This is a genomic window from Pseudomonas sp. GD03875 (assembly GCF_029840585.1).
In the GTDB taxonomy this organism is placed as follows: Bacteria; Pseudomonadota; Gammaproteobacteria; order Pseudomonadales; family Pseudomonadaceae; genus Aquipseudomonas; species Aquipseudomonas paralcaligenes.
The window spans coordinates 1-42,315 of record NZ_JAOCCV010000041.1 but is presented as its reverse complement, the minus strand read 5'-3'; the positions used below and the strand labels follow the sequence as shown (position 1 = coordinate 42,315).

The 42,315-nt window shown below is 61.3% G+C and carries 48 protein-coding genes and 4 tRNA genes; 51 read left to right on the top strand and 1 reads right to left on the bottom strand.

Annotated elements, in window-relative coordinates; genetic code table 11:
- Positions 1 to 113: 113 nt before the first annotated feature.
- The 49 genes from birA to katG all read left to right on the top strand — a co-directional run bounded on the left by birA (position 114) and on the right by katG (position 37,059).
- Entirely contained in the window at positions 114 to 1,079 is a 966-nt protein-coding gene (birA, locus tag N5D30_RS23780) for a bifunctional biotin--[acetyl-CoA-carboxylase] ligase/biotin operon repressor BirA (RefSeq protein WP_279910946.1), read from the top strand.
- The gene (locus tag N5D30_RS23775; RefSeq protein ID WP_279910945.1) at positions 1,069 to 1,824 is read left to right on the top strand and encodes a pantothenate kinase; all 756 of its coding nucleotides are present in this window, start codon (positions 1,069 to 1,071) and stop codon (positions 1,822 to 1,824) included. The genes birA and N5D30_RS23775 overlap by 11 nt, the downstream gene beginning before the upstream one ends.
- Before the next feature lie 2 nt (positions 1,825 to 1,826).
- On the top strand, positions 1,827 to 2,504 hold the full coding sequence (locus tag N5D30_RS23770; protein ID WP_279910944.1) for an SPOR domain-containing protein: 678 nt from the start codon (positions 1,827 to 1,829) through the stop codon (positions 2,502 to 2,504).
- 129 nt (positions 2,505 to 2,633) lie between these two features.
- Positions 2,634 to 2,718, top strand: a tRNA-Tyr gene (locus N5D30_RS23765).
- Between the two features lie 24 nt (positions 2,719 to 2,742).
- Positions 2,743 to 2,816, top strand: a tRNA-Gly gene (locus tag N5D30_RS23760).
- Between the two features lie 26 nt (positions 2,817 to 2,842).
- Positions 2,843 to 2,918: transfer RNA gene (locus N5D30_RS23755), tRNA-Thr, on the top strand.
- Positions 2,919 to 3,002: 84 nt separating this feature from the next.
- Positions 3,003 to 4,196: an elongation factor Tu gene (gene tuf, locus N5D30_RS23750; RefSeq protein ID WP_262880179.1), complete on the top strand. Its 1,194-nt coding sequence runs from the start codon at positions 3,003 to 3,005 to the stop codon at positions 4,194 to 4,196.
- A gap of 53 nt (positions 4,197 to 4,249) precedes the next feature.
- Positions 4,250 to 4,325, top strand: a tRNA-Trp gene (locus tag N5D30_RS23745).
- Between the two features lie 49 nt (positions 4,326 to 4,374).
- Positions 4,375 to 4,743, top strand: a complete 369-nt coding sequence (secE, locus tag N5D30_RS23740; protein WP_279910942.1) for a preprotein translocase subunit SecE — start codon at positions 4,375 to 4,377, stop codon at positions 4,741 to 4,743.
- A 9-nt stretch (positions 4,744 to 4,752) separates the two neighbouring features.
- On the top strand, positions 4,753 to 5,286 hold the full coding sequence (gene nusG, locus N5D30_RS23735) for a transcription termination/antitermination protein NusG (protein ID WP_220815297.1): 534 nt from the start codon (positions 4,753 to 4,755) through the stop codon (positions 5,284 to 5,286).
- 118 nt (positions 5,287 to 5,404) lie between these two features.
- A complete protein-coding gene (gene rplK, locus N5D30_RS23730) occupies positions 5,405 to 5,836 on the top strand; it encodes a 50S ribosomal protein L11 (RefSeq protein ID WP_004373444.1) in 432 nt (143 codons plus the stop codon).
- On the top strand, positions 5,836 to 6,531 hold the full coding sequence (gene rplA / locus N5D30_RS23725; RefSeq protein ID WP_279904263.1) for a 50S ribosomal protein L1: 696 nt from the start codon (positions 5,836 to 5,838) through the stop codon (positions 6,529 to 6,531). Before rplK ends, rplA begins: the two co-directional genes overlap by 1 nt.
- Before the next feature lie 211 nt (positions 6,532 to 6,742).
- A complete protein-coding gene (rplJ, locus tag N5D30_RS23720) occupies positions 6,743 to 7,243 on the top strand; it encodes a 50S ribosomal protein L10 (RefSeq protein WP_220815295.1) in 501 nt (166 codons plus the stop codon).
- Between the two features lie 80 nt (positions 7,244 to 7,323).
- Complete coding sequence (gene rplL / locus N5D30_RS23715; protein WP_220815294.1) at positions 7,324 to 7,692, top strand: 50S ribosomal protein L7/L12; 369 nt, start codon at positions 7,324 to 7,326, stop codon at positions 7,690 to 7,692.
- Positions 7,693 to 7,913: 221 nt separating this feature from the next.
- The gene (rpoB, locus tag N5D30_RS23710; protein ID WP_279904262.1) at positions 7,914 to 11,987 is read left to right on the top strand and encodes a DNA-directed RNA polymerase subunit beta; all 4,074 of its coding nucleotides are present in this window, start codon (positions 7,914 to 7,916) and stop codon (positions 11,985 to 11,987) included.
- 56 nt (positions 11,988 to 12,043) lie between these two features.
- Positions 12,044 to 16,243, top strand: coding sequence for a DNA-directed RNA polymerase subunit beta' (rpoC, locus tag N5D30_RS23705; protein ID WP_220815292.1), 4,200 nt, complete (start codon positions 12,044 to 12,046; stop codon positions 16,241 to 16,243).
- Between the two features lie 157 nt (positions 16,244 to 16,400).
- The gene (rpsL, locus tag N5D30_RS23700; RefSeq protein WP_110683332.1) at positions 16,401 to 16,772 is read left to right on the top strand and encodes a 30S ribosomal protein S12; all 372 of its coding nucleotides are present in this window, start codon (positions 16,401 to 16,403) and stop codon (positions 16,770 to 16,772) included.
- Positions 16,773 to 16,877: 105 nt separating this feature from the next.
- Complete coding sequence (gene rpsG / locus N5D30_RS23695) at positions 16,878 to 17,348, top strand: 30S ribosomal protein S7 (RefSeq protein WP_220815291.1); 471 nt, start codon at positions 16,878 to 16,880, stop codon at positions 17,346 to 17,348.
- 30 nt (positions 17,349 to 17,378) lie between these two features.
- A complete protein-coding gene (gene fusA / locus N5D30_RS23690; protein ID WP_279910941.1) occupies positions 17,379 to 19,514 on the top strand; it encodes an elongation factor G in 2,136 nt (711 codons plus the stop codon).
- 30 nt (positions 19,515 to 19,544) lie between these two features.
- A complete protein-coding gene (gene tuf / locus N5D30_RS23685; protein ID WP_262880179.1) occupies positions 19,545 to 20,738 on the top strand; it encodes an elongation factor Tu in 1,194 nt (397 codons plus the stop codon).
- 152 nt (positions 20,739 to 20,890) lie between these two features.
- Positions 20,891 to 21,202: a 30S ribosomal protein S10 gene (rpsJ, locus tag N5D30_RS23680; protein ID WP_003243886.1), complete on the top strand. Its 312-nt coding sequence runs from the start codon at positions 20,891 to 20,893 to the stop codon at positions 21,200 to 21,202.
- Positions 21,203 to 21,285: 83 nt separating this feature from the next.
- On the top strand, positions 21,286 to 21,921 hold the full coding sequence (gene rplC / locus N5D30_RS23675; RefSeq protein WP_279904259.1) for a 50S ribosomal protein L3: 636 nt from the start codon (positions 21,286 to 21,288) through the stop codon (positions 21,919 to 21,921).
- A gap of 14 nt (positions 21,922 to 21,935) precedes the next feature.
- A complete protein-coding gene (gene rplD / locus N5D30_RS23670) occupies positions 21,936 to 22,538 on the top strand; it encodes a 50S ribosomal protein L4 (RefSeq protein WP_220811367.1) in 603 nt (200 codons plus the stop codon).
- Entirely contained in the window at positions 22,535 to 22,834 is a 300-nt protein-coding gene (gene rplW / locus N5D30_RS23665) for a 50S ribosomal protein L23 (RefSeq protein WP_220811368.1), read from the top strand. Before rplD ends, rplW begins: the two co-directional genes overlap by 4 nt.
- 14 nt (positions 22,835 to 22,848) lie before the next feature.
- On the top strand, positions 22,849 to 23,670 hold the full coding sequence (gene rplB, locus N5D30_RS23660; protein WP_220811369.1) for a 50S ribosomal protein L2: 822 nt from the start codon (positions 22,849 to 22,851) through the stop codon (positions 23,668 to 23,670).
- A gap of 16 nt (positions 23,671 to 23,686) precedes the next feature.
- Positions 23,687 to 23,962: a 30S ribosomal protein S19 gene (gene rpsS, locus N5D30_RS23655; RefSeq protein WP_003448728.1), complete on the top strand. Its 276-nt coding sequence runs from the start codon at positions 23,687 to 23,689 to the stop codon at positions 23,960 to 23,962.
- A 13-nt stretch (positions 23,963 to 23,975) separates the two neighbouring features.
- A complete protein-coding gene (rplV, locus tag N5D30_RS23650) occupies positions 23,976 to 24,308 on the top strand; it encodes a 50S ribosomal protein L22 (protein ID WP_003210077.1) in 333 nt (110 codons plus the stop codon).
- 13 nt (positions 24,309 to 24,321) lie between these two features.
- On the top strand, positions 24,322 to 25,008 hold the full coding sequence (gene rpsC / locus N5D30_RS23645) for a 30S ribosomal protein S3 (protein ID WP_220811370.1): 687 nt from the start codon (positions 24,322 to 24,324) through the stop codon (positions 25,006 to 25,008).
- A gap of 12 nt (positions 25,009 to 25,020) precedes the next feature.
- Entirely contained in the window at positions 25,021 to 25,434 is a 414-nt protein-coding gene (rplP, locus tag N5D30_RS23640) for a 50S ribosomal protein L16 (protein ID WP_043310310.1), read from the top strand.
- Positions 25,434 to 25,625, top strand: coding sequence for a 50S ribosomal protein L29 (rpmC, locus tag N5D30_RS23635; RefSeq protein ID WP_021702703.1), 192 nt, complete (start codon positions 25,434 to 25,436; stop codon positions 25,623 to 25,625). The genes rplP and rpmC overlap by 1 nt, the downstream gene beginning before the upstream one ends.
- A 2-nt stretch (positions 25,626 to 25,627) precedes the next feature.
- Positions 25,628 to 25,894 (top strand): 30S ribosomal protein S17, encoded by a 267-nt coding sequence (gene rpsQ, locus N5D30_RS23630; protein ID WP_187807876.1) that lies wholly within the window; start codon positions 25,628 to 25,630, stop codon positions 25,892 to 25,894.
- A gap of 22 nt (positions 25,895 to 25,916) precedes the next feature.
- Complete coding sequence (rplN, locus tag N5D30_RS23625) at positions 25,917 to 26,285, top strand: 50S ribosomal protein L14 (RefSeq protein ID WP_003243907.1); 369 nt, start codon at positions 25,917 to 25,919, stop codon at positions 26,283 to 26,285.
- Between the two features lie 12 nt (positions 26,286 to 26,297).
- Complete coding sequence (gene rplX / locus N5D30_RS23620) at positions 26,298 to 26,612, top strand: 50S ribosomal protein L24 (RefSeq protein WP_021702701.1); 315 nt, start codon at positions 26,298 to 26,300, stop codon at positions 26,610 to 26,612.
- Between the two features lie 19 nt (positions 26,613 to 26,631).
- Positions 26,632 to 27,171 (top strand): 50S ribosomal protein L5, encoded by a 540-nt coding sequence (gene rplE / locus N5D30_RS23615; protein WP_110683341.1) that lies wholly within the window; start codon positions 26,632 to 26,634, stop codon positions 27,169 to 27,171.
- A gap of 14 nt (positions 27,172 to 27,185) precedes the next feature.
- Complete coding sequence (gene rpsN / locus N5D30_RS23610; RefSeq protein ID WP_220811371.1) at positions 27,186 to 27,491, top strand: 30S ribosomal protein S14; 306 nt, start codon at positions 27,186 to 27,188, stop codon at positions 27,489 to 27,491.
- Between the two features lie 176 nt (positions 27,492 to 27,667).
- Positions 27,668 to 28,060: a 30S ribosomal protein S8 gene (rpsH, locus tag N5D30_RS23605; protein WP_220811372.1), complete on the top strand. Its 393-nt coding sequence runs from the start codon at positions 27,668 to 27,670 to the stop codon at positions 28,058 to 28,060.
- 12 nt (positions 28,061 to 28,072) lie between these two features.
- A complete protein-coding gene (rplF, locus tag N5D30_RS23600; RefSeq protein ID WP_137975148.1) occupies positions 28,073 to 28,606 on the top strand; it encodes a 50S ribosomal protein L6 in 534 nt (177 codons plus the stop codon).
- Between the two features lie 10 nt (positions 28,607 to 28,616).
- On the top strand, positions 28,617 to 28,967 hold the full coding sequence (gene rplR, locus N5D30_RS23595; protein ID WP_021702696.1) for a 50S ribosomal protein L18: 351 nt from the start codon (positions 28,617 to 28,619) through the stop codon (positions 28,965 to 28,967).
- Between the two features lie 3 nt (positions 28,968 to 28,970).
- On the top strand, positions 28,971 to 29,501 hold the full coding sequence (gene rpsE / locus N5D30_RS23590; RefSeq protein WP_076426758.1) for a 30S ribosomal protein S5: 531 nt from the start codon (positions 28,971 to 28,973) through the stop codon (positions 29,499 to 29,501).
- 2 nt (positions 29,502 to 29,503) lie between these two features.
- Positions 29,504 to 29,680: a 50S ribosomal protein L30 gene (gene rpmD / locus N5D30_RS23585; RefSeq protein WP_021702694.1), complete on the top strand. Its 177-nt coding sequence runs from the start codon at positions 29,504 to 29,506 to the stop codon at positions 29,678 to 29,680.
- A 3-nt stretch (positions 29,681 to 29,683) separates the two neighbouring features.
- Positions 29,684 to 30,118, top strand: a complete 435-nt coding sequence (gene rplO, locus N5D30_RS23580; RefSeq protein WP_220811373.1) for a 50S ribosomal protein L15 — start codon at positions 29,684 to 29,686, stop codon at positions 30,116 to 30,118.
- Positions 30,119 to 31,447, top strand: a complete 1,329-nt coding sequence (gene secY / locus N5D30_RS23575) for a preprotein translocase subunit SecY (protein WP_220811374.1) — start codon at positions 30,119 to 30,121, stop codon at positions 31,445 to 31,447.
- A gap of 31 nt (positions 31,448 to 31,478) precedes the next feature.
- Positions 31,479 to 31,595, top strand: coding sequence for a 50S ribosomal protein L36 (gene rpmJ / locus N5D30_RS23570; protein ID WP_043217073.1), 117 nt, complete (start codon positions 31,479 to 31,481; stop codon positions 31,593 to 31,595).
- Positions 31,596 to 31,728: 133 nt separating this feature from the next.
- Positions 31,729 to 32,085, top strand: coding sequence for a 30S ribosomal protein S13 (gene rpsM, locus N5D30_RS23565; protein WP_220811375.1), 357 nt, complete (start codon positions 31,729 to 31,731; stop codon positions 32,083 to 32,085).
- Positions 32,086 to 32,115: 30 nt separating this feature from the next.
- Complete coding sequence (rpsK, locus tag N5D30_RS23560; RefSeq protein ID WP_021702690.1) at positions 32,116 to 32,505, top strand: 30S ribosomal protein S11; 390 nt, start codon at positions 32,116 to 32,118, stop codon at positions 32,503 to 32,505.
- A gap of 16 nt (positions 32,506 to 32,521) precedes the next feature.
- Positions 32,522 to 33,142 (top strand): 30S ribosomal protein S4, encoded by a 621-nt coding sequence (gene rpsD, locus N5D30_RS23555; protein WP_220811376.1) that lies wholly within the window; start codon positions 32,522 to 32,524, stop codon positions 33,140 to 33,142.
- 22 nt (positions 33,143 to 33,164) lie between these two features.
- The gene (gene rpoA / locus N5D30_RS23550; RefSeq protein WP_043310325.1) at positions 33,165 to 34,166 is read left to right on the top strand and encodes a DNA-directed RNA polymerase subunit alpha; all 1,002 of its coding nucleotides are present in this window, start codon (positions 33,165 to 33,167) and stop codon (positions 34,164 to 34,166) included.
- A gap of 45 nt (positions 34,167 to 34,211) precedes the next feature.
- Positions 34,212 to 34,601 (top strand): 50S ribosomal protein L17, encoded by a 390-nt coding sequence (gene rplQ / locus N5D30_RS23545; RefSeq protein ID WP_021702687.1) that lies wholly within the window; start codon positions 34,212 to 34,214, stop codon positions 34,599 to 34,601.
- Between the two features lie 178 nt (positions 34,602 to 34,779).
- The gene (gene katG, locus N5D30_RS23540) at positions 34,780 to 37,059 is read left to right on the top strand and encodes a catalase/peroxidase HPI (protein ID WP_279910940.1); all 2,280 of its coding nucleotides are present in this window, start codon (positions 34,780 to 34,782) and stop codon (positions 37,057 to 37,059) included.
- Between the two features lie 45 nt (positions 37,060 to 37,104).
- Here the strand turns inward: katG and uvrA are convergent, their stop codons facing one another.
- On the bottom strand, positions 37,105 to 39,939 hold the full coding sequence (gene uvrA / locus N5D30_RS23535; RefSeq protein WP_279904255.1) for an excinuclease ABC subunit UvrA: 2,835 nt from the start codon (positions 39,937 to 39,939) through the stop codon (positions 37,105 to 37,107).
- Positions 39,940 to 40,332: 393 nt separating this feature from the next.
- On the opposite strand from uvrA, the gene N5D30_RS23530 reads away from it, so the two are divergent.
- On the top strand, positions 40,333 to 41,727 hold the full coding sequence (locus N5D30_RS23530; RefSeq protein WP_279904254.1) for an MFS transporter: 1,395 nt from the start codon (positions 40,333 to 40,335) through the stop codon (positions 41,725 to 41,727).
- Between the two features lie 9 nt (positions 41,728 to 41,736).
- Positions 41,737 to 42,231, top strand: a complete 495-nt coding sequence (locus tag N5D30_RS23525) for a single-stranded DNA-binding protein (protein ID WP_220811380.1) — start codon at positions 41,737 to 41,739, stop codon at positions 42,229 to 42,231.
- Positions 42,232 to 42,315 lie beyond the last annotated feature (84 nt).

Below are 42,315 nucleotides of genomic sequence, written 5' to 3'. Positions count from 1 at the left end.
CTGAAAAACTGTATTCGCGCGCGTGCTGGCGTTAAGTCAGCTGTGCCAGCTTTCTAGGCAGCGGCGACTTGCGTCGTTATGATGCCTGCCTCCTTTGTTTGGGCCTTACTTCGATGAGTGATGTACTGCGGCTGCTGCAGGATGGCGAGTACCACTCCGGCGAGGCGATCGGAGCCGTGTTGGGGGTGAGCCGCGCTGCGGTGTGGAAGCGTCTGCAGTCACTCGAGTCCGAGTTCGGGCTGGTTATCCATAGGGTTCGTGGTCGTGGCTACCGTCTGCAGGCGCCAATCTCCCTGCTCGAGCGATCTTTCCTGGAGGTTGACTGTCGCGATGCTGGCTGGGCATTCGTCTGCTTCGAGTCGGTCGACTCCACCAATGCCGAAGTGCTGCGCCGCCTGGCTGCCGATGCGTCGGCGCCATTGTTGGTGGTTGCGGAAAAGCAGGAGGGCGGGCGTGGTCGACGTGGTCGTGCCTGGGTCAGCCCCTACGCCTCCAATCTCTATTACAGCCTTGGATTGCGCCTGGAGGGCGGCAGTTTTCCTCTGGAGGGACTAAGCCTCTCGGTTGGCCTGGCCGTGCTTCGCACTCTGGAAGAGGCCGGTTGCACGGGGGCTGGCTTGAAGTGGCCGAACGACTTGCTGGTTGGGGGGCGCAAGATCGCCGGCATTCTCCTAGAGCTGGCTGGAGACCCCTCGGATGCCTGTCAGGTGGTGATCGGCGTCGGGGTGAACGTGAACATGCTGTCGGGTGACTCGATCGAGATCGACCAGCCCTGGACCTCGCTGCGCGAGCAGGCGGGGCGGCTGCAGGATCGTACGGCGGTCGCCTTGAGTCTTGGGCGCTGGTTGCGCCATTACCTGGCGCTGCACGCTGCGGGGGGATTCGCCTCGCTACAGGCCGAATGGCAGGCCGCACACCTTTGGCAGGAAAGACCGGTCAGCCTGCAGGCAGGCGCACAGCGCATCGATGGCAAGGTGCTGGGTGTCGACCGCGCCGGTGCTCTGCGCCTGGAGGTGGAGGGAGAGGAGCGGCAGTTCAGTGGCGGTGAGATTAGCCTGAGGTTGCGTGATGATTCTTGAGCTGGACTGTGGCAATAGCCTGATCAAGTGGCGGGTGCTCGGGGATATGCCCTGGCGTAGCCTGTTCGGCGGCGTGGTGGAGTCCGACGAGGCGCTATTGCAGGCGCTTCGCGGTTTGAGCGAGCTGTCGTTGCGTGGTGGTCGCCTGGTCAGCGTGCGCAGCGATGCGGAAACCACGGCACTCATCGCCGCGCTCGAGTCCGAGTTCGGTCTGGCTATGCAATATGCGTCTCCGCAGCAAGCCCTCTCGGGTGTCAGCAATGGCTACCAGGACTACGAGCGCCTGGGGCTGGATCGCTGGCTGGCGGTTGTCGGCGCCTATCAGCTGGCTCGTGGCGCCTGTCTGGTGCTGGATCTCGGTACCGCGGTGACGTCCGACCTGGTCGACCAGGCTGGGCGCCATCTGGGCGGATACATTTGCCCCGGGCTGCCGCTGATGCGCAGCCAGTTGCGTACTCATACCCGTCGCATCCGTTACGACGACACCACTGCCGAGCAGGCTCAGCTCAGCCTCGATCCCGGTCGCTCTACGGCTGAAGCGGTGGAACGCGGTTGCACTTTGATGTTGCGGGGCTTCGTGCTCACCCAGCTGGAGCTGGCGCGCGAGCGACTGGGTGAGACATTCACCATCTTTCTTACGGGCGGTGATGCCGGCCTGGTTCACGAAGTGCTTCCGCAGGCTCAGCTGGTCTCCGATCTCGTATTCGTCGGTCTGGCCGAGGCCTGTCCGCTGCCTGGGGAGTGAACATGCGCTGGTTCTTTCTTCTTCTGTTGGTTCTGAATCTTTTCTATTACGTGTGGCATCAGCAGCAGGCGCCGTTGCGTGCCAAGGCGGTTGAGCCAATGGAGATGTACCGGGGGGCTCAGCAGGGCATTCGCTTGCTGGACGCATCGGATCGGGCCAGGGTCAGGCCGGAGCTTGCGAGGCCGTCGGCGGTTGTGGGCGATGAAACCTGTCTGTTTCTCGGTAGTTTCCAGCAGGAGGGCGCAGCTCGCCAGGTCGAGCAGCGCCTTATCGCCCTGGATATAGAGGCAGAGGTGCGTTCGGTGGATGCGGCGGCCGGGCTCGACTACTGGGTCTACCTCGCGCCACTCGCTTCGCGACAGGCTTCGTTGCGGCAGCTGAAGGAGCTGCAGGCTCGCAAGATCGACAGCTACATCATTACCCAAGGGGACCTGGCCAATGGCATTTCCCTTGGGATCTTTCCCCGTAGCGACTCTGCTGAAAGCGTGATGCAGCGCCTGCGTGACGCCGGCTACGAGCCGATGTTGCGCGAGCTGCCTCGCGCCCAGCGCAGCTTCTGGGTGCGCATCGCGCCCGAGAGTCGCCGTCTGGCCGACGATGCCCTGCAGCAACTGGCTTCCGACTTCAAGGATCTACAGCATCAAATAATGCCGTGCGAAAGCGTTGCATCTACCCAGTAGTTTGCATAGAATGGCGCCCGCTTTGCGGGGGAGCCTTCGCGGAGTGGCTGTCGGAAATAGCTAACCTCAAGTTTTTATTGAGAAATTGCTTGACAGCTAGGTGGCAGTAGTTAAAATGCCGCCCACTTTGGAGGGGTTCCCGAGCGGCCAAAGGGATCAGACTGTAAATCTGACGTCATAGACTTCGAAGGTTCGAATCCTTCCCCCTCCACCAGATTAAGCGTGAGCCGCAAGCTCCGCGGGCATAGTTTAGTGGTAGAACCTCAGCCTTCCAAGCTGATGATGCGGGTTCGATTCCCGCTGCCCGCTCCAAGTTTGCTGTTTGTGCAAAGTGTTTCGCTCATGTAGCTCAGCTGGTAGAGCACACCCTTGGTAAGGGTGAGGTCAGCGGTTCGAATCCGCTCATGAGCTCCACTTCGACAAAGGCAGATATGCAGATATCTGCCTTTGTTTTAATGGCAGTGTCAGTTCTCAATTCCTTGTTCGGAGACGGGTCAGATGGCTAAGGAAAAATTTGAACGTAACAAACCGCACGTCAACGTTGGCACCATCGGTCACGTTGACCACGGTAAGACCACTCTGACCGCTGCTCTGACTCGCGTCTGCTCCGAAGTATTCGGTTCCGCTCGTGTCGACTTCGACAAGATCGACTCCGCTCCGGAAGAGAAGGCTCGTGGTATCACCATCAACACCGCGCACGTGGAGTACGACTCCAACATTCGCCACTACGCGCACGTTGACTGCCCGGGTCACGCCGACTACGTGAAGAACATGATCACCGGTGCTGCCCAGATGGACGGCGCGATCCTGGTCTGCTCCGCTGCCGACGGTCCGATGCCGCAAACCCGTGAGCACATCCTGCTGTCCCGTCAGGTAGGCGTTCCCTACATCGTCGTGTTCCTGAACAAGGCCGACATGGTCGACGACGCCGAGCTGCTGGAACTGGTCGAGATGGAAGTTCGCGACCTGCTGAGCACCTACGATTTCCCGGGTGACGACACTCCGATCATCATCGGCTCCGCGCTGATGGCTCTGAACGGCGAAGACACCAACGAAATGGGTACCACCGCCGTCAAGAAACTGGTCGAGACCCTGGACTCCTACATTCCGGAGCCGGTGCGTGCCATCGACATGCCGTTCCTGATGCCGATCGAGGACGTGTTCTCGATCTCCGGTCGCGGTACCGTGGTAACCGGTCGTGTCGAGCGCGGTATCGTCCGTATCCAGGAAGAAATCGAGATCGTTGGTCTGCGTGCTACCACCAAGACCACCTGCACCGGCGTGGAAATGTTCCGCAAGCTGCTCGACGAAGGTCGTGCTGGCGAGAACTGCGGCGTGCTGCTGCGCGGCACCAAGCGTGATGAAGTCGAGCGTGGCCAGGTTCTGGCCAAGCCGGGCACCATCAAGCCGCACACCAAGTTCGAAGCCGAAGTGTACGTTCTGTCCAAAGAAGAGGGTGGTCGTCACACCCCGTTCTTCAAGGGCTACCGTCCGCAGTTCTACTTCCGTACCACTGACGTGACCGGTTCGTGCGAACTGCCGGAAGGCGTCGAGATGGTAATGCCGGGCGACAACATCAAGATGGTTGTCACCCTGATCAAGCCGATCGCTATGGACGACGGCCTGCGTTTCGCGATTCGCGAAGGCGGCCGTACCGTTGGTGCCGGCGTGGTTGCCAAGGTCATCGAGTAATCGATTGATCTATCTCGGTAAGGCCGGCATAATGGTCGGCCTTACTTCGATTTAGGCCAGTAGCTCAATTGGCAGAGCGGCGGTCTCCAAAACCGCAGGTTGGGGGTTCGATTCCCTCCTGGCCTGCCAGATTCCTGATTAGAAGTGGATCTGGCGTTTCTTTCGACAGGGTTTTCTCATGAATGCCAAAGCTGAAGCTCAGAACTCCCGCTTTGATGCGCTGAAGTGGCTCGTTGCTGCCGCTCTGGTCGTCGCGGGTGTTGTCGGCAATCAGTATTTCTCGGCTGAACCGCTCCTGTATCGCGTGCTGGCTCTGCTGGCTCTGGCTGTCGTGGTCGGTTTCGTCGCGTTGCAGACCGCGAAAGGTCAGGCGTTCTTTGCTCTGGCAAAAGAAGCGCGCATCGAGATTCGCAAGGTCGTATGGCCGACTCGTCAGGAGACCACCCAGACCACGTTGATCGTGGTGGCTGTGGTGCTGGTCATGTCGCTGGTCCTTTGGGGCTTGGATAGCCTGCTGGGTTGGCTTGTTTCGTTGATTGTCGGTTAAGGGTGTCCCGTGGCTAAGCGTTGGTACGTCGTGCATGCTTACTCGGGCTACGAGAAGCATGTCATGCGCTCTCTGGTCGAGCGCGTCAAGCTGGCTGGCATGGAAGACGAGTTCGGCGAGATTCTGGTTCCCACCGAGGAAGTGGTGGAAATGCGTAACGGCCAGAAGCGCAAGAGCGAGCGCAAGTTTTTTCCCGGCTATGTGCTGGTCCAGATGGAAATGAACGAAGCGACCTGGCACTTGATCAAGGATACGCCGCGCGTCATGGGCTTCATCGGTGGTACTGCCGACAAGCCGGCGCCGATCACCGAGAAAGAGGCCGATGCCATCCTGCGTCGTGTCGCCGACAGCGGCGACAAGCCGAAGCCGAAGACCCTGTTCGAGCCGGGCGAGACCGTTCGTGTCATCGACGGGCCGTTCGCCGACTTCAATGGCGTCGTCGAAGAGGTTAACTACGAAAAGAGCCGGATCCAGGTCGCGGTGCTCATTTTCGGTCGCTCCACGCCGGTGGAGCTGGAGTTCAGTCAGGTCGAGAAGGCATAACTGGACAATGCATCCCGTACCCCGCAGCCAATGGCTGCGGGGTTTTGTCGTCATTGGGATAAATGCGTACTAACCGGGGAGCCTCGTTGAGGCGTCTGACCCGATATTGGAGTAGCTCATGGCTAAGAAGATTCAGGCTTACATCAAGCTGCAAGTGAAGGCCGGCCAGGCCAACCCGTCGCCGCCCGTCGGTCCCGCTCTGGGCCAGCACGGCGTGAACATCATGGAATTCTGCAAGGCGTTCAACGCCAAGACCCAGGGTATGGAACCCGGTCTGCCGACTCCCGTGATCATTACCGTCTACAGCGACCGCAGCTTCACCTTTGAAACCAAAAGCACCCCGGCTTCGGTGCTGCTGAAGAAGGCCGCCGGCCTGACCAGCGGTTCCGCTCGTCCGAACACCGTCAAAGTGGGCACCGTTACCCGTGCTCAGCTGGAAGAGATCGCCAAGACCAAACAGGCCGATCTGACCGCAGCTGACCTGGATGCGGCCGTGCGTACCATCGCCGGCTCCGCGCGTAGCATGGGCCTCAACGTGGAGGGTGTGTAATGGCTAAGCTGACCAAGCGCCAGAAGGCTATCGCCGAGAAAGTAGAAGCCGGCAAAGCCTACAACTTCGAAGAGGCCGCCAAGCTGCTGGCCGAGCTGTCCACCGTCAAGTTCACCGAGTCCTTCGACGTCTCCGTGAACCTGGGTGTCGACCCGCGTAAATCCGACCAGGTCGTGCGTGGCGCCACCGTGCTGCCGAACGGCACTGGCAAGACCGTCCGCGTTGCCGTGTTCACCCAGGGCCCGGGCGCCGAAGCCGCTCTGGCTGCCGGTGCCGATAAGGTCGGTATGGACGATCTGGCTGCCGAAATGAAAGCCGGCGACCTGAACTACGACGTAGTCATCGCCTCCCCGGACGCCATGCGTGTCGTTGGCCAGCTGGGCCAGGTACTGGGCCCGCGCGGCCTGATGCCGAACCCGAAAGTCGGTACCGTGACTCCGGACGTGGCTACCGCCGTGAAGAACGCCAAGGCCGGTCAGGTACGTTTCCGTACCGACAAGAACGGCATCATCCACACCTCCGTTGGCAAGATCGGCTTCGAAGCCGCCGCGCTGAAGCAGAACGTGGAAGCCCTGCTGGCTGACCTGAAGCGCCTGAAGCCGTCGACCTCCAAAGGTATCTACGTCAAGCGCGTGACCCTGAGCACCACCATGGGTCCGGGTCTGGTGATCGATCAGGCTTCTCTGGAAGCGTAAGTGACATGGCCGGCGGACTCGTCCGCCGGCCTCGAAAGATTGGGGTCCCTGCCTGGCGGGGGCTATCCAAGACCGTAGGTGGCGCAAGCCTTAAACCCTGGAGAGCGATCTCCTGAACCTACGCAGATGGTGCTCCCGATTCGTACCGAATCAGACACCAAAACGACGTCGGGCTCCGGCCTGACGAAACGGTAAATCCAGGAGTAAACCCGTGGCAATTAAACTCGAAGACAAGAAGGCCATCGTCGCTGAAGTCAACGAGGCTGCCAAAGCCGGTCTGTCCGCTGTCGTGGCTGATGCCCGTGGCGTGACCGTCGGCGCAATGACCGGACTCCGTAAAGAGGCCCGCGAAGCTGGTGTGTACGTGAAAGTCGTGCGTAACACCCTGCTCAAGCGCGCCGTTGAAGGCACTCAGTTCGACGTGCTCAGCGACGTGTTCAAAGGCCCGACCCTCATCGCTTTCTCCAACGAGCATCCGGGCGCTGCCGCCCGTATCTTCAAGGATTTTGCCAAGGGTCAGGACAAGTTCGAGATCAAGGCAGCTGCGTTCGAGGGCAAGTTCCTCGCAGCAAACCAGATCGACGTACTGGCAACTCTGCCGACCCGTGACGAGGGCATCGCGCAGCTGATGAGCGTTATTCAAGGCGCCACCAGCAAGCTCGCTCGCACCCTGGCAGCTATTCGCGACCAGAAAGAAGCTGCTGCTGCCTAAGGCGGCGTAGGTACTTTCGAAATCACATGTTTAATTTGATGGCTGCGTAGGCTGTCACCCCAATACAGGAATTCATAGTCATGTCTCTGACTAACGAGCAAATCATCGAAGCGATCGGCCAGAAATCCGTTGTGGAAATCGTCGAGCTGATCAAGGCGATGGAAGAAACCTTCGGCGTTACCGCTGCTGCCGCTACCGTTGCTGCTGCTGGCCCGGCCGCTGCCGCTGCCGAAGAGCAGACCGAGTTCACCATCATGCTGACCGAAGCCGGCGACAAGAAAGTGAACGTGATCAAGGTCGTTCGCGAACTGACCGGTCTGGGTCTGAAAGAAGCCAAGGCAGTGGTTGACGGCGCTCCGGCTCCGGTCAAGGAAGGCGCTTCGAAAGAAGAAGCCGAAGCTGCCAAGAAGGCCCTGGAAGAAGCTGGCGCCAAAGTCGAGCTCAAGTAAGCGACGACCTTGCGTCTACAGCCCGAGCGTTGAGCGAAAGGCTGATGGCTGGTGGCTGATGCCACCGGCCTTTTTCCGTTATGGGCAGCGGGCCGGAAGGTCGCTGTCCATGACGTGAAAACCCCGCCCGAGGGCGGCGCAAACCACAGGGTTTGCACGATTTTCTGGCCCTTGCCGTCGGCAGAGGCCAAACAAGCAGGTGACCAAGCTGGGGAACGCTGATGGCTTACTCATACACTGAGAAAAAACGTATCCGCAAGGACTTTAGCAAGTTGCCGGACGTGATGGATGTGCCGTATCTCCTGGCCATCCAGTTGGATTCGTACCGCGAATTCCTGCAGGCGGGAGCAAGCAAGGAGCAGTTCCGCGACGTTGGCCTGCATGCGGCCTTCAAGTCCGTATTCCCGATCATCAGCTACTCCGGCAACGCCGCTCTGGAGTACGTCGGCTATCGCCTGGGCGAGCCCGCGTTCGACGTCAAGGAGTGCGTGCTGCGTGGCGTGACCTTCGCCGTGCCGCTGCGGGTCAAAGTCCGTCTGATCATCTTCGACAAAGAATCGTCGAACAAAGCGATCAAGGACATCAAAGAGCAAGAAGTGTACATGGGCGAAATTCCGCTCATGACCGAGAACGGTACCTTCATCATCAACGGTACCGAGCGTGTGATCGTTTCCCAGCTGCACCGCTCTCCGGGCGTGTTCTTCGACCACGACCGTGGCAAGACCCACAGCTCCGGTAAGCTGCTGTACTCCGCGCGCATCATTCCCTACCGCGGCTCCTGGCTGGACTTCGAGTTCGATCCGAAGGACGCCGTGTTCGTCCGTATCGACCGTCGCCGCAAGCTGCCGGCTTCCGTCCTGCTGCGCGCCCTGGGCTACAGCACCGAGGAAGTGCTGGACGCCTTCTATGACACCAACGTCTACCACGTGAAGGGCGAGACCCTGAACCTGGAACTGGTGCCGCAGCGCCTGCGTGGCGAGATCGCCGCGTTCGACATCAAGGACGAGAAGGGCAAGGTCATCGTCGAGCAGGGCCGCCGTATCACCGCGCGCCACATCAACCAGATCGACAAGGCCGGCATCAAAGAGCTGGAAGTGCCGCTCGACTACCTGCTGGGTCGCACCACCGCCAAGGCCATCGTCCATCCGGCCACCGGCGAGATCGTTGCCGAGTGCAACTCCGAGCTGACCACCGACCTGCTGGCGAAGATCGTCAAGGCCCAGGTCGTCCGCATCGAGACCCTGTACACCAACGACATCGACTGCGGTCCGTTCATCTCCGACACGCTGAAGATCGACTCCACCGGCAACCAGCTGGAAGCCCTGGTCGAGATCTACCGCATGATGCGTCCCGGCGAGCCGCCAACCAAGGATGCCGCCGAGACCCTGTTCAACAACCTGTTCTTCAGCGCCGAGCGTTACGACCTGTCCGCCGTCGGCCGCATGAAGTTCAATCGTCGTATCGGTCGCACCGAGATCGAAGGCTCCGGCGTTCTGTCGAAAGAAGACATCGTCGACGTGCTGAAGACCCTGGTCGACATCCGTAACGGCAAAGGCATCGTCGACGACATCGACCACCTGGGTAACCGTCGCGTGCGTTGCGTCGGCGAGATGGCCGAGAACCAGTTCCGCGTTGGCCTGGTGCGTGTAGAGCGCGCGGTCAAAGAGCGCCTGTCGATGGCTGAAAGCGAAGGCCTGATGCCGCAAGACCTGATCAACGCCAAGCCGGTCGCGGCGGCGGTGAAGGAGTTCTTCGGTTCCAGCCAGCTTTCCCAGTTCATGGACCAGAACAACCCGCTCTCCGAGATCACCCACAAGCGCCGCGTCTCCGCACTCGGCCCGGGCGGTCTGACCCGTGAGCGCGCCGGCTTCGAAGTCCGCGACGTACACCCGACCCACTACGGCCGCGTGTGCCCGATCGAGACTCCTGAAGGTCCGAACATCGGTCTGATCAACTCCCTGGCCGCCTATGCCCGCACCAACCAGTACGGCTTCCTGGAAAGCCCGTACCGCGTGGTGAAGGACACCAAGGTCACCGACGAGATCGTGTTCCTGTCCGCCATCGAAGAGGCCGATCACGTGATCGCCCAGGCTTCGGCGACCATGAACGCCAAGGGCCAACTGGTCGACGAGCTGGTGGCCGTGCGTCACCTGAACGAGTTCACCGTCAAGGCGCCGGAAGACGTGACCCTGATGGACGTGTCGCCGAAGCAGGTCGTTTCCGTCGCTGCCTCGCTGATTCCGTTCCTCGAGCACGACGACGCCAACCGTGCACTCATGGGTTCGAACATGCAGCGTCAGGCCGTGCCGACCCTGCGTGCCGACAAGCCGCTGGTCGGTACCGGCATGGAGCGCAACGTCGCCCGTGACTCCGGTGTGTGCGTCGTGGCCCGTCGTGGTGGCGTGATCGACTCCGTCGACGCCAGCCGTATCGTGGTTCGCGTGGCCGACGATGAAGTCGAAACCGGTGAAGCCGGTGTCGACATCTACAACCTGACCAAGTACACCCGCTCCAACCAGAACACCTGCATCAACCAGCGTCCGCTGGTGAGCAAGGGTGACAAGGTTTCGCGCGGCGACATCATGGCCGACGGTCCGTCCACCGACATGGGTGAACTGGCGCTGGGTCAGAACATGCGCGTAGCGTTCATGCCGTGGAACGGCTTCAACTTCGAAGACTCCATCTGCCTGTCCGAGCGCGTGGTCCAGGAAGATCGCTTCACCACGATCCACATCCAGGAACTGACCTGTGTGGCCCGTGACACCAAGCTCGGCCCAGAAGAAATCACCGCGGACATCCCTAACGTGGGTGAGGCCGCGCTGAACAAGCTGGACGAAGCCGGTATCGTCTACGTCGGTGCCGAAGTGCTGGCGGGCGACATCCTAGTTGGCAAGGTCACCCCGAAAGGCGAGACCCAGCTGACTCCGGAAGAGAAACTGCTGCGTGCGATCTTCGGTGAGAAGGCATCCGACGTTAAGGACACCTCCCTGCGCGTGCCGACCGGCACCAAGGGCACCGTCATCGACGTCCAGGTCTTCACCCGTGATGGAGTGGAGCGCGACAGCCGTGCCCTGGCCATCGAGAAGCAACAGCTCGACGAGATCCGCAAGGACCTGAACGAAGAGTTCCGTATCGTAGAAGGCGCCACCTTCGAGCGTCTGCGTTCCGCCCTGGTCGGTGCCAAGGCCGAAGGCGGTGCTGGCCTGAAGAAAGGCGCTGTCATCGACGACGCCTACCTCGACGGTCTGGAGCGTGGTCAGTGGTTCAAGCTGCGCATGGCCGACGATGCTCTGAACGAGCAGCTGGAGAAGGCCCAGGCCTACATCAGCGACCGTCGCCAGCTGTTGGACGACAAGTTCGAAGACAAGAAGCGCAAGCTGCAGCAGGGCGATGACCTGGCTCCGGGCGTACTGAAGATCGTCAAGGTCTACCTGGCCATCAAGCGTCGCATCCAGCCGGGCGACAAGATGGCCGGTCGCCACGGTAACAAGGGTGTGGTCTCGGTGATCATGCCGGTCGAAGACATGCCGCACGATGCCAATGGCACCCCGGTCGACATCGTCCTCAACCCGCTGGGCGTACCGTCGCGGATGAACGTCGGTCAGATCCTCGAAACCCACCTGGGCCTGGCGGCCAAGGGCCTGGGCGAGAAGATCAACCGCATGCTCGAAGAGCAGCGCAAGATCGCCGAACTGCGCAAGTTCCTCAACGAGATCTACAACGAGATCGGTGGTCGCCAGGAAAGCCTGAACGAGTTCTCGGACACCGAGATCCTCGAGCTGGCGAAGAACCTGAAGGGCGGCGTTCCGATGGCTACCGCCGTGTTCGACGGTGCCAAGGAAACCGAGATCAAGGCCATGCTGAAGCTGGCCGATCTGCCGGAAAGCGGCCAGATGCGCCTGACCGACGGCCGTACCGGTAACCAGTTCGAGCGTCCGACCACCGTCGGCTACATGTACATGCTCAAGCTGAACCACCTGGTCGACGACAAGATGCACGCACGTTCCACCGGTTCCTACAGCCTGGTTACCCAGCAGCCGCTGGGTGGTAAGGCGCAGTTCGGTGGTCAGCGTTTCGGGGAGATGGAGGTCTGGGCGCTGGAAGCCTACGGCGCCGCCTACACCCTGCAGGAAATGCTGACCGTCAAGTCGGACGACGTGAACGGCCGGACCAAGATGTACAAGAACATCGTGGACGGCGATCACCGCATGGAGGCCGGCATGCCCGAGTCCTTCAACGTGTTGATCAAAGAGATCCGCTCGCTCGGTATCGACATCGAACTGGAAACCGAATAACACGCCTTGCTGCGGCCGTACTGTCGGCCGCAGCAGGTCCGTGAGGAGGAAAGGCCTTGAAAGACTTGCTGAATCTGTTGAAAAACCAGGGTCAGGTTGAAGAGTTCGATGCGATCCGTATCGGTCTGGCTTCGCCTGAGATGATCCGCTCCTGGTCTTTCGGTGAAGTGAAAAAACCGGAAACCATCAACTACCGTACCTTCAAGCCCGAGCGTGACGGCCTGTTCTGCGCCAAGATCTTTGGCCCGGTCAAGGACTACGAGTGCCTGTGCGGCAAGTACAAGCGCCTCAAGCACCGCGGCGTGATCTGCGAGAAGTGCGGCGTGGAAGTTGCCCTGGCCAAGGTCCGTCGTGAGCGCATGGCGCACATCGAACTGGCTTCGCCGGTCGCCCACATCTGGTTCCTGAAGTCCCTGCCGTCCCGTATCGGCCTGCTGCTGGACATGACCCTGCGTGACATCGAGCGCGTGCTCTATTTCGAGAGCTACGTGGTGATCGATCCGGGCATGACCACCCTGGAGAAGGGCCAGCTGCTGAACGACGAGCAGTACTTCGAAGCCCTCGAAGAGTTCGGCGACGATTTCGACGCGCGCATGGGCGCCGAGGCCGTTCGCGAGCTGCTCAACGCCATCGACCTGGATCACGAGATCGGCCGCCTGCGCGAAGAGATTCCGCAGACCAACTCCGAGACCAAGATCAAGAAGCTGTCCAAGCGCCTGAAGCTGATGGAAGCCTTCAAGGACTCCGGCAACCACCCGGAGTGGATGGTCCTGACCGTTCTGCCGGTACTGCCGCCGGACCTGCGTCCGCTGGTTCCGCTGGATGGCGGCCGCTTCGCGACCTCGGATCTGAACGATCTGTATCGCCGCGTGATCAACCGTAACAACCGTCTGAAGCGCCTGCTCGACCTGGCCGCTCCGGACATCATCGTGCGCAACGAGAAGCGCATGCTGCAGGAAGCGGTCGACGCCCTGCTCGACAACGGCCGTCGCGGTCGCGCCATCACCGGCTCGAACAAGCGTCCGCTGAAGTCGCTGGCCGACATGATCAAAGGTAAGCAAGGTCGCTTCCGTCAGAACCTGCTCGGTAAGCGCGTGGACTACTCCGGTCGTTCCGTGATCACCGTGGGCCCGACCCTGCGCCTGCACCAGTGCGGTCTGCCGAAGAAGATGGCCCTCGAGCTGTTCAAGCCGTTCATCTTCGGCAAGCTCGAAGCCCGCGGCATGGCCACCACCATCAAGGCGGCCAAGAAGATGGTCGAGCGCGAACTGCCCGAGGTCTGGGACGTTCTCGCCGAGGTCATCCGCGAACATCCCGTGCTGCTCAACCGCGCACCGACCCTGCACCGTCTGGGCATCCAGGCGTTCGAACCGGTTCTGATCGAAGGTAAAGCCATCCAGCTGCACCCGCTGGTCTGTGCCGCGTACAACGCCGACTTCGACGGTGACCAGATGGCCGTGCACGTTCCGCTGACCCTCGAGGCTCAGCTGGAAGCGCGCGCGCTGATGATGTCCACCAACAACGTGCTGTCGCCCGCCAACGGCGAGCCGATCATCGTGCCGTCGCAGGACGTGGTACTGGGTCTGTACTACATGACCCGCGAAGCCATCAACGCCAAGGGCGAAGGTCGCGTATTCGCCGACCTGCAGGAAGTCGACCGCGTATTCCGCGCCGGCGAAGCTTCCCTGCACGCCAAGGTCAAGGTGCGCATCAATGAGACCGTCAAACAGAAGGACGGCAGCCTGGTCAAGAACACCCGCATCGTCGACACCACCGTCGGCCGCGCGCTGCTGTTCCAGATCGTGCCGGCCGGCCTGTCCTATGACGTGGTCAACCAGTCGATGAAGAAGAAGGCGATCTCCAAGCTGATCAACCAGTGCTACCGCACCGTGGGTCTGAAGGACACCGTGATCTTCGCCGACCAGCTGATGTACACCGGTTTCGCCTACTCGACCATCTCCGGTGTGTCGATCGGTGTGAACGACTTCGTCATCCCGGACGAGAAGGCACGCATCATCGATGCTGCCACCGAGGAAGTGAAGGAAATCGAATCGCAGTACGCCTCCGGCCTGGTCACCCAGGGCGAGAAGTACAACAAGGTGATCGACCTCTGGTCCAAGGCCAACGACGAAGTGTCCAAGGCGATGATGGCCAACCTCTCGAAAGAGAAGGTGGTCGATCGCGAAGGCAAGACCGTCGATCAGGAGTCCTTCAACTCCATGTACATGATGGCGGACTCCGGTGCGCGTGGTAGCGCCGCCCAGATCCGTCAGCTGGCCGGTATGCGTGGCCTGATGGCCAAGCCGGACGGCTCCATCATCGAGACGCCGATCACCGCGAACTTCCGTGAAGGCCTGAACGTACTGCAGTACTTCATCTCCACTCACGGTGCTCGTAAGGGTCTGGCGGATACCGCACTGAAGACCGCGAACTCCGGTTACCTGACCCGTCGCCTGGTTGACGTGGCCCAGGATCTGGTGGTGACCGAAGTCGACTGCGGTACCGAGCACGGTCTGCTGATGACTCCGCACATCGAAGGCGGCGACGTGGTCGAGCCGCTCGGTGAGCGCGTGCTCGGTCGTGTGATCGCCAAGGACGTGCCGAAGCCGGGCAGCGACGAGATCATCGTGCCGGCCGGTACCCTGGTCGACGAGAAGTGGGTCGAGTTCATCGAGCGCAACAGCATCGACGAAGTGATCGTGCGTTCGCCGATCACCTGCGAAACCCGCTACGGCATCTGCGCCAAGTGCTACGGCCGCGATCTGGCCCGTGGTCACCAGGTGAACATCGGTGAAGCGGTCGGCGTCATCGCTGCCCAGTCCATCGGTGAGCCGGGCACCCAGCTGACCATGCGTACGTTCCACATCGGTGGTGCGGCGAGCCGGACCTCGGCCGCCGACAACGTCCAGGTGAAGAACGGTGGTGCGATCCGTCTGCACAATCTGAAGCACGTCGAGCGTGTCGACGGCAACCTGGTGGCGGTTTCCCGTTCCGGCGAGCTGGCCGTGGCCGACGAGTTCGGTCGCGAGCGCGAGCGTTACAAGCTGCCGTACGGCGCCGTGATTTCCGTGAAGGAAGGCGACAAAGTCGACGCTGGTGCCATCGTCGCCAAGTGGGACCCGCACACCCACCCGATCGTGACCGAGATGAAGGGTACCGTGACCTTCGTCGGCATGGAGGAGGGCATCACCGTCAAGCGCCAGACCGACGAACTGACCGGTCTGACCAACATCGAGGTGATGGATCCGAAGGATCGTCCGGCTGCCGGCAAGGACATCCGTCCGGCCGTGAAGCTGGTCGACGCCAACGGCAAGGAACTGCTGCTGCCGGGTACCGACGTACCGGCCCAGTACTTCCTGCCCGCCAACGCCCTGGTCAACGTCAACGACGGTGCCCAGGTCGGTGTGGGTGACGTGATCGCGCGTATCCCGCAGGAAACCTCGAAGACCCGCGACATCACCGGTGGTCTGCCGCGCGTTGCCGACCTGTTCGAGGCCCGTCGTCCGAAAGAGGCTTCGATCCTGGCGGAAATCAGCGGCACGATCGCCTTCGGCAAGGAGACCAAGGGCAAGCGCCGTCTGGTCATCACCCCGACCGATGGCAGCGATCCGTACGAGGAGCTGATTCCGAAGTGGCGTCACCTGAACGTCTTCGAAGGCGAACAAGTGAACCGCGGCGAAGTCATCTCCGACGGCCCGAGCGATCCGCACGACATCCTGCGTCTGCTGGGCGTCAGCGCGCTGGCCAAGTACATCGTCAACGAGATCCAGGACGTTTACCGTCTGCAGGGCGTGAAGATCAACGACAAGCACATCGAGACCATCCTGCGGCAGATGCTGCGCAAGGTCGAGATCAGCGAGTCCGGCGATTCCAGCTTCATCAAGGGCGACCAGATGGAACTGACCCACGTTCTGAGCGAGAACGAAGTGCTGGCGGGCGACGACAAGTTCATCGCCAAGTTCGAGCGCGTTCTGCTGGGTATCACCAAGGCCTCGCTGTCCACCGAATCGTTCATCTCCGCGGCTTCCTTCCAGGAAACCACCCGCGTGCTGACCGAAGCGGCCGTGACCGGCAAGCGCGACTACCTGCGCGGCCTGAAGGAGAACGTCGTTGTGGGTCGTCTGATCCCGGCCGGTACCGGCCTGGCCTACCACAGCGAGCGCAAGCGTCGTCGTGAAGCCGACAAGCCTCAGCGCGTGAGCGCGAGCGAGGTCGAAGCGGCTCTGACCGAAGCGCTGAACTCCAGCGGTAACTGATCGGATGGGGTCCCCGGGCGAGCAATCGCCCGGGGACTCGTCTTGACTGGGGGAGTGAGTCTCTTTAGACTCATGCACCCCTAAATTTGGCAGGGCGACTAGCTCTGCCATTTTGCTTTAGGGCAATAGCGTCGAAAGACAACAGTGGAGCTTATAGATGGCAACTATCAACCAGCTGGTACGCCAGCCGCGCAAGCGCCTCGTCGAGAAGAGCGACGTGCCTGCGCTGCAGAACTGCCCGCAGCGCCGTGGCGTGTGCACCCGTGTGTACACCACCACGCCGAAGAAACCGAACTCCGCACTGCGTAAAGTGTGCCGTGTTCGTCTGACCAACGGTTTCGAAGTCACCTCCTATATCGGTGGTGAAGGTCACAACCTGCAAGAGCACAGCGTCGTGCTGATCCGTGGCGGTCGTGTAAAAGACCTTCCGGGTGTGCGCTACCACACCGTTCGCGGTTCGCTGGACACCACCGGTGTCAAAGACCGTAAGCAGGGTCGTTCCAAGTACGGTACCAAGCGTCCGAAGTAATTCGGTTCGCCATTTTTCTATTTATTGAGTCGATAAGAGTAAGGTCGGGCGTAACCGATTGGTTATGGTCCCGGGCTAACCTGAAGACCGTTTGAGGGCTTATCAATGCCAAGACGTCGTGTAGCAGCCAAGCGTGAGATTCTGGACGATCCGAAATACGGAAGCCTGATTCTCGCCAAATTCATGAACCACGTGATGGAAAGCGGCAAGAAGGCAGTCGCCGAGCGCATCGTTTACGGTGCCCTGGAAACCGTCAAAACCCGCAAGAACAGCGATCCCCTGGAGATCTTCGAGAAAGCTCTCGACGCCATCGCTCCGCTGGTCGAAGTCAAGTCCCGCCGTGTAGGCGGTGCTACCTACCAGGTTCCGGTCGAAGTTCGTCCGTCCCGTCGTAATGCCCTGGCCATGCGCTGGCTGGTGGAAAGCGCGCGCAAGCGTGGTGAGAAGTCCATGGCTCTGCGCCTGGCTGGTGAGCTGCTGGATGCCTTCGATGGCAAAGGCGCTGCCGTCAAGAAGCGTGAAGACGTGCACCGTATGGCCGAGGCCAACAAAGCGTTCTCGCACTACCGCTTCTAATTACGGCATCCATTCTTTTGCGAGGGCTTTATGGCTCGTACTACTCCCATTAACCGCTACCGGAACATTGGTATCTGCGCCCACGTTGACGCGGGCAAGACCACCACTACCGAGCGGATCCTGTTTTACACGGGTCTCAGCCACAAGATGGGTGAGGTGCACGACGGCGCTGCTACCACCGACTGGATGGTGCAGGAGCAGGAGCGCGGTATCACCATCACTTCCGCTGCGATCACCACCTTCTGGGAAGGCTCGCGCGGTCAGTATGACAAGTACCGCGTCAACGTCATCGACACCCCCGGTCACGTGGACTTCACCATCGAAGTGGAGCGTTCGCTGCGCGTACTCGACGGCGCTGTCGTGGTGTTCTGCGGCACTTCCGGCGTTGAGCCGCAGTCCGAAACCGTATGGCGTCAGGCCAACAAGTACGGCGTTCCGCGTATCGTCTACGTGAACAAGATGGACCGTGCCGGCGCCAACTTCCTGCGCGTCGTCGGTCAGATCAAGAACCGCCTGGGTCACACCCCGGTTCCGATCCAGATCGCCATCGGCGCCGAAGATAACTTCGAAGGTCAGGTCGACCTGATCAAGATGAAGGCTATCTACTGGAACGAAGACGACAAGGGCACCAGCTATCGCGAGGAAGAGATTCCTGCCGAGCTGGTCGACCTGGCCAACGAGTGGCGCAACAACATGGTCGAGGCAGCTGCCGAGGCCAGCGAAGAGCTGATGAACAAGTATCTCGAAGAGGGTGATCTCTCCGTCGAGGACATCAAGGCCGGTCTGCGTCTGCGCACCCTGGCCAGCGAAATCGTTCCGGCTGTCTGCGGCTCCTCGTTCAAGAACAAGGGCGTGCCCCTGGTTCTCGACGCCGTGATCGACTTCCTGCCGGCGCCGACCGAAATCGCTGCGATCCAGGGTATCCACCCGGATCACGTCGACGACGGCGACGAGGCTCCGAAAGACGAGCGTCATGCCGACGACAGCGCGCCGTTCTCGGCGCTGGCGTTCAAGATCGCTACCGACCCGTTCGTCGGTACTCTGACCTTCGTGCGCGTCTACTCGGGCGTTCTGGAGTCTGGCCAATCGGTCATCAACTCCGTGAAGGGCAAGAAAGAGCGCGTTGGTCGTATGGTGCAGATGCACGCCAACCAGCGTGAAGAGATCAAGGAAGTGCGCGCTGGCGACATCGCGGCCCTGATCGGCATGAAGGATGTCACCACTGGTGAAACCCTGTGCGATCCGGACAAGCCGATCATCCTCGAGCGCATGGACTTCCCGGAGCCGGTGATTTCGGTAGCGGTAGAGCCGAAGACCAAGGCCGACCAGGAGAAGATGGGTATCGCCCTGGGCAAACTGGCTCAGGAAGACCCGTCGTTCCGCGTCAAGACCGACGAAGAGACCGGTCAGACCATCATCTCCGGTATGGGTGAGCTGCACCTGGACATCCTCGTTGATCGCATGAAGCGCGAGTTCAACGTCGAGGCCAACATCGGCAAGCCGCAGGTTTCCTACCGTGAAACCATCACCAAGGACAATGTCGAGATCGAAGGCAAGTTCGTTCGTCAGTCCGGTGGTCGCGGTCAGTTCGGTCACTGCTGGATTCGCTTCTCGACTCCGGACGTGGACGACAAGGGCAACATCACCGAAGGTCTGGTGTTCACCAACGAAGTCGTGGGTGGTGTGGTTCCGAAGGAATACATCCCGGCGATCCAGAAGGGTATCGAAGAGCAGATGAAGAACGGCGTCGTCGCCGGCTATCCGCTGATCGGCCTGAAGGCGACCGTGTTCGATGGCTCCTACCACGACGTCGACTCCAACGAGATGGCGTTCAAGATCGCTGCTTCCATGGCGACCAAGCAACTGGCCCAGAAGGGCGGTGGTAAGGTGCTTGAGCCGATCATGAGGGTCGAGGTGGTGACACCCGAGGACTACATGGGTGACGTGATGGGCGACCTGAACCGTCGTCGCGGTCTGATCCAGGGTATGGAAGATTCGGTTTCCGGTAAGGTAATCCGTGCCGAGGTTCCGCTGGGCGAGATGTTCGGTTATGCGACCGACGTCCGTTCCATGTCCCAGGGTCGTGCAAGCTACTCCATGGAATTCTCCAAGTACGCCGAAGCTCCGTCGAACATCGTCGAAGCGCTGGTTAAAAAACAAGGCTAATCCCGCCCTTTAAGTAAGAGGTTTACTGTCGTGGCCAAGGAAAAATTTGAACGTAACAAACCGCACGTCAACGTTGGCACCATCGGTCACGTTGACCACGGTAAGACCACTCTGACCGCTGCTCTGACTCGCGTCTGCTCCGAAGTATTCGGTTCCGCTCGTGTCGACTTCGACAAGATCGACTCCGCTCCGGAAGAGAAGGCTCGTGGTATCACCATCAACACCGCGCACGTGGAGTACGACTCCAACATTCGCCACTACGCGCACGTTGACTGCCCGGGTCACGCCGACTACGTGAAGAACATGATCACCGGTGCTGCCCAGATGGACGGCGCGATCCTGGTCTGCTCCGCTGCCGACGGTCCGATGCCGCAAACCCGTGAGCACATCCTGCTGTCCCGTCAGGTAGGCGTTCCCTACATCGTCGTGTTCCTGAACAAGGCCGACATGGTCGACGACGCCGAGCTGCTGGAACTGGTCGAGATGGAAGTTCGCGACCTGCTGAGCACCTACGATTTCCCGGGTGACGACACTCCGATCATCATCGGCTCCGCGCTGATGGCTCTGAACGGCGAAGACACCAACGAAATGGGTACCACCGCCGTCAAGAAACTGGTCGAGACCCTGGACTCCTACATTCCGGAGCCGGTGCGTGCCATCGACATGCCGTTCCTGATGCCGATCGAGGACGTGTTCTCGATCTCCGGTCGCGGTACCGTGGTAACCGGTCGTGTCGAGCGCGGTATCGTCCGTATCCAGGAAGAAATCGAGATCGTTGGTCTGCGTGCTACCACCAAGACCACCTGCACCGGCGTGGAAATGTTCCGCAAGCTGCTCGACGAAGGTCGTGCTGGCGAGAACTGCGGCGTGCTGCTGCGCGGCACCAAGCGTGATGAAGTCGAGCGTGGCCAGGTTCTGGCCAAGCCGGGCACCATCAAGCCGCACACCAAGTTCGAAGCCGAAGTGTACGTTCTGTCCAAAGAAGAGGGTGGTCGTCACACCCCGTTCTTCAAGGGCTACCGTCCGCAGTTCTACTTCCGTACCACTGACGTGACCGGTTCGTGCGAACTGCCGGAAGGCGTCGAGATGGTAATGCCGGGCGACAACATCAAGATGGTTGTCACCCTGATCAAGCCGATCGCTATGGACGACGGCCTGCGTTTCGCGATTCGCGAAGGCGGCCGTACCGTTGGTGCCGGCGTGGTTGCCAAAGTCATCGAGTAATCGACGGCTGTTGAGGAAAAGGGCCCTTTGGGGCCCTTTTTCTTTGATTGGTTAAAAGTTGACACCCCCAGGGGGCATCCGTACAATCACGCCTCCTTTTAACGGGCGTAGTCCGTCCGTTGGGGAAAGCAGAGATAGAGTCTGAGGTCAAAATGCAAAACCAACAAATCCGTATTCGGTTGAAGGCTTTTGACCATCGCCTGATCGATCAATCCACCCAGGAAATCGTGGAAACCGCGAAACGTACTGGTGCTCAGGTGCGTGGTCCTATTCCTCTGCCTACTCGCAAAGAGCGGTACACCGTTCTGATCTCCCCGCACGTCAACAAAGACGCGCGCGATCAGTACGAAATTCGTACCCACAAGCGTGTTCTGGACATCGTCCAGCCGACGGATAAAACCGTCGACGCGCTGATGAAGCTCGACCTTGCGGCAGGCGTGGAAGTGCAGATCAGCCTCGGCTAAAACCTGGCGGTTTTAGTCGTGTAACGCTCTGAAATGGGCGGCCATAGCGGGTGAAAGCCCCGTACACTCATGAGGTTTACAACATGACTATTGGTGTAGTCGGTCGTAAGTGCGGCATGACCCGCATTTTCACCGAAGAAGGTGTCTCCATTCCGGTCACGGTCATCGAGATCGAGCCGAATCGCGTCACCCAGTTCAAATCCGAAGAAAGCGATGGCTACCGCGCTGTGCAGGTAACCGTGGGCGAGCGTCGTGCTTCCCGCGTGACCAAGGCTCAGGCCGGTCACTTCGCCAAGGCTAATGTCGCTGCTGGTCGTGGCGTCTGGGAATTCCGCCTGGAAGAAGGCGATTACCAGGCTGGCGATCAGATCACTGCCGAACTGTTCCAAGCTGGCCAACTGGTGGATGTCACCGGTGAGTCCAAGGGTAAAGGCTACGCCGGTACCATCAAGCGCTGGAACTTCCGCGGTCAGGACAATACCCACGGTAACTCCGTTTCCCACCGTGCTCCGGGCTCCATCGGCCAGTGCCAGACTCCTGGTCGTGTCTTCAAGGGCAAGAAAATGTCCGGTCACCTTGGCGCCGAGCGCGTGACCGTGCAGTCCCTGGAAGTGGTCCGTGTCGACGCCGAGCGTAATCTGCTGCTGGTCAAGGGTGCCGTTCCGGGCGCTCCCGGTGGCGACGTGCTGGTACGTCCGGCTGTCAAAGCTCGCGGTTAATAGGGGAAGCTGAGATGCAACTGAATGTAAATGGCGCTCAGGCTATCGAAGTCAGCGAGCGCACTTTCGGCAGCGAGTTCAACGAGACACTGGTTCACCAGGCTGTCGTCGCCTACATGGCTGGCGGTCGTCAGGGTTCCCGTGCTCAGAAGACTCGTGCTGAAGTCACCGGTGGTGGCAAAAAACCGTGGCGTCAGAAGGGCACCGGTCGTGCTCGTTCCGGTTCCAGCGTTGGCCCGATCTGGCGTGGCGGTGGCGTTACCTTCGCCGCCCGTCCGCAGGATCACAGCCAGAAGCTGAACAAGAAGATGTACCGCGCTGCTCTGCGCTCCATCCTCTCCGAGCTGGTTCGTCAGGATCGCCTGGTCGTGGTCGAAGACTTCGCCGTCGACGCCCCGAAGACCAAGGCTCTGCTGGGCAAGCTGGATGGCATGGGTCTGTCCGATGTGCTGATCGTCACCGAAGCCGTCGACCAGAACCTGTACCTGGCTGCGCGCAACCTGCCGCACGTTGATGTTCGCGACGTTCAAGGCTCCGATCCGGTCAGCCTGATCGCCTTCGACAAAGTGCTGGTTACCGTGTCGGCCGTGAAGAAATTCGAGGAGCTGCTGGCATGAACCAGGAACGCGTATTCAAAGTGCTGGTTGGCCCGCACATCTCCGAGAAGGCCTCCGTGCTGGCAGATGGTTCGAGCCAATTCGTTTTCAAGGTTGCGGTTGATGCAACCAAGCTGGAAATCAAGAAGGCCGTCGAAAGCCTGTTCAGCGTGAAGGTAGACACTGTCCGCACTGTCAACGTACAGGGCAAGACTAAGCGTACCGCTCGCGGCCTGGGCAAGCGTAACGACTGGAAGAAGGCGTATGTCTCCCTCCAGGCGGGCCAAGATCTCGATTTCACCAGCAGTGCTGAGTAAGGTAGGGGCGCATCATGGCAATCGTTAAATGCAAACCGACTTCCGCTGGCCGCCGTTTCGTGGTCAAAGTGGTCAATCAGGAGCTGCACAAAGGCGCTCCTCATGCTCCGCTGCTCGAGAAGAAGTCGAAAACTGGCGGCCGTAACAACAACGGTCGTATCACCACTCGCCACATCGGCGGTGGCCACAAGCAGCACTATCGTCTGGTCGACTTCCGCCGCAACAAGGATGGCATCCCTGCCGTCGTCGAGCGCGTGGAATACGATCCGAACCGTACCGCCCACATCGCTCTGCTGAAATATGCCGACGGTGAGCGTCGCTACATCATCGCGCCGAAAGGCGTGAGCGCTGGCGATCAACTGGTATCCGGTGCCGCTGCTCCGATCAAGGCCGGTAACAGCCTGCCGCTGCGCAACATCCCTGTCGGTTCGACCATTCATGCGATCGAACTGAAGCCGGGTAAAGGCGCTCAGCTGGTTCGCTCCGCTGGTGCTTCCGCCCAGCTGGTAGCTCGTGAAGGTGCCTACGTCACCCTGCGTCTGCGCTCCGGCGAGATGCGCAAGGTACTGTCCGAGTGCCGTGCGACTCTGGGTGAGGTTTCCAACTCCGAGCACAGCCTGCGTTCCCTGGGTAAAGCCGGTGCCAAGCGTTGGCGCGGCGTTCGCCCGACCGTTCGTGGTGTTGCCATGAACCCGGTCGATCACCCGCATGGTGGTGGTGAGGGTCGTACCTCCGGTGGTCGTCACCCTGTTTCGCCGTGGGGCTTCCCGACCAAGGGTGCCAAGACTCGTGCGAACAAGCGTACCGACAACATGATCGTCCGCCGCCGTAAGTAATTAGAGGGATACGACAGTGCCGCGTTCTCTGAAAAAAGGTCCTTTTATCGATCTTCACCTACTGAAGAAGATCGAAGTGGCGGTGGAAAAGAACGATCGCAAGCCGGTTAAAACCTGGTCGCGTCGCTCCATCATTCTGCCGCAGATGGTCGGTCTGACCATCGCTGTGCATAACGGTCGTCAACATGTCCCGGTCCTCGTGAACGAAGACATGGTCGGCCACAAACTCGGCGAGTTCGCTGGTACCCGCACTTATCGTGGGCACGCTGCGGACAAGAAAGCCAAGCGTTAAGGGGTAAGGAACGATGGAAGTAGCCGCTAAGCTGTCGGGCGCTCGAATCTCCGCCCAGAAAGCCCGCTTGGTCGCCGACCAGATCCGCGGGAAGAAGGTGGGCGAAGCGCTCAACCTGCTGGCTTTCAGCTCGAAGAAAGCCGCCGAGATCATCAAGAAAGTGCTGGAGTCGGCCGTGGCCAACGCCGAGCACAACGAAGGCGCAGACGTTGATGACCTGAAGGTCAGCACCGTTTTCGTCAACGAGGGGCGTTCGCTTAAGCGCATCATGCCGCGTGCCAAAGGCCGTGCTGATCGCATCGTCAAGCGGTCTTGCCATATCACTGTCAAGGTTGCGGACAAGTAACGGAGTCGATCAGATGGGTCAGAAAGTACATCCCGTTGGCATCCGCCTGGGAATCGTCAAGGAGCACACCTCCGTCTGGTACGCAGACAAGCGTCAATACGCTGATTATCTGTTTGCCGACCTGAAGGTGCGTGAGTACCTCCAAGACAAACTAAAAAGCGCGTCCGTAAGCCGTATCGACATCGCTCGCCCGGCTCAAACCGCACGCATCACCATCCACACCGCTCGTCCTGGCATCGTGATCGGCAAGAAAGGTGAAGATGTTGAGAAGCTGCGTCAGGACCTGACCAAGCAAATGGGTGTGCCGGTGCACATCAACATCGAAGAGATCCGCAAGCCGGAGCTCGACGGTATGCTGGTAGCTCAGAGCGTTGCTCAGCAGCTGGAACGCCGCGTCATGTTCCGTCGCGCCATGAAGCGCGCCGTACAGAACGCCATGCGTATTGGTGCCAAGGGCATCAAGATCCAGGTGAGTGGTCGTCTCGGCGGCGCGGAAATCGCCCGTACCGAGTGGTACCGCGAAGGTCGTGTGCCCCTGCACACCCTGCGTGCCGATATCGATTACGCCACCTACGAAGCGCACACCACCTACGGTGTGATCGGTGTGAAGGTTTGGATCTTCAAGGGCGAGGTCATCGGTGGCCGCCAAGAAGAGCTGAAGCCTGTCGCCCCGGCGCCTCGCAAGAAAGCTGCTAAGTAAGGAGTACGCAACATGTTGCAACCCAAGCGTACAAAATTCCGCAAGCAGATGACCGGCCACAACCGTGGTCTGGCCCATCGCGGTAGCAAGGTCAGCTTCGGCGAATTCGCCCTGAAAGCTGTTTCCCGTGGTCGCCTGACTGCTCGTCAGATCGAATCGGCCCGTCGTGCCCTGACTCGTCACGTTAAGCGTGGCGGTAAGATCTGGATCCGTGTCTTCCCGGACAAGCCAGTTACCAAAAAGCCCCTCGAAGTGCGGATGGGTAAAGGTAAGGGTGGCGTCGAGTACTGGGTAGCTCAGATCCAGCCGGGCAAGGTGCTGTACGAGATCGAAGGTGTTCCGGAAGAGCTGGCGCGTGAGGCTTTCGCCCTGGCTGCTGCAAAGCTGCCCCTCGCCACCTCCTTTGTTAAGCGGACGGTGATGTGATGAAAGCGAAAGAACTCCGTGAAAAATCGGTTCAGCAGCTGAACGAGCAACTGCTCGGTCTGCTGCGCGACCAGTTCAATCTGCGCATGCAGAAGGCAACTGGTCAGTTGGGGCAGTCTCACCTGCTCTCGCAAGTGAAGCGCGACATCGCTCGCGTGAAGACTGTGCTCAACCAGCAGGCAGGTAAGTGATCATGGCTGAAGCTGAGAAAACCGTCCGCACGCTGACTGGCCGCGTCGTCAGCGACAAAATGGACAAGACCATCACCGTTCTGATCGAGCGCCGCGTCAAGCACCCGATCTACGGTAAGTACGTGAAGCGTTCGACCAAGCTGCACGCCCACGACGAAACCAACCAGTGCAAAATCGGCGACAAGGTCACCATCCGTGAGACCCGTCCGCTGGCCAAGACCAAGTCCTGGGCCCTGGTGGAAGTCGTCGAACGTGCCGTGGAAGTCTAAGGACTAAGGGTCGGAGAAAGATATGATTCAGACTCAATCCATGCTCGACGTCGCTGACAACAGCGGTGCTCGTCGCGTTATGTGCATCAAGGTCCTTGGTGGTTCGCACCGTCGTTACGCCGGTATCGGCGACATCATCAAGGTCACCGTGAAGGAAGCGATTCCGCGCGGCAAGGTGAAGAAAGGCCAGGTAATGACCGCTGTCGTGGTCCGTACCCGTCACGGCGTGCGCCGTGCCGATGGCTCGATCATCCGCTTCGACGGCAACGCTGCTGTTCTGCTGAACAACAAGCAAGAGCCGATCGGCACCCGTATCTTCGGGCCGGTGACTCGTGAACTGCGTTCCGAGAAGTTCATGAAGATCGTCTCGCTCGCCCCCGAAGTGCTGTAAGGAGAAGCCGTCATGCAAAAGATTCGTCGTGACGACGAGATCATCGTCATCGCCGGCAAAGACAAGGGCAAGCGTGGCAAGGTGCTGAAAGTGCTGGCTGACGATCGTCTGATCGTCGGCGGCATCAACCTCGTCAAGCGTCATACCAAACCGAACCCGATGGCTGGTGTTCAGGGCGGTATCGTCGAGAAAGAGGCGCCGCTGCACGTTTCCAACGTCGCCATCTTCAACGGTGAAACCAACAAGGCTGACCGCGTTGGCTTCAAAGTCGAAGACGGCAAGAAAATTCGTGTCTTCAAGTCCACCCAAAAGCCGGTTGGCGCTTGAGAATCATAGGTAAAACACCATGGCACGACTGAAAGAGATTTACCGGAAGGAAATCGCGCCCAAGCTGAAGGAAGAACTGCAGCTGGCCAACGTGATGGAAGTTCCGCGCGTTACCAAAATCACCCTGAACATGGGTCTTGGCGAAGCGATCGGTGACAAGAAGATCATCGAGAACGCCGTTGCCGACCTGGAAAAGATCACCGGTCAAAAGCCCGTCGTGACCTTCGCCCGCAAGTCCATTGCCGGCTTCAAGGTTCGTGAGGGCTGGCCGATCGGTGTCAAGGTGACTCTGCGTCGCGATCGTATGTACGAGTTCCTGGATCGCCTGCTCTCCATCTCCCTGCCGCGCGTGCGTGACTTCCGCGGCCTGAATGCCAAGTCCTTCGATGGTCGTGGCAACTACAGCATGGGTGTCAAAGAGCAGATCATCTTCCCGGAAATCGATTACGACAAGATCGATGCGCTGCGTGGTCTGGACATCACCCTGACCACCACTGCCCGTACGGACGATGAAGGTCGCGCTCTGCTGCGTGCCTTCAACTTCCCGTTCCGCAACTGATTGGAGTTTGGATCATGGCCAAAATGAGCATGAAGAACCGTGAGCTGAAGCGTCAGCAAACGGTAGCCAAGTACGCCAAGAAGCGTGCCGAGCTGAAAGCTGTCATCGCCAACCCGAACTCCACTCCGGAGCAGCGTTGGGAAGCCCAGATCGCCCTGCAAAAGCAACCGCGTGACGCCAGCGCCAGCCGCCTGCGTAACCGTTGCCGCATCACCGGCCGTCCGCACGGCGTGTACCGCAAGTTCGGCCTCGGCCGTAACAAGCTGCGCGAAGCTGCGATGCGCGGTGATGTGCCGGGTCTGGTGAAAGCCAGCTGGTAAGAAAAAGCGAAGCCGGCCTAGCGCCGGCTTTGTTTTATCGATCAAGCCCCTTTTGGGGCTTGATTCATTTTTGATCGATCTCTAGAATGTCCGGCTCTCCTGAGCCTGGCATTTGCCGAGCTCGAGGATGGTTCCAGCCGAAAGGCTGTTCTTTTTGTATCAGGAGCATCTAGCCCATGAGTATGCAGGACCCGTTAGCGGACATGCTAACTCGTATCCGTAATGCCCAGATGGCTGAAAAGTCGGTAGTAAGCATGCCGTCTTCCAAGCTGAAGGTGGCAGTAGCCAACGTTCTGAAGAATGAAGGTTACATCGCGGGATACCAGGTCAGCAGCGACGCCAAGCCGCAGCTGTCCATCGAGCTGAAGTACTTCGAGGGCCGTCCGGTCATCGAGGAAGTGAAACGCATCAGCCGTCCTGGCCTGCGCCAGTACAAGCCTGTCGATCAGCTGCCGAAAGTTCGCGGCGGTCTGGGCGTTTCCATCGTCTCCACCAACAAAGGTGTGATGACTGATCGCGCTGCACGCGCTGCCGGTGTCGGCGGTGAAGTGCTCTGCACCGTGTTCTAAGGGGGGATAAGCATGTCTCGCGTTGCTAAGAACCCCGTCAAGCTGCCGGCTGGTGTCGAGGTCAAACTCGCAGGCCAACAGCTTTCGATCAAGGGTGCCAAGGGCTCCCTCGAACTGAACGTGCACTCGTCCGTGGAAGTCATCCAGGACGCCGGTGAGCTGCGTTTTGCCGCCCGCAATGGCGATCAGCAGAATCGTGCCATGGCCGGTACCACTCGTGCACTGGTCAACAACATGGTCATTGGCGTGAGCCAAGGCTTCGAGCGCAAGCTGCAGCTGGTCGGTGTGGGCTACAAGGCCCAGGCCAAGGGCCAGGTGCTGAACCTCGCGCTGGGCTTCTCCCATCCGATCGACTACGAACTGCCGCAGGGCGTTACCGCCGAAACCCCCAGCCAGACCGATATCCTGATCAAGGGCATCGACAAGCAGCTGGTTGGTCAGGTGGCTGCGGAGATCCGCGACTTCCGTCGTCCTGAGCCGTACAAAGGCAAAGGTGTGCGTTATTCCGACGAAGTCGTACGTCGCAAAGAAGCTAAGAAGAAGTAGGGCATAGCAAATGAGCGAAAAGAAAGAAACTCGTCTGCGTCGCGCTCGCAAGGCACGCCTGAAAATGCGCGAGCTGGAAACCGTACGCCTCAGCGTGTACCGCTCTTCCCAGCACATCTACGCCCAGGTCATTTCGGCCGACGGCGCCAAGGTTCTGGCCAGCGCCTCGACCCTGGACAAAGAACTGCGTGACGGCGCCACCGGCAACGTCGACGCGGCCAAGAAAGTCGGTCAACTGGTTGCCGAGCGCGCGAAAGCCGCTGGCGTCACCCAGGTGGCGTTCGACCGTTCTGGCTTCAAGTACCACGGCCGTGTGAAAGCGCTGGCTGATGCTGCTCGTGAAGGCGGGCTGGAGTTCTAAGTTATGGCAAATCACGAGCAAAAGCGCGATCGCGACAATCGTGGCGACGATGCCCAGGGCGAAGGCTACATCGAGAAGCTGGTCCAGGTTAACCGCGTTGCCAAGACCGTAAAGGGTGGCCGTATCTTCACCTTCACTGCGCTGACCGTGGTGGGTGATGGTAAAGGTCGCGTCGGTTTCGGCCGCGGCAAGTCCCGCGAAGTGCCGGCCGCCATCCAGAAGGCGATGGAAGCTGCACGTCGCAACATGATTCAGGTCGACCTGAACGGCACCACCCTGCAATACCCGATGAAGTCCGTCCATGGCGCGTCCCACGTGTTCATGCAGCCGGCTTCCGAAGGTACCGGCATCATCGCCGGCGGCGCCATGCGTGCCGTGCTGGAAGTGGCTGGCGTGCAGAACGTTCTGGCCAAGTGCTATGGCTCCACCAACCCGGTGAACGTGGTGTACGCCACCTTCAAGGGTCTGAAGGCCATGCAGTCGCCGGAATCCGTGGCTGCCAAGCGTGGCAAGAGCGTCGAGGAGATCCTCTGATCATGGCTACCGTCAAAGTCACTCTGATCAAGAGCACCAACGGCCGTCTGGCCAACCACAAAGCTTGCGTCAAGGGCCTGGGCCTGCGCCGCATTGGTCACTCCGTGGAAGTTCAGGACACTCCTGAAAACCGCGGCATGATCAACAAGGCTTACTACCTGCTGCGTGTAGAGGGTTAATCCATGCAACTGAACGATCTGCGTTCCGCGCCGGGTGCCCGTCGCGAGAAGCACCGTCCGGGCCGTGGCATCGGTAGCGGCCTGGGCAAGACCGGTGGCCGCGGCCACAAAGGTCAGACCTCCCGTACCGGTGGCTCCATCGCTCCGGGCTTCGAGGGTGGCCAGCAGCCGCTGCACCGTCGTCTGCCGAAGTTCGGCTTCGTTTCCCTGAAAGCCATGGATCGCGCCGAAGTGCGTACCTCCGAGCTGGCCAAGGTGGAAGGCGACGTCGTATCCCTGCAGTCGCTGAAGGATGCCAACGTCATCAACCAGAACGTGCAGCGTGTGAAAGTCATGCTGTCCGGCGAGGTTGGTCGCGCGGTCACCCTGAAAGGTATCGCCGCCACCAAGGGTGCGCGTGCGGCCATCGAAGCAGCTGGCGGTAAGTTCGAGGACTAAATGGCTAAGCAAGGTGCTCTCTCCGCGCTAAGCAATGGCGGGTTGTCCGAGCTCTGGGCTCGACTGCGTTTCCTGTTCCTGGCGATCATCGTCTATCGGATCGGCGCGCACATTCCGGTGCCCGGAATCAACCCTGACCGGCTGGCCGACCTGTTCCGACAGAACGAGGGGACCATTCTTAGCCTGTTCAACATGTTTTCCGGCGGCGCGCTGGAGCGGATGAGCATCTTTGCACTGGGGATCATGCCGTACATCTCGGCCTCGATCATCATGCAGCTGATGACCGCCGTCAGCCCGCAGCTGGAGCAGTTGAAGAAGGAAGGGGAAGCTGGCCGTCGCAAGATCAGCCAGTACACCCGCTACGGCACTCTCGTCCTGGCGATCGTCCAGGCCGTCGGCATGTCCGTCGGCCTGGCCAGCCAGGGCGTCGCATTCTCGGGCGATTTCGGCTTCCACTTCGTGGCGGTGACGACCTTCGTGGCCGGCGCCATGTTCATGATGTGGCTGGGCGAGCAGATCACCGAGCGGGGTGTCGGCAACGGTATCTCGATGCTGATCTTTGCGGGCATCGTGGCCGGCTTGCCGTCGGCGATCGGGCAGTCCTTCGAGTCTGCTCGTCAGGGCGATATCAACATCTTCGCCCTGATCGCCATCGGTCTGCTGGCGGTAGCGATCATCGGTTTCGTGGTGTTCATCGAGCGTGGCCAGCGTCGCATCGCGGTGCACTACGCCAAGCGTCAGCAGGGCCGCAAGGTCTTCGCTGCGCAGACCAGCCACCTGCCGCTGAAGGTGAACATGGCGGGCGTGATCCCGGCCATCTTCGCCAGCAGCATCCTGCTGTTCCCGGCTTCGCTGGGGACCTGGTTCGGCCAGTCCGACGGTCTGGGCTGGCTGCAGGACATTTCGCAGGCGATCGCTCCCGGCCAGCCGTTGAACATTCTGCTGTTTAGTGCAGGGATCATCTTCTTCTGCTTCTTCTACACGGCGCTGATGTTCAACCCGAAAGACGTAGCGGAAAACCTGAAGAAGTCCGGTGCCTTTATTCCGGGCATCCGTCCGGGCGAGCAATCCGCGCGCTATATCGATGGCGTGCTGACCCGCTTGACCATGTTCGGTGCTCTGTACATGACGGCCGTTTGCCTCCTCCCGCAGTTCCTGCAGGTGGCAGCCAACGTACCGTTCTACCTTGGCGGGACCTCGTTGCTGATCGTGGTCGTGGTTGTCATGGACTTTATGGCCCAAGTGCAATCCCACCTCGTGTCTCACCAGTACGAGTCCCTGATGAAGAAAGCCAACCTGAAGGGCTATGGCGGCGGAATGCTCCGCTGACATGGTTTCCGTAAGGTTCTAGGAGTTACTGATGAAAGTTCGTGCATCGGTCAAGAAGCTGTGCCGCAACTGCAAGGTCATCCGTCGCGACGGCGTCGTGCGCGTGATCTGCAGCGCGGAGCCGCGTCACAAGCAGCGCCAAGGCTGAGTGTGAGTCACGCGTAATGAGCCCGGCAGCTAGTGCGCTGCCGGGTTGATTCTTTGTTATTACAGCGCTAATATCGCGCGCCCTATTTCTTGGCTTCCAGGGCGTGGGTAGCTGTCAATTGGAGTTCCACTGAATGGCCCGTATTGCAGGCGTCAACATTCCGGATAACAAGCACACTGTTATCTCGCTGACCTACATCTACGGTGTTGGTCGCACCACTGCGCAGAAAATCTGCGCAACCACCGGTGTCAATCCGGCGGCAAAGATCAAGGATCTCTCTGACGAGCAGATCGAGCAACTGCGTGGCGAAGTCGCGAAGCTCACCACTGAAGGTGACCTGCGTCGCGAAGTCAACATGAAGATCAAGCGTCTGATGGACCTGGGCTGCTACCGCGGTCTGCGTCATCGCCGTGGCCTGCCGGTCCGCGGTCAGCGCACCAAGACCAACGCGCGCACCCGCAAGGGCCCGCGTAAGCCGATCCGCAAGTAATTGCGCCCGCGAATCGACAGGATATAAGTCATGGCTAAGCCAGCTGCTCGTACTCGTAAGAAAGTCAAAAAGACAGTGGTTGATGGGATCGCCCATATCCACGCGTCTTTCAATAACACCATCGTGACCATCACCGACCGTCAGGGCAATGCCCTGTCCTGGGCCACCTCCGGTGGTTCCGGTTTCCGCGGTTCCCGTAAGAGCACCCCGTTCGCTGCCCAGGTGGCTGCCGAGCGTGCCGGTCAGGCTGCTCTGGAATACGGCCTGAAGAACCTCGACGTGAACGTCAAGGGCCCGGGTCCGGGTCGCGAATCCGCTGTGCGTGCTCTGAACGCCTGCGGCTACAAAATCGCCAGCATCACCGACGTGACGCCTATCCCGCACAACGGGTGCCGTCCGCCGAAGAAGCGTCGCGTGTAATAGGAGACAGTGAAGAATGGCTCGTTACATTGGTCCCAAGTGCAAACTGTCTCGTCGTGAAGGCACCGATCTCTTCCTGAAGAGTGGTGCGCGCGCGCTCGAATCCAAGTGCAACATCGAAGCGGCTCCCGGCCAGCACGGCGCTCGCCGTGGCCGTCAGTCCGACTACGGTACCCAGCTGCGTGAGAAGCAGAAAGTCCGTCGTATCTACGGCGTGCTGGAGCGTCAGTTCAGTGGCTACTACAAGGAAGCTGCCCGTCGCAAGGGCGCTACCGGCGAGAACCTGCTGCAACTGCTGGAATGCCGCCTGGACAACGTGGTTTACCGCATGGGCTTTGGTGCCACTCGCGCCGAATCCCGCCAGCTGGTATCGCACAAAGCCATCACCGTGAACGGTTCGACCGTGAACGTCCCGTCCTACCAGATCAAGGCTGGTGACGTGGTTGCGGTTCGCGAAAAGGCCAAGAACCAGCTGCGCGTTGCCCAGGCTCTCGACCTGTGCGCCCAGCGTGGTCGCGTTGAGTGGGTTGAAGTAGATGCTGAGAAGAAATCCGGCGTGTTCAAAAGCGTTCCGGTTCGCGGCGATCTGTCCTCCGACATCAACGAAAGCCTGATTGTCGAGCTCTACTCCAAGTAAGGGCTAGAAAATAGGTGCATCCATGCAGATTTCGGTAAATGAGTTCCTGACCCCCCGTCATATCGACGTTCAGGCGGTCAGTTCGACCCGCGCCAAGATCACCCTCGAGCCCCTCGAGCGTGGTTTTGGCCATACCCTGGGCAACGCGCTGCGTCGCATCCTGTTGTCCTCCATGCCTGGCTGTGCAGTAGTCGAGGCCGAGATCGACGGCGTACTCCACGAGTACTCCGCCATCGAAGGTGTGCAGGAAGATGTGATCGAGATCCTGCTCAACCTGAAAGGCCTGGCCATCAAGCTGCACGGTCGTGACGAAGTCACCCTGACTCTGGCCAAGAAGGGCTCGGGTGTGGTCACTGCTGCCGATATCCAGCTGGATCACGACGTCGAGATCGTCAATGGCGATCACGTAATCGCCAACCTGGCGGACAACGGCGCTCTGAACATGAAACTCACCGTGCGTCGTGGCCGTGGCTACGAGCCGGCTGATGCCCGTCAGAGCGATGAAGACGAAAGCCGTAGCATCGGTCGTCTGCAACTGGACTCCTCGTTCAGCCCGGTCCGTCGTGTTGCCTACGTGGTGGAAAACGCCCGTGTCGAGCAGCGTACCAACCTGGACAAGCTGGTCATCGACCTGGAAACCAACGGCACCCTGGACCCTGAAGAGGCCATCCGTCGTGCCGCGACCATCCTCCAGCACCAGCTGGCGGCCTTCGTTGATCTGAAGGGCGACAGTGAGCCGGTAGTGGTCGAGCAGGAAGACGAGATCGATCCGATCCTCCTGCGTCCGGTCGACGACCTCGAGCTGACCGTACGTTCGGCCAACTGCCTGAAGGCGGAGAACATCTACTACATCGGTGATCTGATCCAGCGCACCGAAGTAGAGCTGCTCAAGACGCCGAACCTGGGCAAGAAGTCCCTGACCGAGATCAAGGACGTTCTGGCCTCCCGTGGTCTGTCCCTCGGTATGCGCCTCGACAACTGGCCGCCGGCAAGTCTGAAGAAGGACGACAAGGCTACTGCCTGATCGTCCGTAATCACCGAACCGAAAGTTTGGTAAGGAATTTCAATCATGCGTCATCGTAAAAGTGGCCGTCACCTGAGCCGCACCAGCGCCCACCGCAAGGCCATGTTCCAGAACATGGCGGTGTCGCTGTTCGAACACGAACTGATCAAGACCACCCTGCCGAAAGCCAAGGAACTGCGCCGCGTTGCCGAGCCGCTGATCACCCTGGCCAAGGTAGACAGCGTTGCCAACCGTCGTCTGGCCTTCGACCGTACCCGTTCGAAAGCCATCGTCGGCAAGCTGTTCAACGATCTGGGCAAGCGCTACGCCACCCGTCAGGGCGGCTACCTGCGCATCCTGAAGTGCGGCTTCCGCGCTGGCGACAACGCCCCCATGGCGTACGTCGAGCTGGTTGACCGTCAGGTCGCTGGCGAAGCCGTAGAAGCTGCTGAATAAGCTGTTTCTGCTGTACAAGAAACCGGGCCTGGCGCCCGGTTTTTTGTTGCCACATGAAAGCTTTAAGCTATCGATCTGTTCGACTCAATAAATTGGTTGGATCGACTGCTCTCTTCTAGACTTTTCCCATCACTGGCCACGAGGCCAGCCGATCAAAGGCTGATGAGGAGAAGAAAAAATGGAGCAGAAGAGCGAAGGCAAGTGCCCGTTCTCGGGCGACACCATCCCCAAACACACCGCCGGTGGCGGTACGGCGAATCGCGACTGGTGGCCGAACCAGCTGCGCGTGGACCTGCTGAGCCAGCATTCGTCGAAGTCCAACCCGCTGGGGGAAACATTCGATTACGCCAAGGCCTTCGGCAGCCTCGACCTGGATGCGCTGAAGCAGGACCTCAAGGCCTTGATGACCGATTCCCAGGACTGGTGGCCCGCCGACTTCGGCCACTACGGCCCGTTGTTCATCCGCATGGCCTGGCACAGCGCCGGCACCTACCGTACCGGTGACGGCCGTGGTGGCGCCGGCCGTGGCCAGCAGCGCTTCGCCCCGCTCAACAGCTGGCCGGACAACGTCAGCCTGGACAAGGCGCGCCGCCTGCTGTGGCCGATCAAGCAGAAGTACGGCCAGAGCATCTCCTGGGCCGACCTGCTGATCCTCACCGGTAACGTCGCCCTCGAGTCGATGGGCTTCAAGACCTTCGGCTTCGCTGGCGGCCGCGAAGACACCTGGGAGCCGGATCAGGACCTCTACTGGGGCACCGAGACCACCTGGCTGGGTGGCGACGCGCGCTACGGCAAGGGCGGCGAAGGCACCCTGGTGGCCGAGCCCGCGTTGCACGGCAACGAACAGGATCGTACCGACAGCCAGGGTCGTAACCTCGAAGACCCGCTGGCCGCCGTGCAGATGGGCCTGATCTACGTGAACCCGGAAGGCCCGGAGGGCAATCCCGACCCTATCGCCGCTGCCCACGACATTCGCGAGACCTTCGCGCGCATGGCGATGAACGACGAGGAAACCGTGGCCCTGATCGCCGGCGGCCACACCTTCGGCAAGACCCACGGTGCCGGTCCGGCCGACAATGTGGGCGCCGAGCCGGAAGCCGCCGACCTGGAGCAGCAGGGCCTGGGCTGGAGTAACGCGTTCGGCAGCGGCAAGGGTGGCGACACCATCACCAGCGGCCTGGAAGTGACCTGGACCACCACGCCGACCAAGTGGAGCAACAACTTCTTCTGGAACCTGTTCGGCTACGAGTGGGAACTGACCAAGAGCCCTGCCGGCGCGCACCAGTGGAAGCCCAAGCACGGCATGGGCGAGGGCACGGTGCCGGATGCGCACGACGGCGCCAAGCGCCACGCCCCGGCCATGCTGACTACCGATCTGTCGCTGCGCTTCGACCCCGTCTACGAGAAGATCTCCCGCCGCTTCATGGAGAACCCCGATCAGTTCGCCGACGCCTTCGCCCGCGCCTGGTTCAAGCTCACCCACCGCGACATGGGGCCGCGCTCCCGTTACCTGGGCCCGGAAGTCCCGGCCGAGGAGCTGATCTGGCAGGACCCGATCCCGGCGGTCGACCATGCCCTGGTCGACGAGCAGGACGTCGCGGCGCTCAAGGCCAAGGTGCTGGCCTCCGGCCTGTCGGTGTCCGAACTGGTCGGCACCGCCTGGGCTTCGGCCTCGACCTTCCGCGGCTCGGACAAGCGCGGCGGCGCCAATGGTGCGCGCATCCGCCTGGCACCGCAGAAGGACTGGGCCGCCAACCAGCCGGAACAGCTGGCCAGCGTGCTGCAGGTGCTGGAAGGCATCCAGGGAGAGTTCAACGCGGCGCAGGCGGGTGGCAAGAAAATCTCGCTGGCCGACCTGATCGTGCTGGCCGGTTCGGCGGGCATCGAGCAGGCGGCGAAGAGCGCAGGCCATGAGCTGAGCGTGCCCTTCGCCCCGGGGCGGATGGATGCTTCCCAGGAGCAGACCGACGTCGAGGCCATGGCCGTGCTCGAACCCATCGCCGACGGTTTCCGCAACTTCCTCAAGGGTCGTTACCGGATACCGGCCGAGGCGCTGCTGATCGACAAGGCGCAGCTGCTGACCCTGACCGCACCGGAGCTGACGGTACTGCTCGGCGGCCTGCGGGCGATCAACATCAACGTCGGTGGCGAGCAGACCGGGGTGTTCACCTCGCGCCCTGGTAGCCTGAGCAACGACTTCTTCACTCACCTGCTCGACATGGGCACGGCGTGGAAGCCGGTGTCGGAGGATCGCCAGGTGTTCGAAGGCCGTGATCGCCAGACCGGCGAAGTGAAGTGGATCGGATCGCGCGTCGACCTGGTGTTCGGCTCCAACTCGGTGCTGCGCGCGGTGGCCGAGGTGTATGCCGGCCCGGCTGGCGAGGCGAAGTTCCTCGAGGACTTCGTCGCCGCCTGGACCAAGGTGATGAACCTGGATCGTTTCGACCTGGCGGCCTGAGGCCCGTAGCAAGGAAAAGCCCCGCAACCGCGGGGCTTTTTCGTTTCAGGCGTGATCGCGTTCCAGCAGCGGCTTGAGGAAGTGGCCGGTGTGCGACGCCTTGTTCGCCGCGACCTCCTCGGGCGTGCCGGTGGCGATGATCATGCCGCCCTTGGAGCCGCCCTCGGGGCCGAGGTCGACCAGCCAGTCGGCAGTCTTGATCACGTCCAGGTTGTGCTCGATCACCACCACGGTGTTGCCGTGGTCGCGCAGGCGGTGCAGCACGTCGAGCAGTTGCTGGATATCGGCGAAGTGCAGCCCTGTCGTAGGTTCATCGAGGATATACAGGGTCTTGCCGGTATCGCGCTTGGACAGCTCGCGGCTCAGCTTGACCCGCTGCGCCTCGCCGCCCGACAGCGTGGTCGCGCTCTGGCCCAGCTTGATGTAGGACAGGCCGACGTCGACCAGGGTCTGCAGCTTGCGCGCCAGGGCCGGCACGGCATCGAAGAACTCGCGGGCTTCCTCGATGGTCATGTCGAGCACCTCGGTGATGCTCTTGCCCTTGTACTTCACTTCCAGGGTCTCGCGGTTGTAGCGCTTGCCCTTGCACACGTCGCACGGCACGTAGATGTCTGGCAGGAAGTGCATTTCCACCTTGATGACGCCGTCGCCCTGGCAGGCTTCGCAGCGGCCGCCCTTGACGTTGAAGCTGAAGCGCCCCGGGCCATAGCCGCGCGAGCGCGACTCCGGCACGCCGGCGAACAGTTCGCGGATCGGGGTGAACAGGCCGGTGTAGGTCGCGGGATTCGAGCGTGGCGTGCGGCCGATCGGGCTCTGGTCGATGTCGACCACCTTGTCCAGGTGCTGCAGGCCGTCGAACGAATCGTGGGCGGCGGCTTCCAGGGTGGTGGCGCCGTTCAGCGCGGTGGCGGCCAGCGGGAACAGGGTGTTGTTGATCAGCGTCGACTTGCCCGAGCCGGACACGCCGGTGACGCAGGTGAGCAGGCCGACCGGAATCTCCAGGTCGACGTTGCGCAGGTTGTTGCCGCGAGCGCCCTTGAGCTTCAGCGACTTCTTCTTGTCGCGGGCGGTGCGCTTCGCCGGATAGCGGATCTTCTCGCGGCCGGAGAGGTACTTGCCGGTCAGCGAGTCGGGGTGGTTCATCACCTCGTCCGGGGTGCCCTCGGCGACCACGCGGCCACCGTGCACGCCGGCGCCGGGGCCGATGTCGACCACGTAGTCGGCCAGGCGGATGGCGTCCTCGTCGTGCTCGACCACGATCACCGTGTTGCCCAGGTTGCGCAGGTGGGTGAGGGTGCCGAGCAGGCGCTCGTTGTCGCGCTGGTGCAGGCCGATGGAGGGCTCGTCGAGGATGTACATGACGCCCACCAGGCCGGCGCCGATCTGGCTGGCCAGGCGGATGCGCTGGGCCTCGCCACCGGACAGGGTGTCGGCGCTGCGATCCAGGGTCAGGTAGTCGAGGCCGACGTTGACCAGGAACTGCAGGCGCTCGCGGATCTCCTTGAGGATCTTCTCGGCGATCTCGCCGCGACGGCCGGTCAGGTGCATGCCGCCGAAGTAGTCGCAGGCATCGCCGACCGGCAGCCCGGTCACGGCCGGCAGGGTACGGTCGCCCACCCACACGTGGCGCGACTCGCGGCGCAGGCGGGTGCCGCGGCAGTCCGGGCAGGGCTGGGTGCTGAGGAACTTGGCCAGTTCCTCGCGCACGGTGGCCGACTCGGTCTCGCGGTAGCGTCGTTCCAGGTTGGGGATGATGCCCTCGAACGGGTGCGAGCGCTTGACGATGTCGCCGCGGTCGTTGAGGTACTTGAAGTCGACGTTTTCCTTGCCGCTGCCGAACAGGATGACCTTCTGGTGTTCGGCGGCCAGGTCGTCGAACGGCTCTTCCAGGCTGAAACCGTAGTGCGCGGCCAGCGAGCCGAGCATCTGGAAGTAGTAGACGTTGCGCCGGTCCCAGCCACGGATGGCGCCCTCGGCCAGGGTCAGCTCGCCGTTGACCAGGCGCTTGGCGTCGAAGAACTGCTTCACGCCCAGGCCATCGCAGGTCGGGCAGGCGCCGGCCGGGTTGTTGAAGGAGAACAGCTTGGGTTCCAGCTCGCTGATCGAGTGGCCGCAATGCGGGCAGGCGAAGCGCGCGGAGAAAATGATCTCGTCGCCGACTTCATCGTCCATGGGCGCGACCAGGGCGATGCCGTCGGCCAGGTTGATGGCGGTCTCGAAGGATTCGGCCAGGCGCTGCTGCAGGTCCTCGCGTACCTTGAAGCGGTCCACCACCACGTCGATGGAGTGCTTCTTCTGCTTGTCCAGCTTGGGCAGCTCATCCAGTTCGTAGAGCTTGCCGTTGACCCGGGCGCGGACGAAGCCCTGGGCGCGCAGCTCGTCGAACACCGCCAGGTGCTCGCCCTTGCGCTCGCGGATCACCGGGGCCAGCAGCATCAGCTTGCGGCCTTCGGGCAGGGCCAGCACCTGGTCGACCATCTGGCTGACGGTCTGCGCCTCCAGTGGCACGTCGTGGTCCGGGCAGCGCGGGATGCCGACGCGGGCGTAGAGCAGGCGCAGGTAGTCGTAGATCTCGGTGATGGTGCCGACGGTCGAGCGCGGGTTGTGCGAGGTCGACTTCTGCTCGATGGAGATGGCCGGCGACAGGCCTTCGATGGTGTCGACGTCGGGCTTCTCCATCATCGACAGGAACTGCCGGGCGTAGGCCGACAGGGACTCGACGTAGCGGCGCTGGCCCTCGGCGTAGAGGGTATCGAAGGCCAGCGACGACTTACCCGAGCCGGACAGGCCGGTGATCACGATCAGCTTGTCGCGCGGCAGGGTCAGGTCGATGTTTTTCAGGTTATGGGTACGGGCGCCACGAATCAGAATCTTGTCCACTTAGGGAACCTCTAAAAGCTACCTGCGTTGCCATCGCTGCGTTAAAAGCACGCTCAGAATGCTCATTTACTACTCGTAAACTGCGCTTCTGACTCACTACGTTCGCCCTGCGGGCCAGCCTATGGCTGTTACTCCGCTGCGCTACGTTTCGCCTGCTTTTGCCTTGCGCTGGCGGCCTCGCCAACGCTTTTAGAGGCTCCCTACTGCAGCCTCGCAGGTGGCGGGCGGAAACGAAGCAGTATACGGCCGCGCCCTGCCACGCGGCAAAGCGCCGAGGTGCCGAAAATGCGGCCCCCGGTGCGACGTTCTGTACGGACTGCGCATGCCGACAAAACGTCTACAGGCCCTGTCATGACTGATAGAATCGCCGGCCTCTTTGTTCAGGGTTTTTCCATGCACGATCCGCACAGCGAACGCATGAGCGCCAGGGAAACGCGCGCCGCCGGTGGCCTGGCGCTGGTGTTCGCCTTCCGCATGCTGGGCATGTTCATGGTCCTGCCGGTGCTGGCCACCTACGGCACCGACCTGGCCGGCGCGACCCCGGCGCTGATCGGCCTGGCCATCGGCGCCTACGGTCTGACCCAGGCTGTGCTGCAGATTCCCTTCGGTGTGATCTCCGACCGCATCGGCCGCCTGCCGGTGATCTACCTCGGCCTGCTGGTGTTCGCCGCTGGCGCTGTGGTGGCGGCCAATGCCGACTCCATCTGGGGCGTGATCGCTGGCCGCGTGCTGCAGGGCGCCGGGGCCATCTCGGCGGCGGTGATGGCGCTGCTGTCGGACCTGACCCGCGAGCAGCACCGGACCAAGGCCATGGCCATGATCGGCATGAGCATCGGCCTGTCGTTCGCCGTGGCCATGGTGATCGGGCCGCTGCTGACCCGTGCCTTCGGCCTGTCCGGGTTGTTCTGGGCCACCGCCGGCATGGCGCTGGTGGGCATGCTGATCATCGCTGTCTTCGTGCCGCGCGCCTCCAGCGCCCTGCAGCACCGCGAGTCCGGGGTGGCGCGCCAGGCGCTGCTGCCGACCCTGCGCAACGGCGAGCTGCTGCGCCTGAACCTGGGCATCGGCGTGCTGCACGCGATCCTCATGGCCAGCTTCGTGGTGCTGCCGCTGGCGCTGGTGGACCAGGGTGGCCTGCCCAAGGAAGAGCACTGGTGGGTCTACCTCAGCGCCCTGCTGGTCGGCTTCTTCGGCATGGTGCCGTTCATCATCTATGGCGAGAAGAAACGCCGGATGAAGCGGGTGCTGTGCGGCGCGGTGGCGGCGCTGGTGCTCTGCGAGCTGTACTTCTGGGGCTTCGGCCACAGCCTCACGGCGCTGGTGCTGGGCTTCATCCTGTTCTTCACCGCCTTCAACCTGCTGGAGGCCTCGCTGCCCTCGCTGGTGAGCAAGGTGGCGCCGGCCGGTGGCAAGGGCACGGCGATGGGCGTTTACTCCACCAGCCAGTTCCTCGGCGCCGCCGTGGGCGGCATTCTCGGCGGCTGGCTGTACCAGCACGGCGGGCTCGCCCTGGTGTTCGTCGGCTGTGCGGTGCTGGGGGTTTTCTGGCTGCTGGCAGCTGCTACTATGCGCGAGCCGCCTTATGTGACCAGCCTGCGCCGGCCCCTCGCGGCCGAAGCCGTCGCCGATGGCGCGCTGGTGGGGCGCCTCCTCGCGATACCCGGTGTCAGCGACGCCGTCGTGGTGGCCGAGGAGGCCGCGTTGTACATCAAAGTGGATACCCAACAACTGGACCGCGCGTTGCTCGAGCGAGTGCTCGAAGAGGCCGCGGGGACGCATTCAGCTTAGGAGAACGAAATGGCCCGTGGGGTTAACAAAGTCATTCTGATCGGCAACGTCGGCGGCGACCCGGAAACCCGTTATCTGCCCAATGGCAACGCGGTGACCAACATCACCCTGGCCACTACCGACAGCTGGAAGGACAAGCAGACCGGCCAGCAGCAGGACCGCACCGAATGGCACCGCGTGGTGTTCTTCGGCAAGCTCGCCGAGATCGCCGGCGAGTACCTGCGCAAGGGCTCGCAGTGCTATGTGGAAGGCCGCCTGCAGACTCGCGAGTGGGAGAAGGACGGCGTCAAGCGCTACACCACCGAGATCGTGGTCGACATGAACGGCACCCTGCAGCTGCTCGGCAGCCGCGGCGGCAACAACGAAGGCGGCGGCGACTACGCCCCGCGCCAGCAGCAGTCGCGCCCGGCTCCGCAGCAGGCCGCGCCGCGTCCGGCGCCGCAACCGGCCGCCCAGCAGCCGGCCCCGGACTACGACAGCTTCGACGACGACATTCCGTTCTAAGTCGCGAGCGCCTTGAAAAGGCCCAGCCACACGACCGTGCGGCTGGGCCTTTTCGTTTGGCTATGTCTGAGTTGACTGTTGTCG

Excerpts from the sequence above, each read along its gene's own strand:
- birA (WP_279910946.1), top strand. The coding sequence starts at position 114 with ATGAGTGATGTACTGCGGCTGCTGCAGGATGGCGAGTACCACTCCGGC.
- N5D30_RS23775 (WP_279910945.1), top strand. The coding sequence starts at position 1,069 with ATGATTCTTGAGCTGGACTGTGGCAATAGCCTGATCAAGTGGCGGGTG.
- N5D30_RS23770 (WP_279910944.1), top strand. The coding sequence starts at position 1,827 with ATGCGCTGGTTCTTTCTTCTTCTGTTGGTTCTGAATCTTTTCTATTAC.
- tuf (WP_262880179.1), top strand. The coding sequence starts at position 3,003 with ATGGCTAAGGAAAAATTTGAACGTAACAAACCGCACGTCAACGTTGGC.
- secE (WP_279910942.1), top strand. The coding sequence starts at position 4,375 with ATGAATGCCAAAGCTGAAGCTCAGAACTCCCGCTTTGATGCGCTGAAG.
- rplK (WP_004373444.1), top strand. The coding sequence starts at position 5,405 with ATGGCTAAGAAGATTCAGGCTTACATCAAGCTGCAAGTGAAGGCCGGC.
- rplA (WP_279904263.1), top strand. The coding sequence starts at position 5,836 with ATGGCTAAGCTGACCAAGCGCCAGAAGGCTATCGCCGAGAAAGTAGAA.
- rplL (WP_220815294.1), top strand. The coding sequence starts at position 7,324 with ATGTCTCTGACTAACGAGCAAATCATCGAAGCGATCGGCCAGAAATCC.
- rpoB (WP_279904262.1), top strand. The coding sequence starts at position 7,914 with ATGGCTTACTCATACACTGAGAAAAAACGTATCCGCAAGGACTTTAGC.
- rpsL (WP_110683332.1), top strand. The coding sequence starts at position 16,401 with ATGGCAACTATCAACCAGCTGGTACGCCAGCCGCGCAAGCGCCTCGTC.
- rpsG (WP_220815291.1), top strand. The coding sequence starts at position 16,878 with ATGCCAAGACGTCGTGTAGCAGCCAAGCGTGAGATTCTGGACGATCCG.
- fusA (WP_279910941.1), top strand. The coding sequence starts at position 17,379 with ATGGCTCGTACTACTCCCATTAACCGCTACCGGAACATTGGTATCTGC.
- rpsJ (WP_003243886.1), top strand. The coding sequence starts at position 20,891 with ATGCAAAACCAACAAATCCGTATTCGGTTGAAGGCTTTTGACCATCGC.
- rplC (WP_279904259.1), top strand. The coding sequence starts at position 21,286 with ATGACTATTGGTGTAGTCGGTCGTAAGTGCGGCATGACCCGCATTTTC.
- rplD (WP_220811367.1), top strand. The coding sequence starts at position 21,936 with ATGCAACTGAATGTAAATGGCGCTCAGGCTATCGAAGTCAGCGAGCGC.
- rplW (WP_220811368.1), top strand. The coding sequence starts at position 22,535 with ATGAACCAGGAACGCGTATTCAAAGTGCTGGTTGGCCCGCACATCTCC.
- rplB (WP_220811369.1), top strand. The coding sequence starts at position 22,849 with ATGGCAATCGTTAAATGCAAACCGACTTCCGCTGGCCGCCGTTTCGTG.
- rplV (WP_003210077.1), top strand. The coding sequence starts at position 23,976 with ATGGAAGTAGCCGCTAAGCTGTCGGGCGCTCGAATCTCCGCCCAGAAA.
- rpsC (WP_220811370.1), top strand. The coding sequence starts at position 24,322 with ATGGGTCAGAAAGTACATCCCGTTGGCATCCGCCTGGGAATCGTCAAG.
- rplP (WP_043310310.1), top strand. The coding sequence starts at position 25,021 with ATGTTGCAACCCAAGCGTACAAAATTCCGCAAGCAGATGACCGGCCAC.
- rpmC (WP_021702703.1), top strand. The coding sequence starts at position 25,434 with ATGAAAGCGAAAGAACTCCGTGAAAAATCGGTTCAGCAGCTGAACGAG.
- rpsQ (WP_187807876.1), top strand. The coding sequence starts at position 25,628 with ATGGCTGAAGCTGAGAAAACCGTCCGCACGCTGACTGGCCGCGTCGTC.
- rplN (WP_003243907.1), top strand. The coding sequence starts at position 25,917 with ATGATTCAGACTCAATCCATGCTCGACGTCGCTGACAACAGCGGTGCT.
- rplX (WP_021702701.1), top strand. The coding sequence starts at position 26,298 with ATGCAAAAGATTCGTCGTGACGACGAGATCATCGTCATCGCCGGCAAA.
- rplE (WP_110683341.1), top strand. The coding sequence starts at position 26,632 with ATGGCACGACTGAAAGAGATTTACCGGAAGGAAATCGCGCCCAAGCTG.
- rpsN (WP_220811371.1), top strand. The coding sequence starts at position 27,186 with ATGGCCAAAATGAGCATGAAGAACCGTGAGCTGAAGCGTCAGCAAACG.
- rpsH (WP_220811372.1), top strand. The coding sequence starts at position 27,668 with ATGAGTATGCAGGACCCGTTAGCGGACATGCTAACTCGTATCCGTAAT.
- rplF (WP_137975148.1), top strand. The coding sequence starts at position 28,073 with ATGTCTCGCGTTGCTAAGAACCCCGTCAAGCTGCCGGCTGGTGTCGAG.
- rplR (WP_021702696.1), top strand. The coding sequence starts at position 28,617 with ATGAGCGAAAAGAAAGAAACTCGTCTGCGTCGCGCTCGCAAGGCACGC.
- rpsE (WP_076426758.1), top strand. The coding sequence starts at position 28,971 with ATGGCAAATCACGAGCAAAAGCGCGATCGCGACAATCGTGGCGACGAT.
- rpmD (WP_021702694.1), top strand. The coding sequence starts at position 29,504 with ATGGCTACCGTCAAAGTCACTCTGATCAAGAGCACCAACGGCCGTCTG.
- rplO (WP_220811373.1), top strand. The coding sequence starts at position 29,684 with ATGCAACTGAACGATCTGCGTTCCGCGCCGGGTGCCCGTCGCGAGAAG.
- secY (WP_220811374.1), top strand. The coding sequence starts at position 30,119 with ATGGCTAAGCAAGGTGCTCTCTCCGCGCTAAGCAATGGCGGGTTGTCC.
- rpmJ (WP_043217073.1), top strand. The coding sequence starts at position 31,479 with ATGAAAGTTCGTGCATCGGTCAAGAAGCTGTGCCGCAACTGCAAGGTC.
- rpsM (WP_220811375.1), top strand. The coding sequence starts at position 31,729 with ATGGCCCGTATTGCAGGCGTCAACATTCCGGATAACAAGCACACTGTT.
- rpsK (WP_021702690.1), top strand. The coding sequence starts at position 32,116 with ATGGCTAAGCCAGCTGCTCGTACTCGTAAGAAAGTCAAAAAGACAGTG.
- rpsD (WP_220811376.1), top strand. The coding sequence starts at position 32,522 with ATGGCTCGTTACATTGGTCCCAAGTGCAAACTGTCTCGTCGTGAAGGC.
- rpoA (WP_043310325.1), top strand. The coding sequence starts at position 33,165 with ATGCAGATTTCGGTAAATGAGTTCCTGACCCCCCGTCATATCGACGTT.
- rplQ (WP_021702687.1), top strand. The coding sequence starts at position 34,212 with ATGCGTCATCGTAAAAGTGGCCGTCACCTGAGCCGCACCAGCGCCCAC.
- katG (WP_279910940.1), top strand. The coding sequence starts at position 34,780 with ATGGAGCAGAAGAGCGAAGGCAAGTGCCCGTTCTCGGGCGACACCATC.
- N5D30_RS23530 (WP_279904254.1), top strand. The coding sequence starts at position 40,333 with ATGCACGATCCGCACAGCGAACGCATGAGCGCCAGGGAAACGCGCGCC.
- N5D30_RS23525 (WP_220811380.1), top strand. The coding sequence starts at position 41,737 with ATGGCCCGTGGGGTTAACAAAGTCATTCTGATCGGCAACGTCGGCGGC.